This window comes from Zeaxanthinibacter enoshimensis, from assembly GCF_004362865.1.
Taxonomy (GTDB): Bacteria; Bacteroidota; Bacteroidia; order Flavobacteriales; family Flavobacteriaceae; genus Zeaxanthinibacter; species Zeaxanthinibacter enoshimensis.
This window is the reverse complement of the sequence record NZ_SNYI01000002.1, coordinates 767,557-825,227: the sequence shown is the minus strand read 5'-3', so window position 1 is coordinate 825,227 and position 57,671 is coordinate 767,557. Positions and strand designations below refer to the sequence as shown.

Here is a 57,671-nt window from a genome sequence, read left to right as displayed (position 1 = left end):
TTGTTCCAGGAAATTCCCAAACTGCAACATATCCTCAAGAATAGGTTCCTTGACTTCTTCCGGCCATTTGATCAGCATGGCGTATTCCCCGAAGGGTTCTATGGTTATAGGGTACTTGCTCACTTGTCCAGGTAAATTCCGTGTTTGGGTAATTCTTTTGAAATATACATCAATATTTGCAATGCCGAAGGAGTATCTCCGTGTATACAGAAGGTATTTGCCTCCATAGAAAGAAGCTCGCCTTCTATACTCCTGACCTTTCTCCGGAGTACCATGTTTACAATATGATCCAGGGCTTTCTCCGGTGACTCTATCAAAGCCCCCGGCTGTTGTCGCGACACCAGGCTCATGTCTGAATTATAAGCCCTGTCAACAAATGCTTCAAATACAACCCTTCTGCCGGCAGCTATGGCTTCTTCAGTGAGTGCTGAACCGTAAGGTGTATAAATGACCAGCTCAGGATCAAAAGGCTCCAGGGCCTTTAAAAATATCCTGGCCAGGGATTTATCCGCAACAATATCATTGTAGAGTGCACCATGAGGCTTTACGTGGTAAAGAGTACAATTTTCTTCTTCGGCAACCCGGCAGACCAATGATAATTGCTCCCTGATGGTATCGATCAGTTCGCTTTCCGACATGGTCATGGAAGTTCTCCCAAAATTATCCTTATCCGGGTATGATGGATGCGCCCCCATCTTAAGTCCGTGAGCTTTCGCCAGTGAGAGTACTCTCCTGATCTCCCCTTCATCCCCGGCATGTCCGCCGCAGGCAATGTTACAGGAACTGATATAAGGGAAGAGTTCGGCTTCGTTCCCCATACCTTCCCCTACATCGCTGTTAATATCTATTTTCCTCCTGTGCATAGTCTAGGCATTAAATACGGTTATAATACTCTTGGCTCCTAACAATATGGCCAGCCCTATGATCACGACAGCAATGATATTTTGAACCACTCCGTTCTTATACCTTCCCAAGACGGATGCCTTATTAACAACCCAAAGAAGGAAAATGGCAATTACGGGTAACAGCAACCCATTAGCAACCTGTGCAAATTTGATAATCTCTATCGGCCGGAATCCAAAGGAGAGGGACAGTACCCCGATCGTGAGTACAGAGATCCAAACCAGGCGGAATTTCCAGTCTTTCATATCTGCCTGCCAGCCAAAGCAACTATTAGCCACGTAGGCTGCTGCCAGGGGAGCAGTTATAGAGGAGGTGATCCCGGCAGCAAAAAGACCTAACCCCATAAAATAACGTGCGCCTTCACCAAATAATGGTTGCAGGCCCTTGGCAAGATCCAGGGCGTCATTTACTTCTGTCGTTGGAATAGCAGAGGCTGCAATCACTATAGTCATCGAAACCAGCCCCCCCAATCCCACGGCCCATAAAGTGTCATTCCTTGCCTTACCCAGGTCTTCTTTGCCATTCCATTTCTCATTTACCAGGGAGGCATGCAGGAAAAGGTTATAAGGAACAACGGTGGTTCCCACTAATGCGATAACCATCAACAAGCTTCCCTCGGGCAAGCCTGGAACCAGTAACCCCCGGAATACGTCTCCCAGATCCGGTTTCGTGATCACAGCTGTTATGATGAAGGAAACGCTCATCAGCAAGACCAGGGTCACAAAAACCTTTTCCAGCAATTTGTAGTTTCCGGCCAACAACAGGAAAAAAGCTGAGATCCCGATCACCCAGGGATAGAAGGAAGAATAGTTGTTTCCGAAAATGGCCTCCAGTCCCAGTGTTGCACCGCCTATATTACCAGCTTCGTAAGCAGTATTCCCAATGACGATTGCTCCCAGAACTATAAAGAGGACCAGGTTGCGGAGTAGTGGTGTATTCAGTTGTTCACGGATCACATCTGCCAATCCATTCCGGGTAACAAGACCAAGCCGGGCTGACATTTCCTGCAGGACCATCGTGGCCAGGGTAGATAGGAGCAAGGTCCAGAGTAAAGCATAGCCGAACCCGACTCCTGCAAGGGTACAAACCGTAACCGTACCCGGGCCAATAAAGGCGGCGGCTACTAAAACTCCCGGTCCTATATTCTTAAACATACTCCAATTGTTAGCCCGTCATTTTCGTAAATATAGGAGGATTCTGCTGGAACGACGCCCGGTTAAGAATTAAAATTTGAACCTGAAAAAACTAAAAATATATGCAGTTCATCTAAAAAAGTGCAGTTCGTCTAAAATCCGGGGTCCGTACATCGAGAAAATATAATAATCAAAAAAACGCGCAGTTATAATTATCCCAAACCCCCAACAAACCTACTAAATGACCTGTTTAGAATGCCATAAAGAACTCAGTTACATCGATCATAAAAACTCCATGGAACTATTTGATGTGGAGTTGTGCAAAAAGCACTACGACCGCTTACTGAGACTTAATAAAAGACATAAGACCTCCCTACAGGCCATCAGACTCTATTACGGATTAAAAGAAGCGGGCGAAAACCCTATGCTTGCCTGGTGGGACGGAAAAAAATCCGTTGATATCGCACTGCCCAGGGTTAAATTAAATGTGGAAATAGATCATGAACCTCATCTCTACAGCCACAAAAGAGCTATGGAAGAATTGGAGGAAGCCATGCACTCAATGAACGACGGATTTACCACTTTACGAATACCTCATATGCTTATCGCAGAAAAAATGCGGGAAACAGTCCAGGACATCCTGCAGATCAAAGCGGGGTTACAACAGTCCCAGCAGGTTATATAACAGAACGACACGCTTACTTATATTCATTACCATGAAAGACACCCGATCCCCAGGGTGTTTTTTTATGGCTATAATGAGGTCACGACCTAAGGGAATTGCAAATCTCAAATGAACAGATTTTTTTCTATCTTCATTTCCCCTTGGACACCCGGCACAAGACCGATCTGATGACCAACCTAAACCGCAACCATGAGAATTATAGTATGCCTGTGTATCAGCCTGCTCCTGTTTTCCTGTAAAACAGAAAATAAAAACAGTATAAACCTCGCCGGACTGCACTCAACCGTGGAGATCAAAAGAGACCAGTGGGGTTTAAACCATATTTATGCCGAAAATGAACACGACTTGTTCTTCGCCCAGGGTTACGCCGCGGCCCGGGACCGGCTCTTCCAATTCGAGATCTGGAGAAGGCAGGCTACGGGGACCGTAGCTGAAATACTTGGAGAAAGAGAATTCAAACGTGACCTGGGAACACGATTGTTCAAATTCCGCGGTGATATGACAGAAGAAATGAACCATTACCACCCCAGGGGTGCTGAGATCATTACGGCCTATACGGATGGAGTCAACGCATACATCGATGAGGTACTTCGCAATCCCGGGAAGTTACCAATCGAATTTAAATTGCTCGGTATTAAACCTGGGAAATGGACCCCTGAGGTTGTAATCTCCAGGCACCAGGGTTTACTCGGGAATATAGAAGAAGAATTAGAGATCGGGCGGGCCGTGGCTGTCCTGGGACCGGAAAAGGTCAGCGAATTGTACTGGTTTCACCCGCAGGAGCCCGAAATTTCATTAGATACTTCCTTAACTGCCGATCTCTTGTCAGGAGATATCCTGGAATTATATAAAGCTTACAGGCAGAAAGTAGTTTTCCGCCCGGAAGATATTGTTCCAGAATACCGTGAACCGAAAGTAGCCCTTGCTTTGAACCAGTTGGTGGAGGGAAAATCAGACCATCATAGTATAGGAAGTAACAACTGGGTGATAGATGATACCCGGACTGTTGACGGGCATACCTATATGGCTAATGACCCACACAGGACCATTGCTGTTCCTTCACTGAGATACATGGCACATCTTGTAGCTCCGGGATGGAATGTCATCGGGGGCGGCGAACCCGAAATACCCGGTATTTCAATAGGACACAACGAGTATGGGAGCTGGGGCCTAACCGTATTTGAAACGGACGGGGAAGATCTTTACGTCTATGACCTCAACCCGGAAAACCTTGAGCAATACAGGTATGGAGATGGATGGGAAGAAATGCGACGGGAGAAAGAAAATATTGAGATAAAAGGAAAGGAAGCAAAAAAAGTAACACTTAGGTATACAAGGCACGGACCGGTTACTATGATCGACTCTGTAAATCATAAGGCCTATGCCGTGCGTTGTGCCTGGTTAGAACCGGGTGGTTCTCCTTACCTGGCATCCCTGCGAATGGACCAGGCCAAAACCTGGGAAGAATTCCGCGAAGCATGTAGTTACAGTCACATCCCGGGAGAGAATATGATCTGGGCCGATAAGGAGGGAAATATCGGGTGGCAGGCTGTCGGAATTGCGCCTGTAAGACCAAATTTCAGCGGATTAGTACCTGTCCCCGGGAATGGAAAATACGAATGGGACGGGTATCTGCCGATCAAGGAGAAACCCCACAGTGTAAACCCGGAAAAAGGATATATCGCTACTGCCAACCAGAATGTGATCCCGGCTGACTATCAGCGTTGGGACGCTGTAGGCTATACCTGGGCCGATCCTTACAGGGGAGAACGAATTGAAGAAGTGTTATCCGGCAAGAATAAGCTGTCTATGGAGGAAATGAAAGCCCTGCAAGTGGATTATGTTTCGATTCCGGCAAGACAACTAACTCCCCTCCTGCTGCAGCTGGAATTATCCGGGAAGGCGGCAGATGCACTTGAACTTTTGAGAGACTGGGATCACTCCCTGGACCCGGGATCTGTCCCGGCGGCCATATATGTCGCGTTCGAAAATACACTTGGCGACAAGGCTGACGAAAGATTTATTCCGGAGGCCGCCAAAGGCATTATAAAATATTTACAGATGAAACGGGTTGTGGACTGGGTTACCGATCCCGGCGATGAATTTGGTGCTCAACCTTTAAAGGCTCGCGATGAATTTTTGCAGGAAGTATTTACAGAAAGCGTCGCCCAACTGGAAAAAGATCTGGGCCCGGACATGGATAAATGGCAATACGGCCAGGAGAAGTTCAAGCATACAGTCATGGAGCATGCCCTGGGTAAACTGGTTAATGACAGTCTGGCGGCCCGGATGAACTTAGGACCCCTTCCCAGGGGCGGTAATTCATATACCCCGGGTTCCACAGGGGGCAATAAGCGCCAGAGCAGCGGGGCTTCTTTCCGGATGATCGTTAATTCGGGCGACTGGGATGCTGCGGAAGCTACGAATGCGCCCGGGCAATCAGGAGACCCGTCAAGTGAATTCTATGGCAATCTCTTTGAAACATGGGCACGGGACGAGTATTTCCCCGTATATTTTTCTGAGGAAAAGATCGACTCGGTCACCGTGGAACGCTTGTTATTAGTTCCCGCTGAATAGATCTCAGAGCGAAGTTTGAGGTTTGAGGTTCGAAATTTGAAGTTTGAAGTTTGAAGTTCGAGGTTTGAGGTTTGCGGTTCGCGGTTCGCGGTTTGCGGTTTGCGGGTTGCAGTTCGCGGTTTGCAGTTCGCAGTTCGCAGTTCGAGATATTAAGAAATCTACTCCATCGTCACCCTGTCCCCTTTGTCACCTTTGTCACCCTTTGTAACTATGTACCCATTGTACGGTGTGACGGCTTGACGGCCTGACGGCGTCCCGGTTTCTAGTTTGAAGTTTGATGTTTGCGGTTTGCAGTTCGCAGTTCGCAGTTCGAGATATAAAGAAATCTACTCCATCGTCACCCTGTCCCTTCTGTCACCCTTGTCACCCTTTGTAACTATGTACCTATGTACCTTTACCCCTCTTCCACATTATGCCCCCTGCACTCAGGCAAGCCTTTATAAGCCATATGGGAATCAGGCTGCCTAAATACCTTCTTCACAATTGCATAAAGATCCGGAACTACTGTCCTGGCTAGTCTGGAATTGGAGTTTAAGAGCACACAAATACCCAGGTCAGCTTCCGGGTATATGGCGATCTCGTTCCTGTAATTATTTACACTCCCGCCGTGGTGCCAGATTGTTGTTTCCCGCTCAGCATTATCCTCTGTCATTTTGTGAATTCTCCATCCGAAGCCGTAATACGAGGATACGTGCCCGGGCCAGCGCTGGTAGTATTTACTATGCCCTTTTATCTCTATATATGGTTTGAAAGTCTCCTCTATGGCTGATCTGCTCATGATCTCAGGGTTGTGACCCAATACAAAACGCATCCACTTACCCATATCCTCAGCATTGGCACTGATTCCGCCTGCCGCTATAGCATTGTAATAATGATCATTCAGTTTCTTCGGTCTCCAGCTTTTGCGCCATTTTGAATGGGGTAAGGCAACATTGGAGTTATTGAGCAGTGTTTCGTGATCCATGGTGGTAGAACACATTTCCAAAGGGTTAAAGAACCTCTGCTCGAGAGAATTCCTGATACCCTGCCCTGTTGCTTTGTGCATCATTTCACCTGAGAGTGCAAACAAAGCATTCTGGTAACTGTAAAGAGCTCCGGGGTTACTGATGGGTTTTACTTCTTTGAATCTGGGGGCAATATCCTGTAGTGGCAGCCCGGCTTCAATCAAATTGGTGAAGCTGTGGTAAGGGGCTCCGGCAGTGTGGGAAAGAATATTGGCCAAGGTGATCTTCTCGGTGTGCTGGGGATCTCCCAATTGAAATTCCGGGATATAGTCTTTCACCTTATCCTCCCAATGCAACTTGCCTTCATGGATAAAATCGGCTGCCAGGATCCCGGTGAAACCTTTTGACAGCGATCCCAGCCTGAATATAGTCTGACCATCTACCTCTTCCTGGTTCCGAATATTTCGCTTTCCGAAGCCATCAGAAATCACGATCGAATCCCCCTTAACGATGCTTACCCCTGCTCCTACTATATCGCCTGCCGCGATAGCCTCATCAAAATATGCTTGTAACGCCGCCTGCAACTCCTCCTGACGGCTTTTATATAATATAATCTCTTCCTGAGGTATCCGGATCTCTTTAAACTGATCTGTAGACGCGCTCATTTCAGGTTTTGATCCGGGTTGGGGACTATTGAAAATGAATAACAATCCCATAAGAAACATAATCATTCCTGCACTAATGAGGAGGAGTTTAAGTCGTGACATAATTAACCTGATTTTTCAGTCTCGGTATAAAATGGGGAATATAAAAGCTTATAATTAATTAACCTTTTAATGAGCGGAATATTATAAATACAAGCCGAAAAAAAGTGTTAATAATCAATGGTTTCCATGGCAAAATTACCCTAACCACCCTTCCCGGTCAAGGGAGCGGTACTGTATAGCCTCGCTCACATGGTCATTCCTGATCTTTTCTGATCCATCCAGGTCGGCTATTGTACGGGCAACCTTAAGGATCCGGTCATAGGCACGGGCCGAAAGGTTCAGTTTTTCCATAGCTGATTTCAGCAATTTCAAAGAGGCTGATTCCAGCATACAATAAGTAAATATCTGCCTGGTATTCATTTGCGCATTGTAATGCAGGTTCGGAATATGACGGAATCTCAGGGTCTGTAAAGACCTGGCTGCAATAACCCGCTGGCGGATATCGGCACTTGCTTCTCCCCTCCTGGTCTCCGCTAACTGTTCAAAGGGGACGGGGGTCACCTCTATGTGAATATCTATACGATCCAGCAGGGGACCCGATATCTTTCCCAGGTAGCGCTGCATTTCTGTGCCACTGGAACTCCAGGGGGCGTCTTTATCATTGAAATATCCGTTAGGACTGGGGTTCATACTAGCTACAAGCATAAAACTACTTGGATAGGTTACCGTGAACCTTGCCCTAGAGATCGTCACTTCCCTGTCTTCTAATGGTTGCCGCATCACCTCTAAAACACTGCGCTTAAATTCGGGTAATTCATCCAGGAATAATACCCCGTTATGGGCCAAAGAGATCTCTCCCGGTTGAGGGTATGATCCGCCCCCGACCAGGGCTACATCAGAAATAGTGTGGTGTGGACTCCGGAAGGGCCTCTGGGTCATAAGCCCGGTATTCTTGAGCCGACCAACGACGCTGTGTATCTTCGTGGTTTCCAGGGCTTCGTCAAGCGCCATGGGTGGTAAAATGGACGGTAGTCGCTTTGCCAGCATGGTTTTACCCGCTCCCGGAGGACCTATCAGGATTATATTATGCCCCCCTGCCGCAGCAATTTCCATACAACGTTTTATACTCTCCTGTCCTTTGACGTCAGAAAAGTCATGTTCAGCATGTCGCTGTTGTTCATAATATACCTCCTCTATATCGACTTTTTTTTCCTCTAAGGGCTGGTCTTTGTCAAAATGATCGATCACTTCGCGTATATTTTTTACCCCGTATACTTTTAAACCGGTCACTATTGCTGCTTCTTCGGCATTCTCCCAGGGTAAAATGAAATATTTGAATCCTGCCTCCCGGGCACAGATCGCTATCGGTAATGCACCTTTTATGGGTTGCAGACTGCCATCCAGGGAGAGTTCACCCATCACGAGGTATTCCTTTACCGTATCGGTCGAGATCTGCCCTGATGCCAGGAGAATTCCCAGGGCAAGAGGAAGGTCGTATGCGGAACCTTCTTTCCTGAGATCGGCGGGTGCAAGGTTGATGGTGATTTTCTTACCGGGGATCTTATATCCGTTATGGATCAAAGCCGCCGCGATGCGGTAATTACTTTCCTTGATCGCATTATCGGGTAAACCCACAAGATGATAGCCGATACCCCTGCCAACATTTACTTCGATCGTTATCACCTGGGCATCGACCCCGAAAACAGCACTACCGTAAACTTTTGTAAGCATCAGAATACCAGGTCGATATTCCTAAAGATATAAAATATATAGAATATTTTCTATTAAAACTTGATGGATTTATTCTTTTCTGAGCAGAAGACGGGAAACGGCATTAACTTCTATTTCCTTTCTATTCAGAAGCATTTTCCGGAATTCCCCGTTTGCAAACATTTCTGCCTGATCCTCGTAATGTGGACTTAAGGGATTCCCGGACTGCCCTGTTGGTAATATGCTCACACTATTCTCTATATCCGAGAAATCTATGACCCTCCGGGTCGAAGGGCCTGCGGTAACCTGGTACTGGCCATCGCCCTCATAAGGAAAGGCCAGGTTATTGATGACTTCACGACTGCCGGGAACAGGAAATGGGCCTACATTAAAGAATGTCCGCAGGGCTTCCACCTCTCCCATCGGGTGCCCGTGCTCCAGGGTATGCACCCGCTCCCAGGTCCATTTTGTATGATCTTCCCCAAGCTGTGCCTTCAAAGAAGTAATCGCCTCATCAAAGGATTCCTGGATAATATCTTTTTTAACTTCCTTCTCTGCGGTATTAATATCATCCCACCAGACTGATTCTTCCTTGGCCGCCATGGGGGCGATCAATCGCTTACAGAAATTCGTATCCAGGAATTTCGGGAACAGGGTTTCCCCAAGCTCATCGGCAAAAGTGTTTTCCAGGAAAAAATAAACCCATCGGTGAAAGATGGTAGCCGCCACACTGTTTAACGGGTAATCTCCCTCCCATTTACCCAGAATATCCAGGATCTTGATTTCCTGGTCAGTAAGGGCTTTAACTTTCATAGATTTCGCTAGTTCAGTAATTACGGACGGATTTACCGGAGAAGTCACATCTGTGATCATCTCCTTGGTTGCATCGAGATCCCAATCGTCCCTTGTTTCCAGCAGGTTCACTATCCTCCGCGCCCTGTTTTCCGGCAGGTAATACCCCCGGTACAGACCTCCACGAATTGAATCCGGTTGATTATTTGCCGAGTAGACATAGTTCGAAGACGGGTTAACCGATTGAGGATTTTCAATGAAATCACGGAATTTTACAGGTTCTTCCTGCCCGTTCGCTCCATCCAGGATAAATTTTGAATTTACACCTCCCGGAAGGTCATATAACTTGGCGGTGGCCCACCATGCGATATTTCCCTCGGCATCCCCGTACATCACGTTTAGTCCCGGGGCATGTAAGTCCGGTAGGGCATCCCTGAAACTCTCAATGTTATCTGCATGACTGATGCCATGTAACACCTTCAACAGTTTATTTTCCTGCTTGGTATATAGCCATGACATGCTTATTTCCGGTAGAATTTCCAGATCCTTCGAAATGCCATTGACCAAGGGCCCCCTTGAGGAGATCTTATAAGTGTACGTTACCGTGTCCGCATCCTTAACCGGAATACGGTAGGTCCTGGTTTCATAGGTCGCCCAACCGTCGACGGTCTTGTATTTCGTGGAGTCCTGCGGATGAACCTGTTCAAAATAGAAATCCGTATCATCGTTAAGAAACATGGTCAGACCATATGCGGCTTTCCGGTTGTGTCCTAAAAGAGGGAAAGGAAAACCCGCGAGGTGGTACCCATACTTTTCGTACCCGGGTGCATTCAGATGGGCTTCATACCAGGTGGAAGGCTGCCCAAAACCGATGTGAGGGTCATTTGCAAGTATCACTTTGCCATTTTTGGTTTTCTCCGGACCAATCACCCAGCTATTGCTCCCCATGAACTGAGGAACGGGAAGACCAGATAGTGAATTATGGACAACACTGGCCAGCTCCTTACTTACCTGCATTTGCAGGGAGTCCGTGTGTACGGGTATCCTGGTAGGATGAGCCGTTTCCCCGATCTCCAGGTCGGCTAGGTACGTGGAGTCCAGTTTGGTCCTGATTGCCGTAAGTAAAGGATCCGTGCGGTGGGCGGTGGCAAAGGTATAGGCCATGTAGCCCATGCTGTTGTAAATATCCTTAAGCGTAAACGGAGTCTTCTCTATACCGGTCAACAGGAACTCCATAGGGGTAGGACCTTCCTTTATAAAATGATTGATTCCATCCAGGTATGCCTGCGATAATTTTACAACCGGGTCTTCGGGATCAAGTTCCCTTACCGTCTTCTCCGTGGCATCCGCAATACCCAGCGAAAGAAATAACTTATCTGCGTCTATCAGATCTTTACCAAAAACTTCTGATAATCCGCCGGAACCTACCCTGCGCAACAATTCCATTTGCCATAGCCGGTCCTGGGCATGGACATATCCGAGTGCCCGGATGGCGTCCAATTCGGTTTTGGCGTAGATATGAGGGATTCCGTAGGTATCGTAAAACACATCGACATCCCGCTGCAGGCCTGGCAAGGTCGTTGCCCCGTCATACTCCGGTTTTAGTGTCTGCCTCCCAATAAGTACCACCAGGATCACTACCAGGATAAATCCAAGCAATATCCACCCTAACGTCTTTAATATCTTCACTGCTTCTTATTTACTAATGACAAGGTAGCAGTTTTTATGGCAGGGAAAAAAACAATCGGCTAAAGGATTAAATTAGTCTTCTAACACAACCGGGGCATCCTCAAAATTAGCGATTCCCCTCTGCAGCCAATCTACATAATCCGGGATGTTTGTGTTCTGTATGGACGGACCCAGAATTTCCAGGGAAGGAGACATTAACACATAATAAGGCTGTGAGGCTGCACCGAAGTTTACCGTCTGGAAAGTACCCCATTTCTGTCCAACAGTTCCAATTTCTTTCACCCTTCCTGAATCGAATTGATAAGCAAACTTTTCTGATTCTTCCAATTCTTTGCGGTCATCAACATATAATGAGATCAGGACAACCTCTTCGTTCAAAATTTCGTAGATGGCAGGGTCACTCCAGACATTCTCTTCCATTTTACGGCAATTGACACAGGCCCATCCAGTAAAATCAAGCAGGATAGGCTTATTTACCTTTTTGGCATATGCCAGGCCTTCCTCAAAATCCTTGTAACAATCTAATCCCAGGGGACAGTCGCTCTCCTGGTCCACTATGCTGTAGAACTGCGGTGGTGGAAAACCGCTGAGGAGTTTCAGGGGCATTACCTTGAACAACCCAAGAAGCAGGTAAAGTGTAAAGGCCGCACTAACCAAGCCGAATACAATACGCGGAGCCGACTTTTTTTGCCCTTTAGTCCCTCCAACTCCCAGCAAATACAAGGTCATGCCAAGGGAAAGGGCCACCCAGATTGCCAGGAAGATTTCCCTCTTCAGAAGTCCCCAATTTCCAACCAGGTCTGCGTTTGACAAAAATTTCAAAGCCAGTCCTAATTCCAGGAACCCCAGTACCACTTTTACCGTGTTCATCCATCCGCCGGATTTAGGCAAGGAATTCAACCATGCCGGGAATAGTGCAAATAACGCAAAAGGTAAAGCCAGTGCTACGCCAAATCCCAGCATCCCGGCAGAGAGATTGGTTGCCACATCACCTTCAGCCAGGGCCGTACTTCCGAGTAACCCGCCCAGGATGGGACCGGTACAGGAAAAAGATACAATGGCCAGCGTAAGGGCCATAAAGAATATCCCTAATCCCCCACCTACTTTAGCTGATGCTGCGTCCATCCTGTTGGCCCAGGAACTTGGCAGCGTAAGCTCGTAATAGCCAAAAAAGGAGAATGCAAAGAATACGAAAATCAGGAAGAAGAATACATTCAGCCATACGTTAGTAGCAATGGTATTCAGGATCTGGGAGTCGACCGAATCAAATAAGTGAAATGGCAGACTGAGTAAAAAATAGATGAGGACAATAAAGAAGCCATATAGTAAAGCGTTAATGACCCCTTTCGACTTTTTCTGGGAATGTTTGGTAAAGAAAGAGACGGTTAAAGGTATCATAGGGAATACGCAGGGAGTTAACAGGGCCAGTAACCCTCCCAGGAAACCGAGACCGAATATGACCCATAATCCCCCGGTGCCGCCCAATGATTCCCCGTCAGATTGATTGAGCAACTGCTGGTTCTTAAGATCGATATTCAGGGATTGCCCCATAGCCCGGCTCCGGTCATCGATCGTTGCTTCCTCCACCACGATGTCCTGCCCGTATAATGAGAAGTAAAAGGTCTCTTCAACGGGAATGCATACTTCCTTACATACCTGGTAAAAAAGATCCAACCTGACCTGCTGAAGATCCTTGTCCGTTATTCTGATCTTCTGCGTAAAACGTGCTTCATTCTTGAAAAAGGTTTCATCAACCTCGAAAATATCGCTGAAAGCAGTTTCTGTCTCACTTTCTTCGGTATCTCCCAACAACTCATAACTTTCACCGGCACCAACATAGGTGAATTCCGTAGGCAGCGGACCTCCCGGCGGGGTGTGCTGGGAATATACATGCCAGCCATTCATTATCTCGGCGGTCAGGACAAGCTCAAATTCCGTATCGGATATCTGGTTAACCTCTTGTGACCATACAACAGGGGATTCATCTGTTTGCGCAGTAATGGCCGACATGGCCAAAAATCCGAATAAAACGACCAATACTCCTTTTAATCTACCCATGTAATCTTTAATATCTTTCTGGTGTTATCACTTACTTTAAAACGGTCGTCAGGCCTTTTACCGAGAACCCATACTATGGAATCCCCGGAACACAATAACCATTGCTTTTCTTTAGCGACAAGATCCATTTTCTCGTCCTTATAGAATTTGGACAGTTTCTTTTTACCTGAGAGTCCGAAGGGGTAAAAATAATCCCCTTTTTTCCATTTCCTCAAGGTCAGTTCCTTGTTTAACTTTTCTTTATCAACGTATAAAATATGCTTATCTGTATTTCCCAGGGCATTGACTTCTTCCAGGATGAGCTGAACAGGCTCACCGATCTCACCTGCTTCTGCCTTAAGGGTGTAAACTCCCTTGTCCTGTATTTCTAACCGCTGTAACAGCAGGTCCTCCCTGTCTTTGACCAGGCGGTGTGTATGACTCAACAATATTTTGCCACTACCTGACTGCAGCAAGCCCTCTATGGGCTCTCCTTCAATAAAACCATATTCTTCGAATAAAAAATGAAGATAAGGACGAAGGGGGTTGCATGTAGTGAGTTGCTCAATACTTATACGGAAGATTTCTCCTTCTTTCCTGAACAAATCGTTTTTAAGTTGTGAAACATGGGCCCGAATGATAGCCTCGCTGTCCTGCAGGTGTCCAAGTGTACTAAGGAAATTTTGCATAAAAGCGGGGTGGGTCTCTTTCAGAGGGGGTACAATTTCTTTCCTGATCTGATTCCTGAGGTATTTTATTTCCTGGTTACTGCTGTCTTCTCTCCAGGATAACTTGTGCTCCCTGGCGAATTTTTCTAAAGTATTCCGGTCAAAACGAAGCAAAGGCCGGGCGACAACATCTGTATTTCCAGGAATACCACTCAGCCCAAACAGACCCGTACCCCGTGATAAATTGATAATAAAGGTTTCCAGGTCATCATCAGCATGATGGGCCGTTACCACCTTGCAGAGCTGGTTTTCCTGCAGAAGATTTTTGAACCATCCATAGCGTAAATCCCGGGCAGCCACCTGAACTGATACTTTATTATTATTCACATAACCGATTGTATCAAAGCTTGTTAAGTGATATTTTATATTATATTTTTCACAGTAATCCTTCACAAATTTTTCATCCCCATCGCTCTCCTTCCCCCTTAACCTGAAATTAGCATGTGCTACATGAAACTTCAGGCCGGACAACTGGCAGAGCTTCAATAAGACCATACTGTCCATCCCGCCACTGCATGCCAGCAGGAATGTATGCTCTGCCAACTTGGGGAATTGCCGGGTGATATGTTCTTTAAACCTTTCTAACACGGGGATAAAGGTAAAAAGATTAGGTCAGTAATACCCATCGCCCTGGCCCGGATTAATGCAGTCCTTGCTCCCCTAACCATTCTTTAATATGTTTAAACAACAAATCACGACTAACATCGTGATGTAATTCATGATAGCCCTTCTCCAGTAATACCAGCCTGGAATAATCAGTACCCTTATCAAATTCAACAGAACCGCGATGATCAATAATCGGATCCATCTTTCCATGGATGATAATAATGAGGGTCGTCATCAGGCGCGAATTTTCTATCGCCCAGGCACCAGCTTCGATGATCGGGAAAGCGTAGTTTGGTGTGATCCTGTCATGCACTAACTGATCTTCACGGTACTTTTTAACCTCATCCGGAATACTCGATATTCCTTCAGGATCCAAACCCGAGGACATACTAAACCTGGGAGCGATTATTTTTAACAATTTACCAACCTGCAATTTCCACCCCGGGGGCTGGTAAGCCAGCCGCAGGTAAGGACTGGATGCCATTATTCCGGCAACCCTGACTGATCTCCTTATCACAAGGTTTATTGCTAAATTCCCTCCCATACTATGGCCGTACAGAAATAATGGTAAACCAGGGAAGCGCTTTGCCGCTTTGGCTATAACATGTTCTAACAGCTCTAACAACTCTTCGTAACCATGGCAATAACCCCGCTGCCCTTCGGTTTTCCCGTGACCAATATTATCATAGCGGAAGACTGCCAGTCCATGTTCCAGCAGGAAAGGAATAACTCCATCAGAATAACGCCCAGAATGTTCACCAAATCCATGTATAAGCACCACCACAGCTTTAGTCTGCCCGGGTTCTTCAATTCCCAGGAAAACCTGCCGGTCATCTTTCCAGTTGATGTAGTTTTCTGTTGCAGCCATATTTCTTAAGGTAAGATAACCTATTTATAACATAGAATCCTGCTCAAGGACCTGCCTCATAGCCCGTGCCTTAAGCAGGCATTCTTCGTATTCCTTAGCCGGTGTAGCTTTAGCTGTGATGGCACTTCCAACTGAATAGGAAACAAACCTCCGGCTGGCGTTATAGAGGATACTCCTGATCACAACGTTGAAATCAAAATCACCCTCGGGGGTGAAATAGCCGACAGAACCGCTGTATAACCCTCTTTTGGAAGCTTCAAGCTCCTCGATGATCTTCATTGCAGATAGCTTTGGAGCTCCTGTCATACTACCCATGGGGAAAGTATCTTGCACAACTGTGACCGGATCGGTGCCCGGTAGTATTTCGGCAGTGACGGTAGAGATCATCTGGTGTACCTGTTTAAAGGAATACACCTTACACAATTCGGGCACCCTGACACTGTTTTTAACCGCATGTTTAGACAGGTCATTTCTTACCAGGTCGACGATCATAATATTCTCTGAACGCTCCTTCTCATCATGCTGCAATTGTAATTTCAGGAGTTCATCTTCCCTTTTAGCAACAGATCGCCGGGCAGTACCTTTAATCGGTTGAGAGATAAGCGTATTTCCTGATTTACACAAGAACCTTTCCGGGGACGCACACATCAGGAAGAGCTCCGATCTTTTAAAGAAAGATGCAAAGGGGGGCATGGATAGTTCATTTAGCCTGGTATATACAAGGTAAGGATCTATCGCCGTGCGTTCCGCATAGAATTCCTGGCAAAAATTAGCTTCGTATATGTCTCCGCGGTGGATATGGTTAAGCATTTCCCGGACCCTGCTGAAATAGGTTTCCTTAAATATTCTCATCCTGATCTTCGGTCCTTCCCCGGGGTCGATCCTGTAATAAGATACAGGCCTATCCTTACACAGGGTTTGGAAATCTGCTTCGAGCTCGTTCACTACCGGTTCCAGGTAAGAAAAAGTAATGGTTTCTCCCTTGAGCCGGATGATTTTAAGCGGTTGAAAGAAAAAGAGATCAGGAAATCCCAAACCGTCTGCATTCGCAGATTCCAGTGCTTCCAGGTCGTTTTTCAGATCATAGGTAAGGTAGCCAAAGATCCAGTCCCGGGTATTACGCCTGTAAGCTCTAAGACTTTCGAACGCACCCGCGGCACCGGTAGTGAGGTGGGTGTGGGCCCCAACGGCAAGGAGGGCATCAAACTGCCCATAGGGATCCTTGTGGTCATTACTATCCAACCAGGCAATTTCTTCGTATTGCTGGGCCCATGCAAGTAATTTCGATTTTGTGAACCCGGAATCTTTGATCCCGAATTGCCGTTCTATGCGCAAAGTGCTCAGATTTTAGAGAGAAACTGTTTAAGTACCTGCTGGTGCTGTGCTGCGAGCTCCTGGTCAGTGATTCCCTCTTCCATATCAAAATTTTCCTTGAACGAGGGCAGGGAAAATGTCGCCGTTATCTCCGCACCAAAGCGGGTCATCATTTTCTCGGTTCTTTCCAGTGATCCAATGGCTCCTCTTTTCCCGGGCGAAGTAGACATCAATAAAATCTTTGCATCCTTAACAAAGCCCCTGTCCAGCCGGGACAGCCAATCCACGAGGTTTTTAAAGTAAGCGGATTGCCCCCCGTTATGTTCGTTTACCGAAATTATCAATCCGTCTGCCTCTTGTATATCTGAATACAATTCCTTCAGGGAATTAGAATAACCATCTTCCTTTTCTGCATCCTCACTAAATAAGGGAAAAGGGTAATTAGACATGTTGAGCAAACGCAGATCGTGATCTTCCAGGAGAGAAGCTGTATATTTAACAAGAGCGTAGTTGATGGAAGTGGAAGAATTACTCCCTGCGAAGGCAAGAATTACTGACATATCAAAAATTTAAAAACGAAAATACCCTAAAACCCAGAGAATTGCGAAGAATTTGTATAATTTTGCGCCCTGAAACATCCAAACCCCCTGTCTGATAAGTATATAGGGTTGTAATTATGGAACAAAAGTTGAGCAGATTATATTTTATAGACGCCATGCGCGCCTGGGCTATCCTGATGATGTTACAGGGACATTTCGTGGATGGATTACTTGACCCTGTATTCCGGGATGATTCCAACATAGTCTATGCGACCTGGAAATATTTCAGGGGGATCACTGCTCCTGTCTTCTTTACTGTATCCGGGTTTATTTTCACACTATTACTGATCAAGGTGCCGGAGAAAGGATGGCAGAATCCCCGGGTGATGAAAGGGATCAAACGCGGACTGCAACTGCTGTTTATCGGGTATCTCTTACGGCTTAATCTTTTTGGACTTCTCAAAGGTGAGGTCTATGGTTCATTTTACCTAGTAGATGTTCTTCACTGTATTGGTTTATCCCTGCTGGGAATAATCGGGGTTTACCTGCTTACCACAAAGAAAAAGAAGTACGTTTTTCCCACGGTTCTCCTGGGTATTACTATGGTGCTGTTCTTACTGGAGCCCATGTATAAGCAGTGGAGCTTTTCATTTTTACCAGATATGCTGGCCAATTACCTGACCAAGGCGAATGGTTCAGTATTTACCCTGATCCCGTGGATGGGATATACCGCTTTTGGCGCTTTTCTTTCCGTGGTCTTTTCCAGGTACAGGGCAATGAAACACCTGTACCCCGTTTCCATAGCGGTGTCTTTGATCATCGGGGCAGCATTGATATACTATTCTACCCCGCTTTTTAAAGTGCTTTTTGATACCACCGGGATCACTGTATTCCAGGGACTGGTGAACAATAATTACCTCTTTATCCGGTTGGGGAATGTAATGGTTGTGTTTGCTGTATTCATGGCCTTACGACAATTTCTCACCAATAATACCCTGCTCCGCTTAGGCCAGAATACGCTTTCTATTTACGTGATCCATTTTATAGTGCTGTACGGCAGCTTTACCGGTCTTGGCATTTACGGCTTCCTGCATCATGGCGTAGCTCCTGCTATCGTGGTTCCGGGTGCCGCTATTTTCATGGTACTTTGCAGTTACCTGGCGTTACAGTACGATGCACAGGAGGAAGTTATCAAGACCAGGATTGCCGGGGTATTAAATACTATCCGTGAACAAGCCGAACCGGTACTTCTTTTCGGATACCGGCAGTTAAGAGCCTCAATGAGTTGGCTGCTCAGGGTTATTGGCTTTGTAAAATCCTAGAATAAAAAAACCCGGTCAGTTTCATGACCGGGTCTTCAATTTTCATTACTCAGCTCAGATATGCAGGGCTCGGTCCTCAGTAGCCGCCAGAGCAGCTTCCTTGACCGCTTCTGCATAGGTCGGATGTGCATGGCTCATCCTGGATATATCCTCTGCTGAAGCGCGGAATTCCATTGCTGTGACTGCTTCCGCGATCAGGTCTGCACAACGGGCGCCGATCATGTGGATGCCAAGAACCTCGTCTGTGTTCTTATCAGCAAGGATCTTTACAAAACCATCCGTATCCATGCTGGCTCTTGATCGTCCCAATGCCCTCATCGGGAACTGCCCCACCTTGTAGGCTATTCCTTTCTCTTTAAGTTCTTCTTCTGTCTGCCCAACCGCGGCCACTTCAGGCCAGGTATAGACAACCCCGGGAATAAGGTTATAATCTATGTGTGGTTTCTGTCCGGCAAGTATCTCGGCCACCATGGTACCTTCCTCTTCGGCTTTGTGTGCTAACATAGCACCCCTGACCACGTCCCCGATAGCATATATATTTTTAGTACTTGTCTGCAGTTTTTCATTCACTTCTATCCTGCCGGCTTTATCCAGTTTCAATCCGGCCGCCTCTGCGTTGAGTCCGTCTGTGTAAGGCCTTCTCCCTACAGAAACCAGGCAGTAATCTCCTTTAAACTCTACCTCTTCACCTTTTTTATCGGTTGCCTTTACAACTACTTCGTCCCCTTTTCGTTCTACCGAGGTGACTTTATGTGAAAGGTTGAATTTAACTTTCTGCTTTTTCATCACTTTCATCAGCTCCTTGGAGAGTGCTGCATCCATACCCGGAATGATCCTGTCCATGAATTCGACCACTGTCACCTCTGCGCCAAGTCTTTTATAAACCTGTCCGAGCTCCAGTCCTATAACTCCCCCGCCAATAATGATCATGTGCTTCGGAATTTCCTTGAGTTTCAATGCTTCTGTAGAAGTGATCACACGTTCTTTATCGATAGTGATAAAAGGCAGGCTTGAAGGCTTTGAACCAGTAGCAACAATAATGTTCTTAGCTTCAATTTCTTCCGTACCCCCATCATCTTTAGCAATACTGATATGAGTTGCATCCTTAAAACTACCCAGACCCTGGTAAACTTCAATTTTGTTTTTGTCCATCAGGAATTGGATACCTTTTGTGGTCTGGTCGACCACCCCCTGCTTCCTGGAAATCATTTTTTCCAGGTTTACTTTCACTTCACCCGGAATTTCAATCCCGTGTTCTTCAAAATTTTTGACCGCTTCTTCATAATGGTGAGAAGAATCCAGTAACGCTTTAGAGGGAATACATCCCACGTTAAGGCAAGTACCGCCTAAGGTTGCATATTTCTCAATGATCGCTGTTTTCATCCCCAGCTGGGCACAACGGATGGCCGCGACATATCCACCGGGACCTGAGCCAATTACGGCTACATCGTATGAAGTCATAGTATTCTTTTCGTTAATGAAGGAAGTTTCTTGTTCGCGCCTTCTGTGGCAACGGATTACAAAAGTACAAATGTTTTAACGTTGCGCAAGCTAAACCATAGGGGCATACCGCTGGTCTAAAGCGAATGTTCAGCGTTTAAGACACCAAAGGTACCGCCGTGGTATATTTCACCTCGGAGATCACGAAAGAGCTTTGAGTGCTTCCTATGTTTTTAATAGCGGTGAGTTTGGTCACCATAAATTCCCTGTACGCCTCCATGTCCCCGACATGGATCTTAAGGATATAGTCGTAATCCCCGCCGATATGGTAACATTCCACGACCTCGGCCAGTTTAAGCACTTCCTTCTCAAACTGCAGCACATTCTCTTTAATATGCTGGCTGAGCCTTACATGGCAGAAGACCGCGAAATTCCGCCCTACTTTGGTCTTATCCAGTAAAGCCACATATTTAGCGATAACCTCTTGTTTTTCCAGTCTTTTGATCCTCTCGTATACGGCAGTGGCAGACAGCCCCAGCTTCAGTGCATACTCTTTGATCGTCTTTTTCCCATCCTCCTGGAGCATATCCAGTAACTGAAGATCAGTTTCATCTAATGTGATCATGAATATTTTTCGGTTTTTAAAAACTACAGGGTAAATTACCAAATTATTTTCTAATATTCATCCAATCAATAGATGATTTTACTGCTATAATTCGTTTTAACAATATATAAAAACCATATTTTGTAATTTTGATGGTTAAATACACAATACTATGGACCGTAAAGCAGCAGACAGATTACAATATTTACAATACTTCGGGGAATTCGGTGGAGTCAACCCTTCCATCTCCGATTCCTCTACCTATACATTTCTCTCGGCTAAAACGATGTTCGACACTTTTGAAGGGAACACCGAAGGCTGTTACCTGTACAGCAGGCACTCCTCCCCTTCTAATCTCTACCTGGGTGAGGCCATGGCTGCCCTGGAAGGTACAGAGACCGCCAATGTGACCGGGAGTGGTATGGGCGCTATTACGGCCACTATTCTCCAGCTTTGCGGAGCCGGAGATGAGTTGGTGAGCAGCAGGACAATTTACGGGGGCACCTACGCCTTCATGAAAAATTTCCTGTGCAGGTTCAATATCAACACCTCCTTTGTAGACATCACGGATATAGAAGCAGTGGAACGTTCTATTACTCCTAAGACCAAGATGATCTTTTGTGAAGCGGTCAGCAATCCCCTGCTCGAGGTAGCGGATATCAAAGCCCTGGCTAAATTGGCAAAAGCTCATGGCATCCCGCTGGTGGTAGACAATACATTTACACCTCTCTCTATTCACCCTATTGCCCTGGGAGCGGATATCGTGATCCACAGTCTTACAAAATTCATAAATGGAAGCAGTGATTGTGTGGCCGGGGTCGTATGTGGGTCTACGGATTTCTGTCTCTCCCTCAAGGATGTAAATGACGGGGCGGGGATGTTACTGGGCAGTACCCTGGACAGCCTCAGGGCCTCTTCTATCCTGAAGAACATGCGAACCCTGCATGTTCGTATTAAAAAGCACAGCGAAAATGCACAATACCTGGCTGAGAATTTCGAAAAAGACGGTTTAAGGGTAGTCTACCCCGGGTTAAGTTCGCACCCCGGGCATGAGCTGATGAAATCTATGATCGTGGAAGAATTCGGGTTTGGAGGAATCATGACCCTTGATGTCGGCAGTCTCGATAAAGCCAATGCCCTTATGGAAATGATGCAGGAGAAAAACCTGGGTTATCTCGCCGTTAGTCTTGGGTTCTATAAAACCTTGTTCAGTGCTCCGGGCTCTTCAACTTCTTCAGAAATTTCAGAAGAAGAACAGGAAGAAATGGGACTGAGCGAAGGACTTATCCGGTTCTCAATTGGGTTAGACAATGACATTAAACGCACCTATCAGCAGATGCGCGAATGCATGGTAGCCTTAAATATCCTGAAAGAGACCGTCAGCGTTCGATAATATGATCCCCTGATATCCTGTTTGCAGAACATGTATCAAAATCGTAATATTACGGACAAACTGAAAAAACCAAATGGCCAAAGAACCAGCGAATGCCCCCCATACTGACGATTCCGTAGAACAGAATAAAGAATTAAACATATGGGAGGCCCTGATCCCGGTATTCGCACTGGTAGGGATGCTTGCTTACAACGTATATGTTTTTGGTGATGATGCCATCAGCGGCTCCAACCAGTTTATACTCCTGATGGGAGGTGCTGTAGCTGCTGTTGTCGGCGCTTTCAACAAGGTGTCTTATGAGAAAATGCTGGAAGAGGTGGCTCGCAATGTTAAATCGACTACCGGAGCCCTTCTCATCCTGCTGATGGTTGGCGCACTGGCAGGTACGTGGCTGATCAGCGGTATTATTCCCGCTATGATCTACTACGGTTTACAAGTACTGAATCCGACTATCTTTCTCGCGGCATGCGTGATCATATGTGCGGTTATTTCGGTGGCAACGGGCAGCAGCTGGACTACCTCTGCTACCGTTGGTATTGCCCTTATAGGGATTGGTGAAGCCCTTGGCGTTTCGCTGGGAATGACGGCCGGGGCAGTATTGTCCGGTGCCTATTTTGGCGACAAGATGTCCCCGCTTAGTGATACAACCAACCTGGCTCCGGCCATGGCCGGGGGTAACCTCTTTGACCATATCCGGTATATGGCAATGACCACGACCCCGACTATCCTCATCACCCTTATAGTTTTTATCATCATTGGTTTTACCACGGACACCACCGGAACCCCCGATACCGATGGTATCCTGACCTCTATAAAAAGTACATTTGATATCAATGGCTGGTTGTTTTTAGTGCCAGCCGCGGTGATCTTCCTCATCGTTAAAAAGGCACCTCCGCTGATGGCCCTTTTGGTAGGAACCCTGTTAGGCGGAGTCTTTGCACTGATCTTCCAACCCGGGATCGTAGCCGGCATCACCGGTGCTGAGCAACTTACATTCGAGTCAGGCTATAAAGGGGTGATCAACGCGATCACGGTAAACACCTCTATCCCTACAGACAACCCTGCCCTGAACGACCTGTTCTCTGCAAAAGGTATGTACGGGATGTTAGGAACCATCTGGCTCATCATCTGTGCCATGGTCTTTGGCGGGATCATGGATGGGATCGGCGCCCTTGCCCGCATCACTCAATCCTTGTTAGGTCTTGCCAAATCTACTTTTGGTCTTTTTGCCAGTACCGTAGGAAGTTGCCTGGCATTAAACGTAACGGCATCAGACCAATACCTGGCTATTGTGGTACCGGGGAAAATGTTTGCCCAGGCTTACGAGGATAAAGGACTTGCCCCTGAAAACCTGAGCCGTACCCTGGAGGATTCCGGAACGGTGACTTCCGTACTGATTCCGTGGAATACCTGCGGGGCTTATCACAGCAGTGTACTTGGTGTGGCCGTGGGTGACTACTTTGCCTTTGCAATATTCAACTGGCTCAGTCCTTTTACCACCTTGTTCTTTGCAGCCGTTGGTATAAAGATAAAGATGCTTACCAAGGACTAAGTACCCCTCTGGCTTGGGCCTCTAGCGTTTGAGGAATTTATGAAGGTTTTATGGCCATAGGTTTTTTTATATTTCATAATTTCACCACCTAACTTTAAGATCGTTAAAATGGCTACAGTGACCGGGAAAGGGCAGCCCATGAATACGCTCGGCAATCTTCCGGAAGTAGGAAGTAATGCCCCTGACTTTCAACTCACCAAACTTGATTTTTCAGATGTTACCCTGGAAGATTTCAAGGGGAAAAAGATCATCATGAACATTTTCCCAAGCATCGATACCAGTACCTGCGCGACATCCGTAAGGAAATTCAATGAAGAGGCTGCAGCTTTGGAAGATACCGTGGTGCTTTGCATCTCAAAGGACCTTCCGCATGCACAAAGACGTTTCTGCGGAGCAGAAGGAATAAATAATGTAATTCCCCTCTCCGATTTCAGGGACGGTAATTTTGGCAGAGCATATGAAGTAACGTTTACAGACACAGCGATCCGGGGACTTTTATCACGTTCTGTTGTGGTTATTGATGAGAAAGGAAAGGTGATCTATACCGAACAGGTAGCAGACACCAGTAATGAACCTGATTATAAAGCGGCCCTGGAGGCATTACAGAATGGCTGAAGAGAGTTTTTTCATTAACCGGGTCCGCAGTGTTGGAATTGCGCTGAAAGGAGCGATCCTGCTGGTAAGGACCGAAGGCAGTATACAGATCCAGGCTGCGCTGGTCGTGATCATGACTATTGCGGGTTTCTATTTTGAGATTAGTACCACGGAATGGATCATGCAGGTATTTGCGATTGGCCTGGTCATGGGAATTGAAGGGGTGAACACTGCGGTTGAAAAGCTGTCCGATTTTATACAACCCGAGCACGACCCGAGGATCGGATTTATTAAAGATGTATCTGCCGGTGCAGTAATGATAGTTTCCATAGCTGCATCTGTGATTGGCCTGCTGATCTATTTACCGAAAATATTTTAAAGTCGCGTGAGGAATCTCCTTCGTGCTTAAATTTGTAATTTAGTCCCCAGATTTTAAAAATTCATGGCTAAGAAGAAAAAAAAGTCCAAACCTACATCTTCTAAAAAAAGTGTTTCCTTTCGGCTATCGAAACAGAACAAGGTCATCTTCGGAAGTCTCTTGATCCTGTTGAGCCTGGCGCTCTTTTTCTCATTTATATCCTTTTACTTCACCTGGCAGGATGACCAGAGTCTTTTGAGTGAATTCAGGGACAGGAATGCCACGGCCAAGAACCTGCTGAACAAGTTCGGGGCGGCGGTTAGTCATTTCTTTATGTACCGGGGGTTCGGGATAGCCTCATTGATCTTCCCCTACCTGCTCTGTATAACCGGGCTTCATCTTTTTCTCAGCATTGGCAAGAATGGTCTGCTCCGTAAATGGATCTGGGGACTGGTCTTTGTCATCTGGATCTCCATAGCGATGGGGTTCTTTGCCTCGGAAATGCCCTTACTCGGCGGCCTGGTCGGTTACGAAATGAATGATTTTCTGCAGGATTACACCGGTAAGATCGGGGTTTTCCTGTTACTGTTATTCGGACTCACTATCATCATGGTACGCCTGTTTAAGTTCACCCCGGAAGGGGTCGCAGAATTCTTCAACAGGAAGAAGTCAGCGGTGAAGAACGAATTCAATAAGGAACAAAGCAGCCCTGCTGCAACGGTCGAATCAGAAGATTTAACCACCTCTGCTGAAGAGGAAGAGACCCCGGTAGTTCTGGATCCGTATACCCATAAAGAGAACATCCCTCCCCTGAGCCCCGAAACCCAGACCGAGGTAAAAGATGAAGCCGATGATGACCTGGAGATGGAGGTAGAGACTGTGGCCGAAGAAAAAGAAGAAACAGATCTCCTGTCAGATAAGTTAGTCGAAGATTTCGGGGAATTTGACCCTACACTCGAACTTGGAAATTACAAATTCCCGCCCTTGGACTTGCTGGAACAGCACGGTTCCGGTGGTGGTATTACCATCAACCAGGAAGAACTGGAGGAGAATAAGAACAGGATCGTTGATACCCTCAAGAATTATAAGATCGGGATCGCCCAGATCAAAGCCACCATTGGTCCGACGGTCACTTTATACGAGATTGTACCCGAAGCAGGAGTGCGGATCTCCAAGATCAAAAACCTTGAGGATGATATTGCCTTATCCCTTGCAGCACTTGGAATACGGATCATTGCCCCTATCCCCGGGAAAGGTACCATTGGTATCGAAGTTCCGAACAAGAACGCGACCACCGTCTCTATGCGTTCTGTGATCGCATCGAGTAAATTCCAGAAGGCAGAGATGCAATTACCGATCGCTTTTGGAAAGACCATCAGCAACGAGACCTTCGTTGTAGACCTTGCCAAAATGCCCCATATGTTAATGGCAGGTGCCACGGGACAGGGAAAATCAGTCGGACTTAACGCCGTCCTTACTTCCCTGTTGTACAAAAAGCACCCTGCAGAGGTTAAGTTTATCCTGGTTGATCCCAAGAAGGTAGAGCTGACGCTTTACAATAAGATCGAACGGCATTTCCTGGCCAAGCTACCGGATTCGGAAGAGGCTATTATAACCGACAATACCAAGGTGATCAACACCCTGAATTCGCTCTGTATAGAGATGGATAACCGCTACGAGCTGCTGAAACTGGCCATGGTTCGTAATATCAAGGAATACAATACAAAATTCAAAGCGCGGAAACTGAACCCGAATGACGGTCATAAGTTTCTTCCTTACATCATCCTTGTAATTGACGAGTTTGCAGACCTGATCATGACAGCAGGTAAGGAAGTGGAGACCCCGATCGCCAGGCTGGCACAGTTGGCCCGTGCCATTGGTATCCACCTGATCATTGCGACGCAGCGTCCATCCGTAAACGTGATCACCGGGATCATCAAAGCTAACTTCCCGGCGAGGATCGCATTCCGTGTTACCTCAAAAATCGACTCAAGGACAATCCTCGATGCGCAGGGTGCAGACCAGCTGATCGGGCGGGGTGATATGCTGTTTACACAGGGGAACGATGTTACCCGGCTGCAATGTGCCTTCGTGGATACGCCCGAGGTTGCCAAGATTACAGAATACATCGGGTCACAGCGGGCATACCCGGATGCTCATCTCCTGCCAGAATATGTAGGAGAAGATTCTGGCACGAGTATTGATTATGAGATCGCAGACCGGGATGCTATGTTCCGCGAAGCCGCAGAGGTTATCGTAACAGCGCAGCAGGGTTCTGCTTCCCTGATCCAGCGAAAACTCAAGCTTGGATATAACAGGGCCGGCAGGATTATTGACCAGCTGGAAGCTGCGGGAATCGTAGGGCCGTTTGAAGGCAGTAAAGCCAGGCAGGTACTGGTGACCGATCTGTATGCATTGGAACAGTTATTAGAAAATGAAACAAAATAAATCATGAAGAATATTATCTGCTTATTACTACTCGTAACCTTCGGAATCACAGGGCTCCAGGCCCAGGATGCCAACAAGGCCAAAGCCCTGTTGGAGGAAGTATATAACAAGGTGAAGAGCTACGACAACATAAAGGTCGATTTTAAATACGAGCTCAATAATACCGAAGCCAACGTAAAACAGGAAACCCGGGGAGATGTCACCCTGCAGGGAGAAAAGTATTTGTTCAACTATATGGGTTCCCAGCAGATGTACGATGGCAAAAAAGTATACACCATTGTTCCGGAAAATGAAGAGGTTACCATTGAGGATAAATCAGAAGAAGGAAACACTATTACCCCCTCAGATATGCTGACCTTTTACAGGGATGGTCATAAATACGAATGGGACATACTTCAGAACGTGCAGGGAAGGAAGATCCAGTATGTAAAGCTTATCCCTATCGACAGCCAATCCGAGATCGCTTCTATTCTCTTGGGGGTTGATGTGGAAACGAAACACATCTATAAGCTGATCGAGACCGGGAAAAACGGCACCAAGACCACGATCACTGTTAATTCTTTTAAAACAGACCAGCCGTTGTCCAAAACCTTATTTACTTTTGATGAGAGCAAATACGAGAACGAAGGCTACTACATCATAAGAAACTAAGCATTGCGGATCCTTGACCAATATATACTAAGGCGGTTTCTCCTGAATTTTTTCAGTTCGTTTGTAATATTGATGTTCATCTTCATATTCCAGACGATCTGGCTTTTTATTGACGACCTTGCAGGGAAAGGACTGGACCTGATCATTATAGGTAAATTCCTGTTCTACCTGATGCCGAACCTGACGGAGAAGGTATTGCCACTTACGGTGCTCCTCTCCTCTATCCTCACCTTCGGTGCTTTTGCTGAGAACTACGAGTTTGCCGCCATGAAAGCATCAGGGATCTCTTTGCAACGGGCCATGTTACCCCTGGTAGTGTTTGTTACTTTCCTGGGATTTGTGACCTTCTATTTTGCCAATAATGTTATCCCAGCTTCTGAACAGAAGATCTACAACCTGCGCAGGAATATTGCTACGGTGAAACCCGCAGCCGTCATAGAAGAAGGAGTTTTCAGTGATTTTGAAGGGCTGAATATCAAGGTCGACAATAAGTCAGGTGAAAATGACCGCTTCCTGGATAATGTGATCATTCACAAGAAATCCGAATTGCAGATCAACAACACCGTGATCAAAGCAAAATCCGGGGAACTCATTTCCAGCGAGGGGTCAGACATTATCCAACTGGTGCTCAAGGATGGTCATTATTACGAAGAATTAAGGCCAAAGTCGAGCGAGGAAAGACGAAAATACCCTTTTGCCAAATCAAATTTTGACACTTATACCATCAATATCGAGATCCCGGACAATACCCAGGACCTGGAAGAGGAGCGGAATGTCCGCACTGATAAGATGAAGAATATCTCCCGGTTAAAAAAGGATATTGATTCCCTGAAAGAAAATAACACGGAGATTGTTGTGGCCTTTTCAAAGAATATCGTGAACCGGATGGGAGCATTCCCCCTAAAAGTACCAGATTCCCTGCAATCAGCTACCCCTGGTATAAATAATGATTTTTCGGCTGCAAATGACAGCCTGGTTACTGCAGGATTTACCCCGGAAAAGGTAGTTAAGGATTCTCTGGGACCCGTGCCTGAAGACATCACGGAACTTTACGCAGAATGGCAGCGTATCCAGATCTACAATTCGGCTAATAACTCGGTAACCAATATCCTGAATTCTGTCCAGGGTAAAAAAGAGGAATTACAGCGCCGGTACAAAATTTACAATATGCACATCCTGTCATTGCATAATAAGTACGCCCTTGCTTTCTCCTGTATCATCCTTTTCTTCGTGGGAGCACCCCTGGGGGCCATCATCAGGAAAGGAGGACTTGGACTGCCCATGGTCATTGCGATCGTGCTTTTCCTGGCGTATTATTTCCTCGGCGTTTTTGCGGGGAATTATGCGAAGGAAGGAAACATTCACCCTATGCTCGGGGCATGGCTTTCTACATTAATAATGTTACCTTTGGGTGTTTACCTGACACGCAGGGCGACCGCAGACAGGGGGCTAATGGATATGGGCCACTTCGTACAAAAGATTAGTAGGCTATTTAAATGGAAAAAGAAAAAAAAGACAGCGTGATCAGCAGCAAGGAAGGAAAGATAGTACTGAATACTATCGAGGAGGCGATAGAGGATATCAGGCAGGGGAAGGTGATCATTGTCGTGGATGATGAAAACCGCGAGAACGAGGGCGATTTTATCGCTGCAGCGGAAAGCGTAACCCCTGAAATGATCAACTTCATGGCCACCCATGGCCGTGGACTAATTTGCGCGCCCCTCACGGAAAAGCGTTGTGCTGAACTGGAGCTGAATATGATGGTGGAAAATAACACTGTATTGCACCACACCCAGTTCACTGTTTCCGTAGACCTGATCGGCCAGGGTTGTACCACAGGTATATCTGTACATGACCGGGCTAAGACCATTAAGTCACTTGTTGATAAAAGAACCAAGCCGCACGACCTGGGAAGACCCGGACATATCTTTCCATTAAGGGCAAGGAACGGGGGAGTTCTCAGGAGGACAGGACATACCGAAGCCGCGGTAGATTTTGCACGCCTGGCAGGCTTTGAGCCGGCCGGAATCCTGGTAGAGATCCTGAACGAAGATGGCACTATGGCGAGGTTACCTCACTTGGTGGAAGTAGCTAAAAAATTTGATCTTAAACTGGTCTCTATTGAAGACCTGGTGGCATACCGCATGCGGTATGACAGCCTTATTGTCAAGAAGGAATCTTTCCAGGTGAATACCCGGTTCGGAGAATATACTTTGCACGCTTACCAGCAAACTACCAACGACCAGGTTCACCTGGCATTGACCAAAGGCAGCTGGACACCCGGCGAGGCGGTACTGACCCGTATCAATTCTACCCTGGTCAATAATGATATCCTCGGTACCCTAACAAACAACGCGGACAAGAAACTGGACGATATGTTCCAGGCGCTGAATGAAGAAGGGCGTGGAGTGATCGTATTCATTAACCAGCAGAGTGAGTCCTTCAATTTGCTGAAGCGTATCCGGGGACTGAAAGAGAACCAGGAAAACGGCATCATGAAAGCTCCTAAAATTGAAATGGACAGTAAGGATTTCGGTATTGGTGCCCAGATCCTGCACGACCTGCACATCAGCAAGATGAGGATCATGACCAACACTACCCAATCCAAGAGAGTCGGTATAGTCGGGTACGGCCTGGAGATCGTGGATTACGTGCCATACTAGCAGTACTGCTTCAGGACCTCGGCCATCGTTGTAGCTCTCTTATGAACTTCCTGCTCGGACCAGCCCAGTTTAACTAAACTTGAGATCGTTCTGCCCATCCAATGATCGGAAGCTGTGAACCTGGCATCCGGCATGTTCCTCAGCCTCTCACGGATTTCAGAATTCAGGTTTCCTAAACTTTTCAATTGCTTAAGATGATCCCATTTCCGGTGGTAATGCCAGTTATTGTCATACCAGTAGAAACAGGCATCAACCCCTGCAGGACCTAGCGCAGCATGTGCCTCGCGGGCAGCCTGTTCATTGGGCAGGTAAAAATTTAAAAAGGAATAATTTTCCACACCTCCTTCGGGGACACGGCGGAACGAGATACCGGGAATACTTTCGAGTGCATTGCGCATAATGGAATAATGCTTTTCCTGTATTGCAAGGAAATCATCCAGCCGGGCCAATTGAGCTATTCCCACGGCAGCATTCATTTCGGATATCCTGTAATTGTATCCCAGGAACGGATGTGATTCAGCCCCGCGATCATTCCCCACATGGTCATGTCCGTGATCGGAATAATGATCTGCGTTCCTGTAAAAAGTCTCATTGTTCGTGATCAATGCCCCGCCTTCCCCACAGGTAATCGTTTTTACATAATCAAATGAAAAACACCCCAGGTCACCATAACTACCCAGGGGTTTACCCTGGTAAGTTCCTCCTATTGCCTGGCAGGCGTCTTCGACCAAGAGTAACCGGTGTTTGTCACAGATCGATCTAAGCGCCTGGAGATCTGCCATAGAACCACACATATGAACCGGCATTACCACCCTGGTCTTGTTGGTGATGGCATTTTCTACCGCCCGGGGATCAAGCGTAAGGGTATCATCGATATCCACCAGCACAGGTATCGCACCAAGGGCCAATACAGCTTCAAAACTGGCAACGAAGGTGAATGTCGGCAAGATCACCTCGTCCCCTGCTCCAATCCCGGCACTGGCCATAGCTACGGTCAGCGCGGCTGTACCACTGCTTAGTAGCTGGGCATGGGCAGTTTGCATTCTCTGTGCCAGGGCATGCTCCAGTTCCCTGGCCTTCCAATGCCCTTGCCTCATACCATCAAAACCATAACGCATCAGTACCCCTGTGGATAATACATCCTGTACCTCTTTCCGTTCATTATCTCCAAACAATTCGAATCCGGGCATACATATAAAAATTAAAAAAACTTTCGATTAAATATTAGTTCAGGTGGTGACAGGTTACGATGGGTCGGGAATATGGATGATGGTCTTATCCATGGATCGCCTGACCTTCTTGAATCCTGAGAACATATCATCCTCCGCCCTGTACCCCACAGGCAAGACAAGTACAGAGGACAACCCTCTTTTATCAAGACCGAGGAGTTCATCGTATCCGGAAGGTAAAAATCCTTCCATGGGGCAGGAATCAATTTTACGGAAAGCACAAATGGTAAGAAGGTTCCCCAGAGCCAAATAGGCCTGGTTCCTGGCCCACTCCTCCACTTGTTTCTGGTCCCATCCGGCAAAGGTGGCCAGCATCTGTTCCTTATATGGCTCCAGGATCTCATCACTGGTTCCCCTTACCTGCTTGATGGTTTTAAAATAAGCGCTGATATAGTCCGGCGTAATCTCTTTTTCAATGCAGAGAACCAGGACATGGGATGCCTGTGCAACCTGTTTCTGCCCGTAGGATAAAGGCAATAATTTCTGCTGCAGCTCCTTATCACTTACAACAACCAGGCGGATCGGTTGCAAACCAAAGGAAGTGGCAGTCAGGTTAAATGATTTTTTCAGGACAGCGATATCGTTATCCGGCAGCATTCTCTTTTCATCAAATTTTTTAACCGCGTAGCGCCATTCCAAATTTTTTATAAACTCCTCCATGCAATTACGAATTAAAGAACCAAAGTTTTACAGCCATAATGACAACCATAACGACTAAAAATGTTTTAATAAAACCATCTCCCTTATTTACCGATACCCTACTGGACACCCAGGCCCCCAGCCCATTACCTACAGCAAGAACCAGCCCTACCTGCCAGACCACTTTTTCATTCCAGGCGAAGACCATCAACGCACCGAGGGTATAGATGCACACGACAGCCACCTTGGTTGCGTTGGCTTTCACCAGGGATAGGCGATTTATAAAGTGCAGGAAAAGGATTATGATAAAACCGATCCCGGCATTGATAAATCCGCCATAGATACCGATAAAGAAAAAGGATGCAATCGCTATCCAGAAATATTTACCACTTAGTCGCTCCTGTAAATCCTCTATCCTTATCCTGGGTTTAAAGATAATGATTAAGACCACGATGACCATAACAACCGCAAGGATGCGGTTAAAGGTCTCGCCCTTAACATCCACTGCCATGTATGCCCCGATGAGGGAACCCAGCAGGGCAGCAATTCCCAGGTAAACATTAAAGGGATAGGTGGACACCCCCTTGCTTTTAAAGCCTGCTACGCCCATAGCGGTCTGGATAATAACCGCCACCCTGTTGGTACCGTTTGCCACGGCAGGAGGTAGTCCCAGGAATATAAGCACGGGTAAGGAGAGCAGGGAACCACCGCCGGCAACAGTATTGATAAACCCTACAACAAAGCCAACAGCGATCAATAAGGGGTAATGGTACCATTCTTCCATGTGGCAAAAATACGGCTTGAATAAGATTATGATTGTCGTTCATCGAGATTATCCTAAAATGTGGTTGCATTTCATCGATTAATAGCTACATCAGGACGATGACTTTCTATTTTTTGTTAGTTTTATTTGTGAGTTATTTCCTATAAACCCCCGGACGATGAAGATCAGTACTCTACTTCTGCTATTTGCTTCACTTCTTTTGACAGTATCCTGTTCCAAGGAAACGCCAGAGGCGGACGAACTTTCCGGACTCTACGGAACTTACCGCTTAACCGAGCTAAGATCTAATGATCCGTCTGAATTCAATTACGGCGGAGTAGCTTTTTACAACCTGGTGGAAGCCCTTCCATGCCTGGAAGTGATCACAGTGATCAGGGAAGACCGTACCTATGAAACCATAGCGGTAGAATTGGTTACCAGCACAGATACCGTAAGCAAAGGATACAGGTATACCTGCGGCAACGAAGCATTTATAAAGAGGGGTACCTGGAATATCTATGACGGGCAACTGGTCATGGGTAATGCTACTTTTGAAATAGTGGGTAACCAGCTAATAGACGAACGTGACCCTGAACTGGAATGGTTTGATCGTCTGATCCATACCAAGGTAGAGGAATACTGATCATATGGAGCTGGATGCCGGCCCACTTCCCTTATTGTAAGAACTTTTTTAAACCGAAACTATTTTCAGGCCGATAATAGAGCCGATCAGGGCAGTAATAAAGAATACCCGCCAGAAGGTGGCCGGTTCTTTAAATACCAATATTCCTATCAAAACTGTGCCTACAGCACCTATCCCTGTCCACACGGCATAGGCGGTGCCGATGGGAAGTTCCCGGGTTACTTTCACTAGCAGGTACATGCTTATGGCAAGACAAAGCACAAAACCAGTGTACCAGTAGTTCGCCTCGTTTCCCGTAGTTTCTTTAGCCTTACCAAGGCAAAAAGCAAAAGCAACTTCAAATAATCCGGCGATGATCAGGAGCAACCAATTCATACTGTGGTCTTATCGTGTTAACCATGCAAAGATGATATAAAAAATAGTATTGGGATGGGTACTTTGGTTCTTAGATTCATAGTTACATAGGTACACAGGTACATAGTTACATAGTTACAAAGTGTGACAGAGGTGACAAAGGGGACAGGGTGACGATGGAATAGTATTGCTTTATATCTTGAACAACAAACTGCAAACCGCGAACTGCAAACCGCGAACTGCAAACTACATTCCTCGAACATCGAACTTCAAACCTCAGACTTCGAACCGTTACAAAGGTACACAGCCCGCCCGCCCGCCTGAATGACGTAGTCGGGCAGGAACGTGCCGTCTGGTACGGGCGGGGTACATAGTTACAAAGAGGGACAAAGGGGACAGGGTGACGATGGAATAGTATTGCTTTATATCTCGAACAGCAAACTGCAAACCGCGAACTGCAAACTACATTCCTCGAACCTCCAACCTCGAACTTCAAACCTCGAACTTCAAACCTCGAACTTCGAACTTAGACTGCCTACTGCCCACTGCAAACTGCCTACTGAAAACCGGGGCTCTTAACCCCGCCCCATGCTCAAGTTAAATGAATTCAGTGCAGAAAACTTGCAGGCGGGTAATCCGGGACACCGTTAGGCCGTCACGCCGTCACACCGTTAAATGGGTGACAAAGGTGACAAAGGGGACAGGGTGACGATGGAGTAAATTTCTTTATATCTCAAACAGCAAACTGCAAACTTTGAACTTCGAACTTCGAATTTACCTGCCCGCCCGTGCCGGTCGGACGGGCCTTTGGCAGGCCTCAAACTTCGAACCGTTACTTAGGTACACAGGTACATAGTTACAAAGTGTGACAGAGATGACAAAGGGGACAGGGTGACAATGTAGTAGTAATGCTTTATATCTCGAACAGCAAACTGCAAACTTTGAACTTCGAACTTCGAATTTACCTGCCCGCCCGTGCCGGTCGGACGGGCCTTTGGCAGGCCTCAAACTTCGAACCGTTACTTAGGTACACAGGTACATAGTTACAAAGTGTGACAGAGATGACAAAGGGGACAGGGTGACAATGTAGTAGTAATGCTTTATATCTCGAACAGCAAACTGCAAACTTTGAACTTCGAACTTCGAATTTACCTGCCATTGGCAGGCCTCGAATTTCGAACTACATACTGCAAACCGCGATCCTCGAACTTCAAACCTCGAACTTCGAACTTAGACTGCCTACTGCCCACTGCAAACTGCAAACTGCTTACTGAGATAGCGGATTACTCGCTTCGCTCGCGATCCCCGGGAGGGGGTTCTGCATTAAAAACCCGATGCTATCGCATCGTGGTCTTTTTTATTCCCCTTCGCTTAACCGAGCGAGCTCGGTACGCTTGGGGAATAAAAAAACCCTTGGCTTACACCCAGGGTTTTTATGCGGAGGAAGAGGGATTCGAACCCCCGGAGGTGTGACCCTCAACAGTTTTCAAGACTGCCGCATTCGACCACTCTGCCATTCCTCCTTAGCGGCTGCAAATATAAAAAGGATTTTCTATTATCAATAGCCTTTCTTTAAATTATTGTCCAAAAAGAATGTATGGAACTGAAGATTAATCTCATACTCCCGCGCGCGATTAAACGATACCTTCACGGTTTAGCATTATTATCCCGCTTCCTTTTCTGCAGGAGTACTCCTGGAAATGGGTTTTTCAAAAATCCATGACCTGCAGAGTTGCTCTAATGCCTGGATTCGAATAATAAATAAGCTTTAACCGAATCCGATGTCTCCTCTGTAACACAAGTTACTGTCGGACAGACATATATCATCTATTTTTATAGAAACAACTAATTGTAACAAAAATGGATCCACATTATCAAGTCCTGATCATCGGGGGCGGAACTGCCGGAATTATGGTCGCTGCCCAATTACGCAAACAAAAGAAAATTATTGATGTTGCCATCATTGAACCGGCAGATAAGCATTATTATCAACCGGCCTGGACGCTGGTAGGTGCGGGCACGTATGATTTTGATAAAACTGCAAAGCCCATGGGCTCCGTGATCCCAAAAGGAGTGAAATGGATAAAGGATAAAGCCACAAAGTTCGATACTGTTAATAACCGGGTATTCACATCTGTTTCCGGGTCTGTGACTTATGATTTCCTGGTAGTAGCCCCCGGGCTGGCATACGACTATGACCTGGTACCCGGTTTGGGAGAAGCCATGGACAAAGGGGTGGTTTGCAGCAATTATACGGATCCTGTACATACCTGGAATGTTATAAAGAATTTTAAAGGGGGAACGGCCCTCTTCACCCAGCCGGCCACACCGATTAAATGCGGGGGAGCCCCGCAGAAGATCATGTACCTCGCTGAGAGTTATTTCAGGAAAAGCGGGGTTCGCGATGAAACCGAGGTGGTATTTGCGACTCCGGGCACCATAATATTCGGGATACCGGAAATAGCCAAGACCCTTACAAGTGTTGTGGACAGGAAGGATATCAACCTGAGATTCTACCATAGACTTGTCGAGGTAGATAGCAAAAGACAGATTGCATGGTATGAAATTGGTAAAGAAGTACAGCAGGGATGTACGGTGATTGCTGATAAAGAGGGGGACACTAGCAGGCTTGACAAAAGCTTGCAGTATAATTATAAACATGTAAAGGTCTCGGTTGATGGGAACCGTTATGGAATTCATTATGACCTGCTGCATACCGCCCCTCCTTCCGTGGCTCCGGATTTTGTAAAAAATTCACCTTTGGCCAATGATTCCGGTTGGGTAGATGTAGACCCGGGTACACTGCAGCACAAAGAATATCCCAATATCTTCAGCCTGGGTGACGTAGCCGGCATACCCACTGCCAAAACCGGTGCAGCGATAAGAAAGCAGGTCCCTGTAGTCGTTGATAATCTTGACCTGCTCATTAGGCATCACAAGATCGGTACTATGAGCTACAATGGTTATTCATCATGTCCTTTAGTGACCGACTACGGTAAGATGGTGCTGGCGGAATTTGATTATAAGAATAATTTTACCCCGGATCCAAAACTAAAGCAGATGCTGGTCTTTGACAGTGCCAAAGAACACTGGCGCCTGTGGATGTTAAAAAAGTATGGTCTACCCTATTTATACTGGAAAAAAATGCTGAAAGGCAAGAATGTCTGATCCCTGGGCCGGAGTAAATACGGGCCCATCGTCAATTTGGATAATTGTTTCCGGGTCAGAGTACCTGGAAGCCATATGCATACGGATCACTGTCATCTATAGTAATGGTATTCTGCCCGTATACCCTTGCCCATCCCTCTATACTGGGAATGATGGCAGGCCTGTTCCCTACTCTCGCTATTTGTTCAATTCTCCCGGTAAAGCGTGAACCTATTATACTCTCATGGATAAATGATTCGCCCGGCTGTAATTTTCCCTTAGCATACCACTGGGCCATCCGGGCACTGGTTCCCGTTCCACATGGCGAACGGTCTATCGCCTTTTCCCCGTAGAAGACGGCATTCCTCGCGGTTGCCTCGGGACTGATTGTATCACCGGTCCACATCAGGTGAGTCACATGCTTGATACGGCTGTCCAGGGGATGGATAAACCTGTCTGGGTATGCGGTGTTGATCTCCTTGCGGATCTCCCCGCTGAAGTGGACAATTTCTGAAGGAGATAAAAACTGCAACCCACCGTAATTTTCCTGGGGGTCGATGATGGCATAGAAATTTCCCCCATATGCCACATCAAATCGCAGTGGCCCAAGTCTCCGTGTATCCACCATCAGCCCTTCCTCCATTAAAAAAGAAGGAACATTGATAATGCGTACCCAGTCGACCTTATTTCCCTTTAATCCATAGGCGGCCGTAACCAGTCCGGCCGGAGTTTCAAGACGTACGGTCCCCGGGCTCTTAGGGATAATCAACTGGTGTTCTATGGCAATGGTTACACTGCCAATGGTTCCATGACCGCACATAGGCAGGCAACCACTGGTTTCTATAAAGAGAATTCCGGCATCGTTCTCTGGATCTGTCGGCGGGTAAAATATGCTCCCGCTCATCATATCATGCCCCCTGGGTTCAAACATAAGGCCTTTCCGGATCCAATCGTATTCTGCCAGGAAATGCTGCCGCTTTTCTGCCATGTTTGCACCGACCAGCATGGGGGCACCCTTGGTTATAACCCGCACCGGGTTTCCACAAGTGTGGCCGTCTATACATTCAAAGACATGTACTGCCATACGCCGGTTATATAGATTGTGTAGTATACTGCCCGTTTACCTTCCTGCTTGCCCCCAGGGGATTACCATTCTTTAATATGTCGGGTAACAGGGCCTGTGGGCAATCCTGGTAACAGACCGGTCTTACCCACCTGTAAATGGCACGCATTCCGACTGATGTAAACCTACTGTCCGTAGTAGCTGGATATGGTCCCCCATGTTGCATGGCTTCTGAAACCTCAACCCCCGTAGGAACCCCGTTAAACAATAGTCTACCAGCTTTGGATTGCAGGTCTTTTACCAGTTCGCTGTACTTGTCCATCTCTGTAGGATTTCCAATGACCGTAGCAGTCAACTGTCCCTGGAGCACATTTATTACTTCCTGTACCTCCTCACTACCGGAACATTTTACGACCAGGCTGAAAGGGCCAAACACCTCGTGTTGCAATCCCGGGTTCTTTATAAAATCTAGTCCTGATACGGTAAGCAGAACGGGGGCTGCCTTGTATTGTTGATCCTTCTCCCCGGGATCTGATACGATCTGGGTATTGGGTTGTTTCTTCTGCAGAGAAGTCCATCTCAGGTAATTCTGATGTATATCCGGGTGAAGCATAGTCCCCTGCTCCTTATCTTCCAGGAACATTGAAAGGGCTCCTATGAACCGGTCCAATGCCGGACTCTCTTCGCTGATGAACAAGCCCGGGTTGGTACAGAACTGTCCTGCTCCAAGGGTGATCGAGGCAGCGAATTTATCCGCCCACCCCTTTGCATCCTTCTCCATAGCCTGCGGCAGTAATAGTACCGGGTTAATACTGCCCATTTCCGCGAACACCGGGATGGGTTCTTCCCGTTGCGCGGCAAGATCATATAAGGCTTTCCCTCCTCCCATACTGCCTGTAAAACCAACAGCTTTGATCCCGGGGTGGGCAACCAGTTGCTGCCCCACGGTAGTTCCCTGGCTGTGCAGGTGTGAGAACACTCCATCCGGAATTCCAGTGCGCTCTGCAGCCCGGATTATGGCAGAAGCTACCATTTCACTTGTGCCGGCATGCATAGGGTGACACTTGTAAACCACAGGACACCCGGCTGCAAGGGCACTGGCCGTATCGCCCCCTGCCGTAGAAAAAGCAAATGGGAAGTTCCCGGCCCCAAATACCGCTATAGGTCCAAGCGCAAATAATGCATTCCGAAGATCGGGCCTGGGATTCGGTTCACGGCCGGGATCAGCTGTTTCGATAACAGGCATTCTCCATTCCTCGGTCTCAATATAATCTGCAAAGGACCTTAGCTGGTTCAATGTTCTTCCCCTCTCCCCTGCTGCCCTGCCTTCCGGCAACCCGGATTCCCGGCAATAACAATCGATTAAGCTATCCCCAAGCTCGCTGATCTCGTCTGCTATAGCCCTGAGAAACCCTGCTCTTTTTTCAGCACTGGTATCACTATAAACAGGGAATACCGATGCAGCCAGGTTTACAGCATCATCGATCTCCTTTTCGGTGGCCACGAAAAACTGTTCAGGGTTTGGTTTGGCCTTTACCGGGTCAAACGTTGAAAACTGTTTACTGCCTGTGGCCGAGCGGGTCTTTCCTATAAAATTCTCTCCCGTGATCATGACTGAAGATATTTTTTGTAGTCGGGCAATTCTGGCTTGTTAGCCATTGCCTTCTTTATGATCCTTTCAACGCGGATACGTTCTTCACCGGATAAAGGCAGTCTCGGTAACCTTACATGTTCGGTCCCCAGACCGGTGGCTACCTCTGCCAGTTTAATATTCTGAACTAACTGGGGGTTGATATCGAGCTCCAGCAAGGGAAGAAACCACCGGTATAGTTCCAGGGCTTCTGTTGTCCTTCCTGCGCGGACCAGTTCATAGATGGCCACAGTTTCTGCGGGAAAAGCACATACTAAGCCCGCTACCCAACCATCGGCTCCCATCAGCAGGCTCTCCAACGCCAGGGTATCTACCCCGCATAAGATCTTAAGCCGGTCTCCGAATTCGTTCTTTATCCTGGTGATGTTAGAAATGTCCCGGGTAGATTCCTTTACTGCCTGGATATTATCATATTTCAACAGGGTTTCGAACATAGAAATGCTCACCCCGATCTGGTAGTCCACAGGATTATTATAGATCATGACAGGCAAATCTGTCTCTTTTGCTATCGATTCAAAGAACTGCAGGATCTCCCTTTCCGTGGCTTTATACCGCATCGGAGGAAGGACCATCAATCCGCTTGCCCCGCAATCCCTGGCTTGCCGTGCGAATAACAGGGCATTCCTGGTAGACCCGGTGGCTATCGTACTGATGACAGGGATACTATCCCCTACCTCGGCGACAGTTTCCCTGAGCAGAAGCTGCAGTTCATCCTGGGATAAGGTACTGGCCTCCCCCAGGGAGCCGCCTAAAATTACTCCATGTACCCCTGCATTGAGCTGGGCTCGTAAATTATGTTTAAAAGCGGGTAGATCCAGGCTGTCATCCGCTGTGAATTTGGTGGTCATGGCCGGCATTACACCTTCCCATTTGAATTTCATAATTGGCTGATTTACTTTGCAAAATACATTTCTTTTGGATGGACCACAAGGTAGTCCCATATAATTTATTACAGTATTATCCTCATGATCTTAATACCGGAAAATTGGCCAAATAAGTATGTTAATTATTATCAGAACGTGTTTAAAAAGGGGCCGTGGAATTGCAGAAGTTTTCACTATTTTTGATGAATTCTCAAAAAACACAATAATGCAGAACAAATTATCCCTATTGGCTCTTGGCCTTTTCATGGCCTGTAACTCCTCCCAGACTACGGTAACGGAGTCACAGGAAAATAAACCAATAGCAGATCCGGCAAAGACCTATGCCGCAACTATTACCGAATCAGAATTAAGAGAACACCTTTTCACCTATGCATCCGATGATTTTGAGGGCAGGGAAACGGGGAAAGAGGGTCAGAAAAAAGCGGTAAACTACCTTAAAGAACAGTACCAGCAAATGCAGATACCCGCTGCGCAGGCAGATGGGAATTATTTCCAGGAAGTACCGCTGGAGATCACTAAGTTACCTGAAGGTTCAGTTTCCTCCGGAGCGCAAACCTATACTATGGGAAAGGACTTCATCACCTTCTCTTCTGCGGAGATCAATGCAGATCAGCTGGTCTACGCAGGATATGGAATAGAAGATACCAATTATTCAGATTTTGAATCACTGGATGTAGCCGGAAAGGTAGTCCTGATTAAAGCCGGGGAACCTATGGCAGAGGATAAAACATACCGGGTGTCAGGAACCATGCAACCTTCTGAATGGGGTAAGATGTCTGAAGGCCTTGCCAAAAAATCGGAGGTTCTTACGGCAAAAGGAGCCAAAGCCATACTGTTCTATGACCCACAGAATTATTCCAGGTTTAAACGATCTTTTGATTATATGAGCCGTAATAATGCGGGCCGGATGGGATTAAAGCAAGAGGATGAAAATGCTGCACTGATCGTGATATCCAAGGACATGGCTAACTCCCTTTATCCAGAAATTCCGGAGAATAATAAAGCAAAAGTCCTGGATAGGCCTGTGACCATAAATTTAAAAAGCGAGAATGAACAGATCAGTTCTGAAAACGTCGTGGCCTTTATTAAGGGATCAGAAAAACCAGGGGAATATATCGTGATTTCCTCGCACCTGGATCACATAGGAGTCAACGATGACGGGAAGATCAATAATGGTGCGGATGACGACGGTTCCGGGACCGTGGCCATGCTGGAGATCGCCGAAGCTTTTAAGGCGGCTGCAAAAGCAGGCAATGGCCCAAAAAGGTCTCTGGTATTCCTGCATGTGACGGGGGAAGAAAAGGGACTGCTTGGATCCCAGTATTATACAGATTTTGACCCGATATTCCCGCTTGCCAATACGGTTGCGAACCTGAATATTGATATGATCGGTAGGATTGACCCGAAACGGGATGGTGACCGCAATTATATCTACCTCATCGGGTCTGATAAACTGAGTACGGATCTTCATCAATTATCCGAAGCTGTTAATGATAAATACTCCCAAATGGAGCTGGATTATACCTATAATGACGAGAATGATCCAAACCGCTTCTACTACAGGAGTGATCATTATAATTTTGCCAAGAATAACATCCCGATCATTTTTTACTTCAACGGGACTCATGCAGATTACCACCGGCATACAGATACTCCAGACAAGATCAATTATGACCTGTTAAAGAACAGGGCCCAGTTAGTCTTTTACACCGCCTGGGAGTTAGCTAACCGGGAACAGCGTATCACCGTGGATAAAGCTGCCAAATAATCAACAGGTATAATTACTGCCAAATATAAATGGAGGTCTGTGACCTCCATTTTTTTGTATAAAAAAAGTCCCAATCTGTGAGGAAAGGGACTTTATCCAATGTTTCGGGTGGAAGACCGGGTTCGAACCGGCGACCTCTGGAACCACAATCCAGCGCTCTAACCAGCTGAGCTACAACCACCGTTTGTCATTTTTGCTTTCAAACTGGTCGGCTATTCAGCCATCCGGATCTTCCCTTGGGAAAATCCCCTGTTTGTCAGCGGTGGCAAAGGTACTTTTTTTTACCGCAAGCTTCCAAAAAAATATTCAAATTTTTCTATCACCCTGCTCAGATATACAAAGGCTGAAATGTGTAAGCCAAAACTTACTTTTTTTGAAGGCTTCCTGTAAAATATCGATGAACTACACTTTGACATCGATAAAACTACCAAAAATTTGGTTTTCACAACATAAATTAAAATGAGCGTCGTTGTATAGGTAACTTTATCACAACCTATTTAAACCGAATTTGTCCCAAACAACCATTATCCATGTTCGTAAGTATTTCATTTAAAAGGCTTGTCCGATTCTGCATGTTACTTTTACCGGTAGTCGCCCTTGCCGTTAATGCCCAGATCAACGAACGTGAGGAACTGAAAAGAAAGATAAAACAGTTACAGGCCAGTAGTGCAGAGTACCAGAAAGACTCCCTTTACATAGACCTCCTACTGAACCTGGGTAAGGAAATCCGGTATTACAACTCTGACAGTTTGTACATCCTGGCGAAAGATGCCCTTGCTTACAGCAGGAAGATCAATTATCGCAAGGGTGAGAGTTATTCCTTTATGCGGATAGCGGATTATTATTCCGATAAAGGGGATAATAAAATGGCCGTTACATTTTACCGGAAATCCCTGAATGTTGCCAATGAGATAGGAAATACAGGGATAGCCCTGCAGACGATGAACAACCTGGCATCGGAATACGGTTATATAGGAGATTATTCCAAAGCGTTAAGCGGCTACCTGGAGGGGATAGAATTGGCTACCAAGGTTAACGATCTGGAAATGCTCTCTATCATGAATGAGAACATTGCCAACCTGTATGCTTCACAAAACGATTACTCACAGTCGCTGGAATTCTTTAAAAAGGTATCAAAACTGAATGAAGAGATCGGCAACGAAGTTTATTCTGCCCAGACCAACAGTAACCTCGCCTCAGTTTATGCCGAAATGGGGGAACAGGAATACGCCATGTTCCATATCAATAAAGCTATTGCCGTTTTTGAGCGCCGTAACCTGGAAGACTGGCTGGCTTTTGCATACGAGATCAAAGGAAAGGTCTACCTGCAGCAGGAAAACTATAAATGGGCCCTTTACTGGTATCACCAGAGTGAGCTGCTCCACCAGAAGATCCAGGATGACCGGGGTATTATAGATCTGTACAACGGAATGGCCGAAGCCCACCTGGGTACCGGAAATGACAGTATCTCTGAGCAATATGCACAGAATGCATTTGCTATTTCGACGAGGATTCAGTTTACAGAAGGTACCCAGAAATGTGCCAAGACCCTCTATAAGATACACAAGAACAAAGAGAGTTACGAAGAAGCATTGCGTTACCACGAGCTTTTCCAAAGACTGTCTGATACCCTCTCAAGGAATGAGAATTCCAAGATCCTCAGCATGCTCAAAACCAAAAACGAATACGACAAGCAAAAACTTGCCCTGATTGAAGATAACAAAAGGGAGCTTGCCAAACAGCAGAGTTATGTGAATATCGCCTTGTTTGTACTTTTGATTTTTATCGTAGTGACCTACCTGGTACATCGGGGGCAAAAAATTCAGAAGCAGCTTAACCTGGAATTAAAGTCAAAACAGGAGAGTCTAAAACTAAGAGAGGCCGAGCTGGAGGAAAACATCAGTACAAAGAATAAACTGTTCTCTATAATCGGTCATGACCTTCGGGGGCCTATAGGTGCACTGCAAAGTTTACTGAATATGTTCAAGGACGGGGAAATAGGAAAAGATGATTTTTGGGATTTTATTCCCAAACTCCGCGATGATGTGGATCACATCAGTTTTACGCTGAATAACCTTCTTCAATGGGGCTATACCCAGATGAACGGTGCAGTCACGAAACCCACGGTAGTCGCTATTGATTCGCTGGTGGATGAAAATATCAACCTGCTCTCGGAATTGGCAGAGAACAAGAAAATTACCATCAATAATGAAATTCCGGAAAATACCCTGGTCTATGCAGATACCAACCAGATCGATATCGTGGTGAGAAACCTTCTCAGTAATGCCCTTAAATTTACCCCGGACAATGGAATTATACAGCTGAAGGTGGAGGAACACCAGAAGCATTTCGAATTCTCTGTTAGGGATACAGGAGTTGGGATGGATAAGATCACCCAGGAAAAGTTATTCTCAAAGGATGCCAACGTTAGCACATATGGTACCAACAACGAAAAAGGTACAGGTCTGGGGCTCTCACTCTGCAAGGAAATGGTAGAGAAGAACAACGGAACTATCTGGGTAGAGAGTGCTCTGCGGATCGGTACCAGCTTCTACTTCACCATTCCTAAATACGAGAAAGCCTACAGCAACGCCTCTTAAAAAATATCCCCGAGGGAATCTGCTGCTATCACCCGCTCTGCTGTAAAGCCCTCGGCGTACTCCACCCCTACTAACCGTCCCAGGTCTCTTGCCCTGTAACCAATACTTTCCTGGAAATTCTTACTGCTTATCGGGGTATCCGGTGCTTTATTGTCGGGATCGTAGAATTGGGAGGAATACGCGGCAATGGCTTTTAGTTTCGTATCCATATAACCGGTGACATCGATCACAAAATCTGGTTCCAGGTTCATCCATTGTATATAGTGGTAAACTTGTTTTGGCCTCCATGGATCCTGCCATTGGTCATCGCCCTCCATTCGCGTATCTATCTTCAGCAGCCCGCTGAGGAAACAAGCGTCACTGACAAGGCTACTCCCCCTGCCATGATCAATATGCCGGTCTCTTATAGCATTACACAACACGATCTCCGGCCTGTATTTCCGTATCATCCGGATCAGCGCCATTTGGTGTTCTTTATCATTGACAAAAAAACCATCAGCGAATTCCATATTTTCCCGGACCGATATACCCAGGATTTCGGCAGCTTTTGCGGCTTCACGATCCCTGATCTCTGCACTGCCCCTGGTTCCCAGCTCTCCCCTGGTAAGATCTATGATCCCAACTTTTTTACCCCGGTCAACCTCTTTGGCAATCGTGGCGCCTACACTTAATTCTGCATCATCGGGATGGGCCCCGAAAACCAATATGTCTAACTTCATAGTTAATCTGATTGCCCCCGCCACAAATGTGTGGCTAAGGCGTTATTATTTAAATTATTTTGAGTTGACAGCCATTTCTGTTTTGCTGGCCTTTATAGCCTGCTCTATATCGGCCTTAAGATCTTCTATATCTTCAATACCTAGGGAAAAACGGATCAGCCTGGAGGAGATCCCCTGGTTCACCCTTTCTTCTTGGGGTAGTAAAGCGTGGGAGGTTTTTGCGGGGGATAAAAGTGTACTTTCAATTCCCGCCAGGCTCATGGAGGGTTTAATGAGCTTCAGGGAATCCCTGAATTTTTCCGGGTCACAACTTTCATCCAGGTCAAAAGACAGCATCCCGCCATAGCCTTTCATCTGTTTCTTTGCAAGCTGGTGGCCAGGATGAGACGAAAGCCCCGGGTAATAAACTGTGCTGACCGAATTATGCCTGTCCAGGTATTCTGCCATTTTCATCGCATTTTCGTTCTGTGCTTTTACCCGGATCCCCATGGTCTTCAAACTTCGCTCTAGCAACCACACAGTATAATCACTCAGGTTCCCCCCCAGGTTCCGACCGGTAAGGTAGATGGGCTTCATCAGTTCCTCGGAGCAGGCTACCGCGCCGGCGAGAATATCCGAATGTCCCCCCATGTATTTCGTGGCACTGTGCAAGACTATATCAATTCCGAATTCGATAGGATTTTGATTCACAGGGCTGGCAAATGTATTGTCGATCATGGAGACCAGGTCGTGTTTTTTAGCCAGGGCTCCGATTGCTGCCATGTCCGTTATGGTCAGCAATGGGTTGGATGGGGTCTCTATATAGATCACCTTGGTATCCGGGGTAATGGCCGCCTCGAAATCATCTGCCTCGCTCCCTTTAACAAATGTATAGCTAATACCATAACGCTGGAATTGCTCGGTCACAAAGTTATATGTGCCGCCGTATAACATTTGTTGTAACACCACGTGATCACCGGATTTGAGGTAAGCCAGCAAAGCTGTACTGATTGCAGCCATACCACTACCAAATATCAATGCGGTTTCTGTCTTTTCCAGGGCTGCGATCTTCCTGCTGAGCGCTTCCTGGTTCGGAGTATTGAAATACCTGGGGTAACGTTTGGTATCTACATTTTCAAAAGCGTAGGAGGTGCTCATATATAAAGGAGAAACCGCTCCTTTAAATGTTGCATCTTCCAGCTCACCGGTATGGGTACAAATGGTATTCAGGCCTAATTTATCGTGCTTCATAACTGCGTATTGCTATAGCAGATAAAGTTAGTAAAAAGTGCAGAACTGATGACAGCCTTCTCCAAAGATCAGGACATCGCGTTGAGAATAGCTCCAGATCCTTCAGACCTTAATTGTTTACCCGTTATATACGTCAATAATCATAGGGATTAAACAAATAATCCCAGTCTCTAAACCTTATATTAAGAGGTACGACTTGTTGATGTCACCCTTAAAAAAAGACGTATTAACAATTTGACAATTTAAACCTGTCTGATTATCAGCTTGATGATTTTTTTGTTAAAACCTCCGGCATCATTCAATGAATTTTTATATGTCCCAGATTTTTTTAGGTTGTATTCATAATATTTAAACAAATAACAAAAAGTTATGACAGTATTAGTCATCGGTGCAGGAAACATGGGACTTACCTACGCCGAAGGAATGTCCAAATCCCCCTTCCTTAAGAAAAGGAATATCATGATCCTGGACACTTCTGAAGAAAAACAAAGACAAATTGGGAAGATCGAATACTTTGACGGGTTCAAAGACCTCAAAGATTGTGTTCCCGCAGCAGACATCATCTTCGTCGCTGTTAAACCATATCACGCAGAAGTGCTGTTCCAGCAAATGAAACCTTACCTGAATAATGATAAGATCATTATTTCTATCATGGCCGGCGTGACCATTCAGGGTATGCAAGAGGCTACCGGCATCACTAAAATTGTCCGGGCAATGCCAAACCTTCCTGCCAAAGTAGGTCAGGGCATCACCTCCTATGTATCTTCCCCGGAAGTATCGCGCATAGAACTTTTCACCGTTGAAGGCCTCTTGGCCAGTACGGGTAAAGCCATCAGGGTAAGCAGCGAAAAATACATAGATGCCTCTACCGGTATTTCCGGAAGTGGTCCGGCTTATGTCTTTTACTTCATGCAAAGCATGATGGAAGCAGCCCTGCAGATGGGATTCTCGGAGAATGATTCCAAGGTTCTCGTCAGCCAGACCTTTACTGGTGCGGTAGAATTATTTAACCAGTCCCAACTCTCACCTAATTCCTGGATGGAAAGGGTTGCCTCTAAGGGAGGTACCACCAGGGCCGCATTAGATTCTATGGATGATAATAATGTAAGTGATAAAATTAAAGAAGCAGCTTTTGCAGCCTTTAACAGGGCCGTGGAGCTGGGAGAAACTCATTAATTATGTACGAGAAGAAAATAGTGATCAAGGTTGGTACTAACGTAATGACCAATAAGAACAACAGGATCGTAAGACCGGTGCTACGCAGCCTGGTCTCACAGATCGCAGAATTATATGAACAGGATATTATTACTGTCCTGGTTTCTTCGGGATCTGCAATTGCCGGGAGAGAGGTATTGGGTAAATCCAAGATCGAGGATCCTACCCAGCGAAGACAGGTATATTCGGCTATCGGACAACCCAGGATGATGCGGTTGTACTACAATATTTTCCAGGATTACGGATTAAAATGCGCCCAGGTATTACCGACAAAGCGTGATTTTAACCCCGGGGTGCACCGTGAAAATATGATCAACTGTTATGAAGGCTTATTATCTGAAGGAGTGATCCCGATTGCAAACGAAGATGACGCCGTATCTGTGACCATGTCCATGTTCTCTGATAATGACGAACTGGCTACCCTTGTTGCAAACCTTCTTAATGCGGATATGCTGATCATCCTGACAGATATTGACGGTCTTTATACCGGGCATCCTGAAGACGATGAAACCAAATTACTGCAAGATGTTCACGTTGATGATAACATCGATAAGTACATCGCAGAATCCGGGAAGAAAGAAGGTGAAGGCCGGGGAGGTATGGCCTCTAAAATGGATTACGCCAAACAGGCCGCCTCTAATAATATTCCTACCTACATCGCCAACGGTAAAACGGAAAATATTATCCTGGATATCGTTGCCGGAAAAGCTGTGGGAACAAAAGTGAGCTTATAAACTCAAAAAAACTACAATGAAATTACTAGATACAAAGAAGAAAAATAACGTCCTTAAATCCATGATCCGGATCCTTGGAGAAAATCGCTCAGAATTACTGGGTGCCAACAAGGAAGACCTGGATCTGTTCAAAAGGGATGACCAGGCCATGTATGACAGGCTGGTCATAGATGAAGCAAAAATAGACGGAATGATCGCGTCTGTACAATCGGTCATGGAACAGGAAGATCCTGTCGGGAAAGTGATATCTGATCGTGAAGTCCACGACGGACTAAAAGTGATCAATAAAACCGCTCCTTTCGGGACCATCATGATCATTTACGAATCCAGGCCAGATGTTACTATCGAAGCGGCAGTACTCGCCTTTAAAGCAAATAACAAGATTTTGCTTAAAGGAGGAAAGGAAGCTAAACACAGTAATGCCATGCTGGTCGATTTCTGGCACAGGGCACTTACCGAAAACGGGCTGGACAAAGATTGGATTCAGCTAATGAACATGAGCCGGGAAGAAACGCAGGAATTCCTTAAAAATCCGACTCAACCCCTGGACCTGATCGTACCACGAGGTGGAGAGCGACTTATCAATTTCGTAAAAGAACACGCAGAGTGTGCCGTATTGGTAAGTGGACGGGGAAATAACTTCCTCTTTATAGACGAACATGCGGATTGGGATAAGACCAAACAGGTGATCCTGAATGCCAAGACACACAAGATCTCGGCTTGTAATGCCCTGGATAAGATACTGGTACATAGCGAATTCCCAGAGTACGAAGCAAAATTGAAGGAGCTGCACAGTTTCCTGAAGGAGAACGGTGTTGAAGTACTCACGGATCAAAGGACAAACAAGATTCTTCCTGAGACCGAGGTGGTAACTGACGAATCTGTATGGTATGAAGAGTTCCTGGCCATGAAATGTGTTATCGGGACGGTAGACAGCGTGGATGAAGCTATGGACAAGATCAATAAATATTCCGGGGGACATTCAGCCACCATCATGTCTGATGACCAGCAGAAAGCTGTACAGTTTATGGAACAGGTAGACAGTGCTGCAGTTTACCAGAATGCCTCTACCCGTTTTACAGATGGCGGAAGTATGGGCGTAGGCGCAGAATTGGCGATCAGCACGGATAAACTTCACCACAGGGGACCCCTGGGGCTGAACGAGCTTGTCACCAATAAATACTATGTATACGGTGATGGTCACGTCCGAGCATAATTACAACTGAATAATTAAGTAGTCCACTTCCTCTCGCTATACTGAACAGTGATTGGAAGTGGCCTTGCTTTTAACCCGAAAATTATACAGCCTTTATGGGATATGATTCAATGGAAAAAATAGACGGAGCCCTGGTTCATCACGGGGGAGGGAACAGGAATCTTTACGTTACCCTTTACCAACGCGAATCAATAGATGAAGTGATCGACAAGATGAACCATATGGCAAAGGAACTGGAATGTGATAAGATTGTCGGGAAGGTGCCTGAATGGGGAATAGAACCATTCCTGGCCAAAGGCTACCAGGAAGAAGCTAAAATTCCCGGTTTGTTCGAAGGTACCACTACAGGCTATTTTCTTTCCCAATTCCTGGATCCGCAACGTAAACATTGCGAAAAACGTGAGCAGAAGGTCATCGATTCTGTCAAAACCATTGCCAAAGCTTCGGTAGCCTCATCTAACACCTATAAAATGTCAGGCAATTTTCAACTGAGGGAATTAAGTGCTCAGGACAGTGAGGCAGTGACAAATCTATATAAAGCCGCATATCTTGATTACCCCTACTCTTCCCGTTTTGCAAAACAAGTGGAGGATGGATTTAACAAAGGCGCATCCTATTGGGGTATATTTGAGGAAGACCGATTGGTTGAAACAGCGAGAATGTACATCTACCCAGAACTCGGACATGCCGAGATATCCGATTTCGCTTCACATCCTAACCACCGGGGACAGAATCTCTCGTATTACCTCGTTGAAAAAATGATCAGCATTGCCAGGGAAAAGGAACTCAATTCTGTATGTGTTCTGGCAAGGGCTACTTCCTATGGTCGGAATATCACCTTAAGCAAACTGGGTTTTAATTGCGGCGGCACACTCAGGAACAATACCCTGATCGGCAGCAGCCTTGAAAGCGTAAATGTCTGGTATCAACAGCTTTGAGCTTAAAAATTTGAAAATTAGATTAAAAAAAACGACTATTGCAGCCGTTTAACCGGATTTTTCAAGTAAAATAATTTCCAGAGACAACCGTTTTTAAGTTACCCCAATCCTGAACTATGAAGCTGATACAATTATTCAGAGCCCCCCTGAACGCTATTACATTTGTACTACTACTCGTAATAGTTTCCTCTTGTTCTACTGATGCCATGCAGACCGGTAATGAAGAGACAGATAGCCAGGATCAGCAGGAAGTTAATAAAGACGCCAATCGCCAGAGTACAGGAAGTTCTTCCGAAGCTTTACTCTCCGACAAATCTTTTACCTCGATCAAATTGGAGATCCAGTATATGCCGGGTATGGAGCCGGGGCAACAAACCATAGATAACTTCAGGACTTTCCTGGAAGAACGTCTGAATAAACCCGCGGGCATAGAACTGGTACTTGAAGAAATTCCATCAGCGAATAAGGACCAATACAGTATTGATGATATCGTCTCCCTTGAGAATACCTACAGGACAGCTTATAACGACGATCGTATGATCGCAGTCTGGGGAATATTCCTCGATGCAGAATATACAGGAAACACGGAGAATGGCACCGTGCTAGGCGTAGCCTTCAGGAATACCTCCTTTGCTCTGTTTGAATCCTCTGTCCAGGAATTCAGTGACAGGGCTTTTGGCCCCTCAAGAACTGTATTAGAATCAACGGTTCTCAACCACGAGTTCGGACACCTTATGGGACTCGTTAACGCGGGCGCACCTTTGCAGTCTGATCACCAGGACACAGAGCACGGCAGGCACTGTACGGACGAGAATTGCCTGATGTACTGGACCGCTGAAACCGGGGAAGGTATTCTGGATATGCTTACCGGGGGAAATATCCCTTCCCTGGATAACCAATGTATAGCAGATCTCCGCGCCAACGGCGGGAAATGATCCCTAGGCAGATTTAACCGACTTCTTCTTACTGTAATGGATACTATGTCTCCAGTAACTTACTGCTCCAAGCACCCCTACCCCTGCCAGGGTATACCACACAAATGAAGGTGTAATAACCTGTGCACCACTGGCATAACTGTGCAGTCCTGCCAGGTAGAAGTTCACCCCGAAATAGGTCATCATAATACTTGCAAAGGCGATTATACTTAAGAAGTTAAAGGTCCACTTCCCCCTGAGCCCGGGAATCAACCTGGTGTGTACCACGAAAGCATAGACCATAATAGAGATCAAGGCCCAGGTTTCTTTTGGGTCCCATCCCCAGTATCGGCCCCAGCTTTCATTAGCCCATTGACCTCCCAGAAAGTTCCCGATAGTCAGCATGATCAACCCTACAGTTAGCGCCAGTTCATTTATGATGGTCAGCTCTTTAAGGGCATGAGACATTCGTTTTTTATTCTTTTTATTGGTCAGGATCATCAGTAGTAAGGAAACTACCCCCAGGATCATTCCTACGGTGAGAGGTCCGTAGCTGGCCACGATCACCGCCACGTGTATCATCAGCCAGTAACTGTCCAGTACCGGCTGCAGGTTCGCGATAGAAGGATCTACCCAGCTCTGGTGAGCGATCCACAGCAGCATACTGGTGACAAATGCAGATGCTGAGATGGTCAGTTCGCTTTTTCGCCCTAACAATAACCCCATTCCCATAGTCGCCCAGGATACATAAAGAATACTTTCATAAGCGTCACTCCAGGGGGCATGACCGGATATATACCAGCGGAGGATCAGTCCGCCTGTGTGCCAGGCAAAGAACAGCAGGATGACTCCCTTAAAGAAGAAAGTCGCTACACGCCATAAAGACCTGTCCTTAAATATCCGGAATATTAAAACCACGAACATCAGTAGTCCTACCAGAGCGTAATATTTATATAGCCGGTTAAAGATGTCCAGTTTGTTGTAAATGACCTCTGCCTCTACCCTTTCCGGGGAAGGCAGGATCTCCTGCCCGTGGTTCTTCTGGTTCTGTTCAAAAGCGGCAAGTAATTTATCGGCTTCTGAATAATCACCTGTTTTTGTCGCTTCCCTCAGCGACATCAGGTAATACGGCACAGCATTCCTTACAAAATTGGCGTATAACGAATCTCCTACCTGGTAGGTGCCTGACCTGAACTCCGTGGCAGAGATCCATTTGTTATTTTCGTCGTTAAGCAGGGGAAAGACCTTAATGATCTCACCGCTCAATGCCCTGTTCAGTAATCCCAACCTGAGATCGACATCTTTAAAATCCTGTTGAAATTTATCCGGAGTATTGGTGGCATAGGCGTCCTCCAGGTAACTGGCCAGTTTATACTGCCCCTTTTCATCAAAAAAGTCGGTTGCCTTTACATAATCCTGGTCTTCCGGTACCCCTATCACATGGCGAATACTGTCATTGGCACCTTTCTTATCCAGGGCAATAAAATTGGTATTATACCAGGCCGGGGGGTTCATCATCATGGACAGCAAAACCTGGTCCGAATTAAGGTCCTTATAAGAATCCTTAAAACTGAGTTTCCGCAGCAACTCTGAAGAAAAAGTATTGACCGGCTTCATTCGGCCTCCGTCATCCTGGATGACAAGTTTCCCGAATTTTTCGGCATGTTCCTTATCAACAGTGGTGGCTTTTATCAGCGAATCTATCTGTCTTTGTGCCGGGGACATGTCGTGTACATGATCGTCACCTTCCTGGGCGAAGGCCGTCATCCCGCATAGCAGGAATACTGTTACCGTCAGGGCTGCCTTTTTCTTTTTTAACTTCTCCAATGAATTTGCAAGGTCTTTAAAACGGGTTTTACCAAAGAACATGATCCCCATTAATCCAACATAAAGCAGGAAATAACCGATGTAAGTGATCCAGGTGCCCCAAAAATCATGGTTGACCGAAAGCACGGTACCTTTTTCATCCGGATCAAAACTGGCCTGGAAAAAACGATACCCCTGGTGATCAAGTACGTGGTTCATGTAGATGTCATAATCAAACGATCGTTCGTCATTTACGGTCACTTTACTCATAAAAGATGCATATCCTTTTTCTGTTCCGGGGTATTTCTCCGCTATAAAATCATTCAGGGTGATACTGAAGGGAAGTTCGTGTACTTTAGAACCATACCCAAGGGTAAATTCCAGGCCGCCCACTTCAAACTTATCCGTAAAATTTATGGAACCTTTACTGCCCAGCACCTTCTTCCGGACTTTTTCCCCATTACTTTCTACTTCTAAAACCAAAGCATCCTGGCTGACATCTGTAATCTCATCATCGGGAATGCGAACCACCCCGTAAGTTCCCTTCACAACCGGGTCCGGGATTACGAACTGCATACCCCCTACCGTATACAGGGCCCTTCGCTGGAGTGTCTGGAGACTGTCCTTGATCAAAGTTCCACGCTGCTGGTCGGCCATCCTCAGGTACTCTCCTTCAAAAGGAGATCGTATCTGGTAGTCCTCACCCTCCTGCAAAATATTAATAGCTCCGTCTGTGGGCTTGTTTAAAGCAAAAAGCACGTTATGAATACTCGCCACCTTTCCTGATTCAAGAAAATGCTCATGCCTGTTCCCATCACCAGCTTCAACAATTTTGAGGTAGGTTTGGCCTTCATCACCGGGAATAAGGCCTTCTTTAGCCCCGCGTATGAATTCCACGAAACTGATCCGGAAAGGTTGACCGCCAAAATCCCCTTTCCATGGCAGGTTAGATTTCATGGCTTCAGAAGTTACGATCAGGTCGTCTTCCAGGGTCTTACGTTTAACACTTCCGTCTATTTCACCGTCTACGAAAGCGGTGAGGTAAGTCTTATCCGAATAAAATACATTCTCTGTCTGGCCTTCTCGGATGGGCATCATCCCTTCAAAACTGATGTAACGGGTAACAAATGCCCCTAGGATGATCAGAATCCAGGAAACATGAAGCATCAGCACAGCCCATTTCTCTTTTCTCAGTAACCGGTACCTTTGGATATTACCGATAAAATTGATCACGAAGAACAGCATGATCAGTTCAAACCAGGTTGCGTTATAGATCCAGATCCTGGCTGTTTCAGTACTGTACCAACTCTCAATAAAAGTTCCAAATGCCATTGCCGTGGCAAATGCGATGAAAAGTATTGCGGTAAATCGGGTGGAGAACAAGAAATTCTTGAAGATGTTTGTCATTATGGCTGAATGCTTTGCATTTACATATTCAGGCTGCAAAAATACAGCATTTACAACTATTTTAGGCCAAATTAACATCTTTGTAGGAGAACGACCGTGGTGAGGGCTGTCAACTGACCAGCCTCCTGTATTTATACCGGACTCAACTCCCCTTTAATTAAAGCGGATTTTATTAAATGTGTATTTTTACCGCATGATAAAAGTCGTCCTTATCGGCACAGGGAACGTAGCGCTGCAGTTGTTCCATACCTGGAGATCAGCTAAAGAAGTAGAAGTGATACAGGTCGCCGGAAGATCACCGGAAAAACTCCGTTCATTTTCCTCATTTACCTCCACCACTTCAATAAACCAGGTAAATCCCGATGCAGATATCTACATACTGGCGGTCAGCGACGATGCTGTCAGGGAGGTTGCCATGCAACTACCTGTCAACGATAAATTGATACTGCATACGGCCGGGAATCTACCATTAGACGTCTTTAACAAGGGACAACGAAGCGGGGTGTTCTATCCTTTACAAACCTTCAGCAGTTCACGACGTGCAAATTTCTCCGAGATCCCTATATGTATCGAGAGCAAACATAAAGCAGACCTGGAACAAATCAGGAGGTTAGGACTCACTCTTTCCGAAAAAGTGGTAGAGGTGTCCAGTGATCAAAGGCGCTACCTGCACCTCGCGGCAGTATTCGCCAATAATTTCACGAATCATCTCTTAAAAATTTCACAGGATATCCTTGTGGAGAAGGAACTTGATTTTGAGTTACTCCGGCCCCTGATCAGGGAAACGACCTCGAAAGTAGAGGAACTGTCACCCGGGGAAGCCCAGACCGGACCTGCCAGGAGATCTGATACGGGCACTATGGACAAACACATTGACTTACTGGAAAACGAACTACATAAAGATATTTACCGCCTGATCAGCAAATCGATCCAAATCAATTATGGAAACAAGTTATAAGACACAATTAAAAGACATCGACACCTTTGTTTTTGACGTAGACGGCGTATTGACCGACGGCAACATCCTGGTGACCACGGAAGGAGAATTACTGAGGAAGATGAATATGCTCGATGGCTTTGCCATACGCACCGCTGTGGATGCAGGCTATGCAGTATGCATCATTAGCGGGGGTAAGAATGAAGGTGTCCGGAAACGCTTGCAGAACCTTGGGGTCACAGATATCCACCTGGGGGTGCAGTTTAAAGAGGAAGCTTTGGACGAGTATATGGATATTTACGAAAAGAAAGCATCCAACACTCTTTACATGGGTGATGATCTTCCGGATATCCCTGCCATGAAAAGAGTTGGTCTGCCGGTGTGTCCGCAAAATGCCGTTGCCGAAGTAAAGGCTATTGCCAGGTATGTTTCGCATAGATCAGGTGGCGAAGGATGTGTCAGGGAAGTCATCGAGCAGGTGCTGAAAGTAAGGGGTGACTGGCCGGTACATGATTAAGCATAATTAGCAGATGATGTTACAAGCACTATTACAAGATCACAAGGTTATCCTTTCCTCTGCTTCCCCAAGGAGACAGCAGTTTTTTAAAGAACTGGGAATCCCTTGTGAACTCCGGTTGAAACCGGTCGAGGAAATTGCACCTGAGCATTTAACGGGAGCCGGAATTGCTGAGTACCTCGCCGAGCTTAAGGCTGAAGCCCAGGCACCCGGGCTGTCGGATAAAGAGCTCCTTGTGACAGCAGACACCATCGTCTGGCATCGGGAACGAATGCTTCCGAAGCCGGGTGACCGGGAAGAAGCGATCAGGATGTTACAGGCCTTATCAGGGGAATGGCACGAGGTAATAACCGCGGTCTGTGTCAGCTCGGTAAAAGACAGGATGATCGGCCACCGTACCACTGGCGTACGTTTCCGGGAAATTTCCAGTGCTGAAATTGAATATTACGTGGACGAATACCAGCCGTACGATAAAGCCGGGGGATATGGTATCCAGGAATGGATCGGTTTGGTAGCCATCGAAGAGATCAGGGGATCCTATACCAACGTGGTAGGCCTGCCCACGACCCTGGTATGCGATATGTTAATACATATGGCAAGCTAAACCTATTTCGGTACTTTTATAAAAAACTTAATGATGAGAAAAGCTACCAGTTACGGAGTTTACTTGATGCCTGCCGTAATACTGCTGTACCTGTTTTCCTGTAAACCGGAAGCAGGGAAGCCGGTTGCGGAAAACGCAGGGAACAATGCAGCCACATCGCCGGAAAAACAGGCAAAAGCTTTCCAATTAACGGCAGAATTTAAATCCTATTGGTTTGCCGGACTGGCCGAGATCACCTCGTATGAATTGGAACAGGCCCGGTACGGCGAGCGGCGCGAAGGTGATGCTGTTCTCATCTATGTTACGGAACCTTTTCTCGAAGACAAACAGGTAAAAGCTGATGGTAACAACCCATCCAATATATCGGTTCTCAAGTTGAACAGTACGAAAAAGTTCGTAACCGGGATCTACCCCTACTCTATAATGACCAGTACTT

The 57,671-nt window shown here is 46.3% G+C and carries 47 protein-coding genes and 2 tRNA genes (2 of these 49 only partly in view); 24 read left to right on the top strand and 25 right to left on the bottom strand.

Annotated elements, in window-relative coordinates; genetic code table 11:
* The 3 genes in view from pxpB to CLV82_RS09795 are tightly spaced (at most 3 nt apart) and all read right to left on the bottom strand, a layout consistent with a single transcriptional unit that may run on beyond the window.
* Nucleotides 1-123 carry the 5' portion of a 5-oxoprolinase subunit PxpB gene (gene pxpB, locus CLV82_RS09805; protein ID WP_133644122.1) on the bottom strand. Its footprint begins 621 nt before the window's first position, so 123 of the gene's 744 nt are visible here — the first part of the coding sequence; it begins with the start codon at nt 121-123; its stop codon lies off the left edge, out of view.
* Nucleotides 120-863, bottom strand: a complete 744-nt coding sequence (pxpA, locus tag CLV82_RS09800; protein WP_133644121.1) for a 5-oxoprolinase subunit PxpA — start codon at nt 861-863, stop codon at nt 120-122. Before pxpA ends, pxpB begins: the two co-directional genes overlap by 4 nt.
* 3 nt (nt 864-866) lie before the next feature.
* On the bottom strand, nt 867-2,057 hold the full coding sequence (locus CLV82_RS09795) for an Nramp family divalent metal transporter (RefSeq protein ID WP_133644120.1): 1,191 nt from the start codon (nt 2,055-2,057) through the stop codon (nt 867-869).
* 220 nt (nt 2,058-2,277) lie between these two features.
* On the opposite strand from CLV82_RS09795, the gene CLV82_RS09790 reads away from it, so the two are divergent.
* Both CLV82_RS09790 and CLV82_RS09785 read left to right on the top strand, forming a co-directional pair.
* The gene (locus tag CLV82_RS09790; protein WP_133644119.1) at nt 2,278-2,721 is read left to right on the top strand and encodes a hypothetical protein; all 444 of its coding nucleotides are present in this window, start codon (nt 2,278-2,280) and stop codon (nt 2,719-2,721) included.
* Between the two features lie 189 nt (nt 2,722-2,910).
* On the top strand, nt 2,911-5,298 hold the full coding sequence (locus tag CLV82_RS09785) for a penicillin acylase family protein (RefSeq protein ID WP_133644118.1): 2,388 nt from the start codon (nt 2,911-2,913) through the stop codon (nt 5,296-5,298).
* Nucleotides 5,299-5,692: 394 nt separating this feature from the next.
* On the opposite strand, the gene CLV82_RS09775 is transcribed toward CLV82_RS09785, so the two are convergent.
* The 8 genes from CLV82_RS09775 to CLV82_RS09740 all read right to left on the bottom strand — a co-directional run bounded on the left by CLV82_RS09775 (nt 5,693) and on the right by CLV82_RS09740 (nt 17,253).
* Complete coding sequence (locus CLV82_RS09775) at nt 5,693-6,907, bottom strand: serine hydrolase domain-containing protein (protein ID WP_243744184.1); 1,215 nt, start codon at nt 6,905-6,907, stop codon at nt 5,693-5,695.
* Between the two features lie 237 nt (nt 6,908-7,144).
* Nucleotides 7,145-8,680, bottom strand: a complete 1,536-nt coding sequence (locus CLV82_RS09770) for a YifB family Mg chelatase-like AAA ATPase (protein WP_133644116.1) — start codon at nt 8,678-8,680, stop codon at nt 7,145-7,147.
* A gap of 69 nt (nt 8,681-8,749) precedes the next feature.
* Nucleotides 8,750-11,140 carry a penicillin acylase family protein gene (locus CLV82_RS09765; RefSeq protein ID WP_133644115.1) on the bottom strand — a complete coding sequence of 797 codons (2,391 nt, stop codon included), beginning with the start codon at nt 11,138-11,140 and terminating at the stop codon, nt 8,750-8,752.
* Nucleotides 11,141-11,212: 72 nt separating this feature from the next.
* The gene (locus CLV82_RS09760; protein ID WP_133644114.1) at nt 11,213-13,198 is read right to left on the bottom strand and encodes a protein-disulfide reductase DsbD family protein; all 1,986 of its coding nucleotides are present in this window, start codon (nt 13,196-13,198) and stop codon (nt 11,213-11,215) included.
* The gene (gene tilS / locus CLV82_RS09755) at nt 13,186-14,448 is read right to left on the bottom strand and encodes a tRNA lysidine(34) synthetase TilS (RefSeq protein ID WP_243744183.1); all 1,263 of its coding nucleotides are present in this window, start codon (nt 14,446-14,448) and stop codon (nt 13,186-13,188) included. The genes CLV82_RS09760 and tilS overlap by 13 nt, the downstream gene beginning before the upstream one ends.
* 97 nt (nt 14,449-14,545) lie before the next feature.
* Nucleotides 14,546-15,379 carry an alpha/beta hydrolase gene (locus tag CLV82_RS09750; RefSeq protein WP_133644112.1) on the bottom strand — a complete coding sequence of 278 codons (834 nt, stop codon included), beginning with the start codon at nt 15,377-15,379 and terminating at the stop codon, nt 14,546-14,548.
* A 24-nt stretch (nt 15,380-15,403) separates the two neighbouring features.
* Nucleotides 15,404-16,714, bottom strand: coding sequence for an anthranilate synthase component I family protein (locus CLV82_RS09745; protein WP_133644111.1), 1,311 nt, complete (start codon nt 16,712-16,714; stop codon nt 15,404-15,406).
* Nucleotides 16,715-16,719: 5 nt separating this feature from the next.
* Entirely contained in the window at nt 16,720-17,253 is a 534-nt protein-coding gene (locus CLV82_RS09740; RefSeq protein ID WP_133644110.1) for an NADPH-dependent FMN reductase, read from the bottom strand.
* A gap of 128 nt (nt 17,254-17,381) precedes the next feature.
* On the opposite strand from CLV82_RS09740, the gene CLV82_RS09735 reads away from it, so the two are divergent.
* Nucleotides 17,382-18,554, top strand: coding sequence for an acyltransferase family protein (locus CLV82_RS09735; RefSeq protein ID WP_317128283.1), 1,173 nt, complete (start codon nt 17,382-17,384; stop codon nt 18,552-18,554).
* A gap of 54 nt (nt 18,555-18,608) precedes the next feature.
* Here CLV82_RS09735 and lpdA read toward each other — a convergent pair whose 3' ends face one another.
* A complete protein-coding gene (gene lpdA, locus CLV82_RS09730) occupies nt 18,609-20,015 on the bottom strand; it encodes a dihydrolipoyl dehydrogenase (protein WP_133644108.1) in 1,407 nt (468 codons plus the stop codon).
* Between the two features lie 136 nt (nt 20,016-20,151).
* The gene (locus CLV82_RS09725; RefSeq protein ID WP_133644107.1) at nt 20,152-20,619 is read right to left on the bottom strand and encodes an Lrp/AsnC family transcriptional regulator; all 468 of its coding nucleotides are present in this window, start codon (nt 20,617-20,619) and stop codon (nt 20,152-20,154) included.
* A gap of 151 nt (nt 20,620-20,770) precedes the next feature.
* On the opposite strand from CLV82_RS09725, the gene CLV82_RS09720 reads away from it, so the two are divergent.
* From CLV82_RS09720 to ribB, 8 genes are all read left to right on the top strand, one after another.
* Complete coding sequence (locus CLV82_RS09720) at nt 20,771-21,991, top strand: aminotransferase class I/II-fold pyridoxal phosphate-dependent enzyme (protein WP_133644106.1); 1,221 nt, start codon at nt 20,771-20,773, stop codon at nt 21,989-21,991.
* Nucleotides 21,992-22,064: 73 nt separating this feature from the next.
* A complete protein-coding gene (gene nhaC, locus CLV82_RS09715; protein ID WP_133644105.1) occupies nt 22,065-23,543 on the top strand; it encodes a Na+/H+ antiporter NhaC in 1,479 nt (492 codons plus the stop codon).
* 108 nt (nt 23,544-23,651) lie between these two features.
* Nucleotides 23,652-24,158: a thiol peroxidase gene (tpx, locus tag CLV82_RS09710; RefSeq protein WP_133644104.1), complete on the top strand. Its 507-nt coding sequence runs from the start codon at nt 23,652-23,654 to the stop codon at nt 24,156-24,158.
* Complete coding sequence (locus tag CLV82_RS09705; protein WP_133644514.1) at nt 24,151-24,516, top strand: diacylglycerol kinase; 366 nt, start codon at nt 24,151-24,153, stop codon at nt 24,514-24,516. The genes tpx and CLV82_RS09705 overlap by 8 nt, the downstream gene beginning before the upstream one ends.
* Before the next feature lie 63 nt (nt 24,517-24,579).
* The gene (locus CLV82_RS09700; protein WP_133644103.1) at nt 24,580-26,943 is read left to right on the top strand and encodes an FtsK/SpoIIIE family DNA translocase; all 2,364 of its coding nucleotides are present in this window, start codon (nt 24,580-24,582) and stop codon (nt 26,941-26,943) included.
* A gap of 3 nt (nt 26,944-26,946) precedes the next feature.
* Nucleotides 26,947-27,594, top strand: a complete 648-nt coding sequence (locus CLV82_RS09695) for a LolA family protein (protein WP_133644102.1) — start codon at nt 26,947-26,949, stop codon at nt 27,592-27,594.
* A 3-nt stretch (nt 27,595-27,597) separates the two neighbouring features.
* Nucleotides 27,598-29,118 carry an LptF/LptG family permease gene (locus CLV82_RS09690; RefSeq protein ID WP_133644101.1) on the top strand — a complete coding sequence of 507 codons (1,521 nt, stop codon included), beginning with the start codon at nt 27,598-27,600 and terminating at the stop codon, nt 29,116-29,118.
* On the top strand, nt 29,091-30,257 hold the full coding sequence (gene ribB, locus CLV82_RS09685) for a 3,4-dihydroxy-2-butanone-4-phosphate synthase (RefSeq protein WP_133644100.1): 1,167 nt from the start codon (nt 29,091-29,093) through the stop codon (nt 30,255-30,257). The genes CLV82_RS09690 and ribB overlap by 28 nt, the downstream gene beginning before the upstream one ends.
* On the opposite strand, the gene CLV82_RS09680 is transcribed toward ribB, so the two are convergent.
* The 3 genes from CLV82_RS09680 to CLV82_RS09670 are packed head-to-tail and all read right to left on the bottom strand — an operon-like array spanning nt 30,254 to nt 32,909.
* Nucleotides 30,254-31,447, bottom strand: a complete 1,194-nt coding sequence (locus CLV82_RS09680; protein WP_133644099.1) for a DegT/DnrJ/EryC1/StrS family aminotransferase — start codon at nt 31,445-31,447, stop codon at nt 30,254-30,256. The two genes, ribB and CLV82_RS09680, sit on opposite strands and share 4 nt — an antisense overlap.
* 54 nt (nt 31,448-31,501) lie before the next feature.
* Nucleotides 31,502-32,146 carry an NAD(P)H-dependent oxidoreductase gene (locus CLV82_RS09675; protein WP_133644098.1) on the bottom strand — a complete coding sequence of 215 codons (645 nt, stop codon included), beginning with the start codon at nt 32,144-32,146 and terminating at the stop codon, nt 31,502-31,504.
* Nucleotides 32,147-32,150: 4 nt separating this feature from the next.
* The gene (locus tag CLV82_RS09670) at nt 32,151-32,909 is read right to left on the bottom strand and encodes a sulfite exporter TauE/SafE family protein (protein WP_133644097.1); all 759 of its coding nucleotides are present in this window, start codon (nt 32,907-32,909) and stop codon (nt 32,151-32,153) included.
* Between the two features lie 157 nt (nt 32,910-33,066).
* Here CLV82_RS09670 and CLV82_RS09665 point away from each other — a divergent pair, with 157 nt between their 5' ends.
* Nucleotides 33,067-33,531: a hypothetical protein gene (locus CLV82_RS09665; RefSeq protein WP_133644096.1), complete on the top strand. Its 465-nt coding sequence runs from the start codon at nt 33,067-33,069 to the stop codon at nt 33,529-33,531.
* A 48-nt stretch (nt 33,532-33,579) separates the two neighbouring features.
* Here the strand turns inward: CLV82_RS09665 and CLV82_RS09660 are convergent, their stop codons facing one another.
* Nucleotides 33,580-33,906, bottom strand: a complete 327-nt coding sequence (locus tag CLV82_RS09660; protein WP_133644095.1) for a DMT family transporter — start codon at nt 33,904-33,906, stop codon at nt 33,580-33,582.
* 1,417 nt (nt 33,907-35,323) lie between these two features.
* Nucleotides 35,324-35,408: transfer RNA gene (locus tag CLV82_RS09650), tRNA-Ser, on the bottom strand.
* Nucleotides 35,409-35,745: 337 nt separating this feature from the next.
* Here CLV82_RS09650 and CLV82_RS09645 point away from each other — a divergent pair.
* Complete coding sequence (locus CLV82_RS09645; protein WP_133644093.1) at nt 35,746-37,053, top strand: NAD(P)/FAD-dependent oxidoreductase; 1,308 nt, start codon at nt 35,746-35,748, stop codon at nt 37,051-37,053.
* Nucleotides 37,054-37,108: 55 nt separating this feature from the next.
* Here CLV82_RS09645 and CLV82_RS09640 read toward each other — a convergent pair whose 3' ends face one another.
* Genes CLV82_RS09640 through CLV82_RS09630 form a run of 3 tightly spaced genes read right to left on the bottom strand, consistent with a single transcriptional unit; the run spans nt 37,109 to nt 40,627 of the window.
* The gene (locus tag CLV82_RS09640; RefSeq protein WP_133644092.1) at nt 37,109-38,116 is read right to left on the bottom strand and encodes a 4-hydroxyproline epimerase; all 1,008 of its coding nucleotides are present in this window, start codon (nt 38,114-38,116) and stop codon (nt 37,109-37,111) included.
* Nucleotides 38,117-38,123: 7 nt separating this feature from the next.
* Nucleotides 38,124-39,707, bottom strand: coding sequence for an aldehyde dehydrogenase (NADP(+)) (locus tag CLV82_RS09635; protein ID WP_133644091.1), 1,584 nt, complete (start codon nt 39,705-39,707; stop codon nt 38,124-38,126).
* A complete protein-coding gene (locus CLV82_RS09630; RefSeq protein WP_133644090.1) occupies nt 39,704-40,627 on the bottom strand; it encodes a dihydrodipicolinate synthase family protein in 924 nt (307 codons plus the stop codon). Before CLV82_RS09630 ends, CLV82_RS09635 begins: the two co-directional genes overlap by 4 nt.
* Nucleotides 40,628-40,835: 208 nt before the next feature.
* On the opposite strand from CLV82_RS09630, the gene CLV82_RS09625 reads away from it, so the two are divergent.
* Nucleotides 40,836-42,398, top strand: a complete 1,563-nt coding sequence (locus CLV82_RS09625; RefSeq protein ID WP_133644089.1) for a M28 family peptidase — start codon at nt 40,836-40,838, stop codon at nt 42,396-42,398.
* 106 nt (nt 42,399-42,504) lie between these two features.
* Here CLV82_RS09625 and CLV82_RS09620 read toward each other — a convergent pair.
* Nucleotides 42,505-42,580: transfer RNA gene (locus CLV82_RS09620), tRNA-His, on the bottom strand.
* 348 nt (nt 42,581-42,928) lie between these two features.
* On the opposite strand from CLV82_RS09620, the gene CLV82_RS09615 reads away from it, so the two are divergent.
* A complete protein-coding gene (locus CLV82_RS09615; protein WP_133644088.1) occupies nt 42,929-44,998 on the top strand; it encodes a tetratricopeptide repeat-containing sensor histidine kinase in 2,070 nt (689 codons plus the stop codon).
* On the opposite strand, the gene bshB1 is transcribed toward CLV82_RS09615, so the two are convergent.
* Both bshB1 and CLV82_RS09605 read right to left on the bottom strand, forming a co-directional pair.
* Nucleotides 44,995-45,717 (bottom strand): bacillithiol biosynthesis deacetylase BshB1, encoded by a 723-nt coding sequence (bshB1, locus tag CLV82_RS09610; protein ID WP_133644087.1) that lies wholly within the window; start codon nt 45,715-45,717, stop codon nt 44,995-44,997. The genes CLV82_RS09615 and bshB1 overlap by 4 nt on opposite strands.
* Nucleotides 45,718-45,771: 54 nt before the next feature.
* Nucleotides 45,772-46,947, bottom strand: coding sequence for a trans-sulfuration enzyme family protein (locus CLV82_RS09605; protein ID WP_133644086.1), 1,176 nt, complete (start codon nt 46,945-46,947; stop codon nt 45,772-45,774).
* A 369-nt stretch (nt 46,948-47,316) separates the two neighbouring features.
* Between CLV82_RS09605 and proC the strand changes: the two genes are divergently transcribed.
* From proC to CLV82_RS09580, 5 genes are all read left to right on the top strand, one after another.
* Nucleotides 47,317-48,123, top strand: a complete 807-nt coding sequence (gene proC, locus CLV82_RS09600; RefSeq protein ID WP_133644085.1) for a pyrroline-5-carboxylate reductase — start codon at nt 47,317-47,319, stop codon at nt 48,121-48,123.
* A 2-nt stretch (nt 48,124-48,125) separates the two neighbouring features.
* Complete coding sequence (gene proB, locus CLV82_RS09595) at nt 48,126-48,896, top strand: glutamate 5-kinase (protein WP_133644084.1); 771 nt, start codon at nt 48,126-48,128, stop codon at nt 48,894-48,896.
* A 16-nt stretch (nt 48,897-48,912) separates the two neighbouring features.
* Nucleotides 48,913-50,112, top strand: a complete 1,200-nt coding sequence (locus tag CLV82_RS09590; RefSeq protein ID WP_133644083.1) for a glutamate-5-semialdehyde dehydrogenase — start codon at nt 48,913-48,915, stop codon at nt 50,110-50,112.
* A gap of 95 nt (nt 50,113-50,207) precedes the next feature.
* A complete protein-coding gene (locus CLV82_RS09585; protein WP_133644082.1) occupies nt 50,208-51,050 on the top strand; it encodes a GNAT family N-acetyltransferase in 843 nt (280 codons plus the stop codon).
* Nucleotides 51,051-51,166: 116 nt separating this feature from the next.
* The gene (locus CLV82_RS09580; RefSeq protein ID WP_133644081.1) at nt 51,167-51,985 is read left to right on the top strand and encodes a membrane metalloprotease; all 819 of its coding nucleotides are present in this window, start codon (nt 51,167-51,169) and stop codon (nt 51,983-51,985) included.
* A 3-nt stretch (nt 51,986-51,988) separates the two neighbouring features.
* Here CLV82_RS09580 and ccsA read toward each other — a convergent pair whose 3' ends face one another.
* Nucleotides 51,989-55,177: a cytochrome c biogenesis protein CcsA gene (ccsA, locus tag CLV82_RS09575; protein WP_133644080.1), complete on the bottom strand. Its 3,189-nt coding sequence runs from the start codon at nt 55,175-55,177 to the stop codon at nt 51,989-51,991.
* Nucleotides 55,178-55,370: 193 nt separating this feature from the next.
* Between ccsA and CLV82_RS09570 the strand changes: the two genes are divergently transcribed.
* The 4 genes in view from CLV82_RS09570 to CLV82_RS09555 are tightly spaced (at most 30 nt apart) and all read left to right on the top strand, a layout consistent with a single transcriptional unit that may run on beyond the window.
* On the top strand, nt 55,371-56,135 hold the full coding sequence (locus CLV82_RS09570; RefSeq protein WP_133644079.1) for a Rossmann-like and DUF2520 domain-containing protein: 765 nt from the start codon (nt 55,371-55,373) through the stop codon (nt 56,133-56,135).
* Entirely contained in the window at nt 56,119-56,631 is a 513-nt protein-coding gene (locus CLV82_RS09565; RefSeq protein WP_133644078.1) for a KdsC family phosphatase, read from the top strand. The genes CLV82_RS09570 and CLV82_RS09565 overlap by 17 nt, the downstream gene beginning before the upstream one ends.
* Nucleotides 56,632-56,644: 13 nt before the next feature.
* Entirely contained in the window at nt 56,645-57,235 is a 591-nt protein-coding gene (locus tag CLV82_RS09560) for a Maf family nucleotide pyrophosphatase (RefSeq protein WP_317128282.1), read from the top strand.
* A 30-nt stretch (nt 57,236-57,265) separates the two neighbouring features.
* A protein-coding gene (locus CLV82_RS09555; protein ID WP_243744181.1) for a septum formation inhibitor Maf crosses the window boundary here: on the top strand, nt 57,266-57,671 show its 5' end (the start). 554 nt of this gene lie beyond the right edge of the window; only the first 406 of its 960 coding nucleotides appear in the window; the start codon lies at nt 57,266-57,268; its stop codon lies off the right edge, out of view.

What these genes read in the sequence shown, in the direction of transcription:
- pxpA (WP_133644121.1), bottom strand. Translation starts at nt 863, where the DNA reads ATGCACAGGAGGAAAATAGATATTAACAGCGATGTAGGGGAAGGTATG.
- CLV82_RS09795 (WP_133644120.1), bottom strand. Translation starts at nt 2,057, where the DNA reads ATGTTTAAGAATATAGGACCGGGAGTTTTAGTAGCCGCCGCCTTTATT.
- CLV82_RS09790 (WP_133644119.1), top strand. Translation starts at nt 2,278, where the DNA reads ATGACCTGTTTAGAATGCCATAAAGAACTCAGTTACATCGATCATAAA.
- CLV82_RS09785 (WP_133644118.1), top strand. Translation starts at nt 2,911, where the DNA reads ATGAGAATTATAGTATGCCTGTGTATCAGCCTGCTCCTGTTTTCCTGT.
- CLV82_RS09775 (WP_243744184.1), bottom strand. Translation starts at nt 6,907, where the DNA reads ATGAGCGCGTCTACAGATCAGTTTAAAGAGATCCGGATACCTCAGGAA.
- CLV82_RS09770 (WP_133644116.1), bottom strand. Translation starts at nt 8,680, where the DNA reads ATGCTTACAAAAGTTTACGGTAGTGCTGTTTTCGGGGTCGATGCCCAG.
- CLV82_RS09760 (WP_133644114.1), bottom strand. Translation starts at nt 13,198, where the DNA reads ATGGGTAGATTAAAAGGAGTATTGGTCGTTTTATTCGGATTTTTGGCC.
- CLV82_RS09750 (WP_133644112.1), bottom strand. Translation starts at nt 15,379, where the DNA reads ATGGCTGCAACAGAAAACTACATCAACTGGAAAGATGACCGGCAGGTT.
- CLV82_RS09740 (WP_133644110.1), bottom strand. Translation starts at nt 17,253, where the DNA reads ATGTCAGTAATTCTTGCCTTCGCAGGGAGTAATTCTTCCACTTCCATC.
- lpdA (WP_133644108.1), bottom strand. Translation starts at nt 20,015, where the DNA reads ATGACTTCATACGATGTAGCCGTAATTGGCTCAGGTCCCGGTGGATAT.
- CLV82_RS09725 (WP_133644107.1), bottom strand. Translation starts at nt 20,619, where the DNA reads ATGATCACATTAGATGAAACTGATCTTCAGTTACTGGATATGCTCCAG.
- CLV82_RS09720 (WP_133644106.1), top strand. Translation starts at nt 20,771, where the DNA reads ATGGACCGTAAAGCAGCAGACAGATTACAATATTTACAATACTTCGGG.
- nhaC (WP_133644105.1), top strand. Translation starts at nt 22,065, where the DNA reads ATGGCCAAAGAACCAGCGAATGCCCCCCATACTGACGATTCCGTAGAA.
- tpx (WP_133644104.1), top strand. Translation starts at nt 23,652, where the DNA reads ATGGCTACAGTGACCGGGAAAGGGCAGCCCATGAATACGCTCGGCAAT.
- CLV82_RS09705 (WP_133644514.1), top strand. Translation starts at nt 24,151, where the DNA reads ATGGCTGAAGAGAGTTTTTTCATTAACCGGGTCCGCAGTGTTGGAATT.
- CLV82_RS09700 (WP_133644103.1), top strand. Translation starts at nt 24,580, where the DNA reads ATGGCTAAGAAGAAAAAAAAGTCCAAACCTACATCTTCTAAAAAAAGT.
- CLV82_RS09695 (WP_133644102.1), top strand. Translation starts at nt 26,947, where the DNA reads ATGAAGAATATTATCTGCTTATTACTACTCGTAACCTTCGGAATCACA.
- ribB (WP_133644100.1), top strand. Translation starts at nt 29,091, where the DNA reads ATGGAAAAAGAAAAAAAAGACAGCGTGATCAGCAGCAAGGAAGGAAAG.
- CLV82_RS09680 (WP_133644099.1), bottom strand. Translation starts at nt 31,447, where the DNA reads ATGCCCGGATTCGAATTGTTTGGAGATAATGAACGGAAAGAGGTACAG.
- CLV82_RS09675 (WP_133644098.1), bottom strand. Translation starts at nt 32,146, where the DNA reads ATGGAGGAGTTTATAAAAAATTTGGAATGGCGCTACGCGGTTAAAAAA.
- CLV82_RS09670 (WP_133644097.1), bottom strand. Translation starts at nt 32,909, where the DNA reads ATGGAAGAATGGTACCATTACCCCTTATTGATCGCTGTTGGCTTTGTT.
- CLV82_RS09665 (WP_133644096.1), top strand. Translation starts at nt 33,067, where the DNA reads ATGAAGATCAGTACTCTACTTCTGCTATTTGCTTCACTTCTTTTGACA.
- CLV82_RS09660 (WP_133644095.1), bottom strand. Translation starts at nt 33,906, where the DNA reads ATGAATTGGTTGCTCCTGATCATCGCCGGATTATTTGAAGTTGCTTTT.
- CLV82_RS09645 (WP_133644093.1), top strand. Translation starts at nt 35,746, where the DNA reads ATGGATCCACATTATCAAGTCCTGATCATCGGGGGCGGAACTGCCGGA.
- CLV82_RS09640 (WP_133644092.1), bottom strand. Translation starts at nt 38,116, where the DNA reads ATGGCAGTACATGTCTTTGAATGTATAGACGGCCACACTTGTGGAAAC.
- CLV82_RS09635 (WP_133644091.1), bottom strand. Translation starts at nt 39,707, where the DNA reads ATGATCACGGGAGAGAATTTTATAGGAAAGACCCGCTCGGCCACAGGC.
- CLV82_RS09630 (WP_133644090.1), bottom strand. Translation starts at nt 40,627, where the DNA reads ATGAAATTCAAATGGGAAGGTGTAATGCCGGCCATGACCACCAAATTC.
- CLV82_RS09625 (WP_133644089.1), top strand. Translation starts at nt 40,836, where the DNA reads ATGCAGAACAAATTATCCCTATTGGCTCTTGGCCTTTTCATGGCCTGT.
- CLV82_RS09615 (WP_133644088.1), top strand. Translation starts at nt 42,929, where the DNA reads ATGTTCGTAAGTATTTCATTTAAAAGGCTTGTCCGATTCTGCATGTTA.
- bshB1 (WP_133644087.1), bottom strand. Translation starts at nt 45,717, where the DNA reads ATGAAGTTAGACATATTGGTTTTCGGGGCCCATCCCGATGATGCAGAA.
- CLV82_RS09605 (WP_133644086.1), bottom strand. Translation starts at nt 46,947, where the DNA reads ATGAAGCACGATAAATTAGGCCTGAATACCATTTGTACCCATACCGGT.
- proC (WP_133644085.1), top strand. Translation starts at nt 47,317, where the DNA reads ATGACAGTATTAGTCATCGGTGCAGGAAACATGGGACTTACCTACGCC.
- proB (WP_133644084.1), top strand. Translation starts at nt 48,126, where the DNA reads ATGTACGAGAAGAAAATAGTGATCAAGGTTGGTACTAACGTAATGACC.
- CLV82_RS09590 (WP_133644083.1), top strand. Translation starts at nt 48,913, where the DNA reads ATGAAATTACTAGATACAAAGAAGAAAAATAACGTCCTTAAATCCATG.
- CLV82_RS09585 (WP_133644082.1), top strand. Translation starts at nt 50,208, where the DNA reads ATGGGATATGATTCAATGGAAAAAATAGACGGAGCCCTGGTTCATCAC.
- CLV82_RS09580 (WP_133644081.1), top strand. Translation starts at nt 51,167, where the DNA reads ATGAAGCTGATACAATTATTCAGAGCCCCCCTGAACGCTATTACATTT.
- ccsA (WP_133644080.1), bottom strand. Translation starts at nt 55,177, where the DNA reads ATGACAAACATCTTCAAGAATTTCTTGTTCTCCACCCGATTTACCGCA.
- CLV82_RS09570 (WP_133644079.1), top strand. Translation starts at nt 55,371, where the DNA reads ATGATAAAAGTCGTCCTTATCGGCACAGGGAACGTAGCGCTGCAGTTG.
- CLV82_RS09565 (WP_133644078.1), top strand. Translation starts at nt 56,119, where the DNA reads ATGGAAACAAGTTATAAGACACAATTAAAAGACATCGACACCTTTGTT.
- CLV82_RS09560 (WP_317128282.1), top strand. Translation starts at nt 56,645, where the DNA reads ATGATGTTACAAGCACTATTACAAGATCACAAGGTTATCCTTTCCTCT.